This window comes from Burkholderia sp. BCC0322, from assembly GCF_902833045.1.
Taxonomy (GTDB): Bacteria; Pseudomonadota; Gammaproteobacteria; order Burkholderiales; family Burkholderiaceae; genus Burkholderia.
Window position 1 is genome coordinate 57,238 of record NZ_CADFDU010000019.1, and the last position, 56,779, is coordinate 114,016.

Annotated in this window: 48 protein-coding genes and 2 pseudogenes (2 of these 50 running past the window's edge); 18 read left to right on the forward strand and 32 right to left on the reverse strand. The window is 69.3% G+C overall.

From position 1 onward, the window contains the following. Nucleotides 1-326, reverse strand: partial view of a YbfB/YjiJ family MFS transporter gene (locus HWX39_RS32905; protein WP_175971749.1) — the start only. Its footprint begins 919 nt before the window's first position; the window shows 326 of its 1,245 coding nt (coding positions 1-326); it begins with the start codon at nt 324-326; the stop codon falls past the left edge of the window. 123 nt (nt 327-449) lie between these two features. On the opposite strand from HWX39_RS32905, the gene HWX39_RS32910 reads away from it, so the two are divergent. After that, nucleotides 450-1,364, forward strand: a complete 915-nt coding sequence (locus HWX39_RS32910; protein WP_175971750.1) for a LysR family transcriptional regulator — start codon at nt 450-452, stop codon at nt 1,362-1,364. Between the two features lie 126 nt (nt 1,365-1,490). Here the strand turns inward: HWX39_RS32910 and alaS are convergent, their stop codons facing one another. Beyond that, the gene (gene alaS / locus HWX39_RS32915) at nt 1,491-4,115 is read right to left on the reverse strand and encodes an alanine--tRNA ligase (protein ID WP_175971751.1); all 2,625 of its coding nucleotides are present in this window, start codon (nt 4,113-4,115) and stop codon (nt 1,491-1,493) included. A gap of 249 nt (nt 4,116-4,364) precedes the next feature. Here alaS and HWX39_RS32920 point away from each other — a divergent pair, with 249 nt between their 5' ends. Beyond that, nucleotides 4,365-5,585: a CaiB/BaiF CoA-transferase family protein gene (locus HWX39_RS32920; protein ID WP_175971752.1), complete on the forward strand. Its 1,221-nt coding sequence runs from the start codon at nt 4,365-4,367 to the stop codon at nt 5,583-5,585. A gap of 125 nt (nt 5,586-5,710) precedes the next feature. Here the strand turns inward: HWX39_RS32920 and HWX39_RS32925 are convergent, their stop codons facing one another. Both HWX39_RS32925 and HWX39_RS32930 read right to left on the reverse strand, forming a co-directional pair. Then, nucleotides 5,711-6,277, reverse strand: coding sequence for an alpha/beta hydrolase (locus tag HWX39_RS32925; RefSeq protein WP_175971753.1), 567 nt, complete (start codon nt 6,275-6,277; stop codon nt 5,711-5,713). 179 nt (nt 6,278-6,456) lie between these two features. Then, nucleotides 6,457-6,666 carry an ornithine acetyltransferase gene (locus HWX39_RS32930; protein ID WP_011351716.1) on the reverse strand — a complete coding sequence of 70 codons (210 nt, stop codon included), beginning with the start codon at nt 6,664-6,666 and terminating at the stop codon, nt 6,457-6,459. Nucleotides 6,667-6,910: 244 nt separating this feature from the next. On the opposite strand from HWX39_RS32930, the gene HWX39_RS32935 reads away from it, so the two are divergent. After that, a complete protein-coding gene (locus tag HWX39_RS32935; protein ID WP_175971754.1) occupies nt 6,911-8,620 on the forward strand; it encodes a glutamine--tRNA ligase/YqeY domain fusion protein in 1,710 nt (569 codons plus the stop codon). Nucleotides 8,621-8,760: 140 nt separating this feature from the next. On the opposite strand, the gene HWX39_RS32940 is transcribed toward HWX39_RS32935, so the two are convergent. The 3 genes from HWX39_RS32940 to HWX39_RS32950 all read right to left on the reverse strand — a co-directional run bounded on the left by HWX39_RS32940 (nt 8,761) and on the right by HWX39_RS32950 (nt 11,165). Continuing rightward, nucleotides 8,761-9,231: an NUDIX hydrolase gene (locus HWX39_RS32940; RefSeq protein ID WP_175971795.1), complete on the reverse strand. Its 471-nt coding sequence runs from the start codon at nt 9,229-9,231 to the stop codon at nt 8,761-8,763. 11 nt (nt 9,232-9,242) lie between these two features. Further along, on the reverse strand, nt 9,243-9,629 hold the full coding sequence (locus tag HWX39_RS32945) for a hypothetical protein (protein WP_175971755.1): 387 nt from the start codon (nt 9,627-9,629) through the stop codon (nt 9,243-9,245). A 150-nt stretch (nt 9,630-9,779) separates the two neighbouring features. Then, entirely contained in the window at nt 9,780-11,165 is a 1,386-nt protein-coding gene (locus HWX39_RS32950; protein WP_175971756.1) for a cytochrome c peroxidase, read from the reverse strand. A gap of 223 nt (nt 11,166-11,388) precedes the next feature. Between HWX39_RS32950 and HWX39_RS32955 the strand changes: the two genes are divergently transcribed. Further along, nucleotides 11,389-12,975 carry an acid phosphatase gene (locus HWX39_RS32955; RefSeq protein WP_175971757.1) on the forward strand — a complete coding sequence of 529 codons (1,587 nt, stop codon included), beginning with the start codon at nt 11,389-11,391 and terminating at the stop codon, nt 12,973-12,975. A 118-nt stretch (nt 12,976-13,093) separates the two neighbouring features. On the opposite strand, the pseudogene HWX39_RS32960 reads toward HWX39_RS32955, so the two are convergent. After that, nucleotides 13,094-13,368, reverse strand: a pseudogene (locus tag HWX39_RS32960) (DUF3331 domain-containing protein). Nucleotides 13,369-13,620: 252 nt separating this feature from the next. Between HWX39_RS32960 and HWX39_RS32965 the strand changes: the two are divergent. The 4 genes and pseudogenes from HWX39_RS32965 to HWX39_RS32980 all read left to right on the forward strand — a co-directional run. After that, nucleotides 13,621-13,755: pseudogene (locus HWX39_RS32965) on the forward strand (DUF1427 family protein); the annotation flags it as partial. 64 nt (nt 13,756-13,819) lie between these two features. Next, entirely contained in the window at nt 13,820-15,400 is a 1,581-nt protein-coding gene (locus HWX39_RS32970; RefSeq protein ID WP_175971758.1) for a Na+/H+ antiporter, read from the forward strand. A 47-nt stretch (nt 15,401-15,447) separates the two neighbouring features. Continuing rightward, nucleotides 15,448-15,840: an OsmC family protein gene (locus tag HWX39_RS32975; RefSeq protein ID WP_175971759.1), complete on the forward strand. Its 393-nt coding sequence runs from the start codon at nt 15,448-15,450 to the stop codon at nt 15,838-15,840. A gap of 30 nt (nt 15,841-15,870) precedes the next feature. Then, nucleotides 15,871-16,752, forward strand: coding sequence for a pirin family protein (locus HWX39_RS32980; RefSeq protein WP_175971760.1), 882 nt, complete (start codon nt 15,871-15,873; stop codon nt 16,750-16,752). Between the two features lie 164 nt (nt 16,753-16,916). Here HWX39_RS32980 and HWX39_RS32985 read toward each other — a convergent pair whose 3' ends face one another. From HWX39_RS32985 to bcsB, 9 genes are read right to left on the reverse strand one after another with little or no spacing between them, the layout of a single operon-like run. Continuing rightward, nucleotides 16,917-17,114: a hypothetical protein gene (locus HWX39_RS32985; RefSeq protein ID WP_175971761.1), complete on the reverse strand. Its 198-nt coding sequence runs from the start codon at nt 17,112-17,114 to the stop codon at nt 16,917-16,919. Further along, on the reverse strand, nt 17,096-18,652 hold the full coding sequence (bcsG, locus tag HWX39_RS32990) for a cellulose biosynthesis protein BcsG (protein ID WP_175971762.1): 1,557 nt from the start codon (nt 18,650-18,652) through the stop codon (nt 17,096-17,098). Before bcsG ends, HWX39_RS32985 begins: the two co-directional genes overlap by 19 nt. 27 nt (nt 18,653-18,679) lie before the next feature. Next, complete coding sequence (gene bcsA / locus HWX39_RS32995; protein ID WP_175971763.1) at nt 18,680-21,217, reverse strand: UDP-forming cellulose synthase catalytic subunit; 2,538 nt, start codon at nt 21,215-21,217, stop codon at nt 18,680-18,682. Further along, nucleotides 21,214-21,993 carry a cellulose biosynthesis protein BcsQ gene (bcsQ, locus tag HWX39_RS33000; protein ID WP_175971764.1) on the reverse strand — a complete coding sequence of 260 codons (780 nt, stop codon included), beginning with the start codon at nt 21,991-21,993 and terminating at the stop codon, nt 21,214-21,216. Before bcsQ ends, bcsA begins: the two co-directional genes overlap by 4 nt. Further along, the gene (locus tag HWX39_RS33005; protein WP_175971765.1) at nt 21,990-22,208 is read right to left on the reverse strand and encodes a hypothetical protein; all 219 of its coding nucleotides are present in this window, start codon (nt 22,206-22,208) and stop codon (nt 21,990-21,992) included. The genes bcsQ and HWX39_RS33005 overlap by 4 nt, the downstream gene beginning before the upstream one ends. Next, complete coding sequence (gene bcsE / locus HWX39_RS33010; RefSeq protein WP_175971766.1) at nt 22,205-24,166, reverse strand: cellulose biosynthesis protein BcsE; 1,962 nt, start codon at nt 24,164-24,166, stop codon at nt 22,205-22,207. Before bcsE ends, HWX39_RS33005 begins: the two co-directional genes overlap by 4 nt. Nucleotides 24,167-24,175: 9 nt before the next feature. Further along, nucleotides 24,176-28,057: a cellulose synthase subunit BcsC-related outer membrane protein gene (locus HWX39_RS33015; protein WP_175971767.1), complete on the reverse strand. Its 3,882-nt coding sequence runs from the start codon at nt 28,055-28,057 to the stop codon at nt 24,176-24,178. After that, the gene (bcsZ, locus tag HWX39_RS33020; protein ID WP_175971768.1) at nt 28,042-29,277 is read right to left on the reverse strand and encodes a cellulose synthase complex periplasmic endoglucanase BcsZ; all 1,236 of its coding nucleotides are present in this window, start codon (nt 29,275-29,277) and stop codon (nt 28,042-28,044) included. Before bcsZ ends, HWX39_RS33015 begins: the two co-directional genes overlap by 16 nt. A gap of 3 nt (nt 29,278-29,280) precedes the next feature. Further along, nucleotides 29,281-31,584, reverse strand: coding sequence for a cellulose biosynthesis cyclic di-GMP-binding regulatory protein BcsB (bcsB, locus tag HWX39_RS33025; protein WP_175971769.1), 2,304 nt, complete (start codon nt 31,582-31,584; stop codon nt 29,281-29,283). A 479-nt stretch (nt 31,585-32,063) separates the two neighbouring features. Between bcsB and HWX39_RS33030 the strand changes: the two genes are divergently transcribed. Further along, on the forward strand, nt 32,064-33,086 hold the full coding sequence (locus HWX39_RS33030; RefSeq protein ID WP_175971770.1) for a sensor domain-containing diguanylate cyclase: 1,023 nt from the start codon (nt 32,064-32,066) through the stop codon (nt 33,084-33,086). A gap of 81 nt (nt 33,087-33,167) precedes the next feature. Here HWX39_RS33030 and HWX39_RS33035 read toward each other — a convergent pair whose 3' ends face one another. The 4 genes from HWX39_RS33035 to HWX39_RS33050 form a co-directional block, all read right to left on the reverse strand. Next, nucleotides 33,168-33,620, reverse strand: a complete 453-nt coding sequence (locus HWX39_RS33035) for a hypothetical protein (RefSeq protein WP_175971771.1) — start codon at nt 33,618-33,620, stop codon at nt 33,168-33,170. Beyond that, nucleotides 33,620-35,026 carry a phosphatase PAP2/dual specificity phosphatase family protein gene (locus tag HWX39_RS33040; RefSeq protein ID WP_175971772.1) on the reverse strand — a complete coding sequence of 469 codons (1,407 nt, stop codon included), beginning with the start codon at nt 35,024-35,026 and terminating at the stop codon, nt 33,620-33,622. Before HWX39_RS33040 ends, HWX39_RS33035 begins: the two co-directional genes overlap by 1 nt. Beyond that, nucleotides 35,023-36,792, reverse strand: coding sequence for a bifunctional alpha/beta hydrolase/class I SAM-dependent methyltransferase (locus tag HWX39_RS33045; protein ID WP_175971773.1), 1,770 nt, complete (start codon nt 36,790-36,792; stop codon nt 35,023-35,025). Before HWX39_RS33045 ends, HWX39_RS33040 begins: the two co-directional genes overlap by 4 nt. Nucleotides 36,793-36,873: 81 nt before the next feature. Then, entirely contained in the window at nt 36,874-37,479 is a 606-nt protein-coding gene (locus HWX39_RS33050; RefSeq protein ID WP_041492804.1) for a CDP-alcohol phosphatidyltransferase family protein, read from the reverse strand. 466 nt (nt 37,480-37,945) lie between these two features. Between HWX39_RS33050 and HWX39_RS33055 the strand changes: the two genes are divergently transcribed. Further along, on the forward strand, nt 37,946-38,578 hold the full coding sequence (locus HWX39_RS33055; protein ID WP_175971774.1) for a lysophospholipid acyltransferase family protein: 633 nt from the start codon (nt 37,946-37,948) through the stop codon (nt 38,576-38,578). 37 nt (nt 38,579-38,615) lie between these two features. Next, on the forward strand, nt 38,616-39,545 hold the full coding sequence (locus HWX39_RS33060) for a phosphatidate cytidylyltransferase (RefSeq protein ID WP_175971775.1): 930 nt from the start codon (nt 38,616-38,618) through the stop codon (nt 39,543-39,545). A gap of 42 nt (nt 39,546-39,587) precedes the next feature. On the opposite strand, the gene HWX39_RS33065 is transcribed toward HWX39_RS33060, so the two are convergent. Both HWX39_RS33065 and HWX39_RS33070 read right to left on the reverse strand, forming a co-directional pair. After that, the gene (locus tag HWX39_RS33065) at nt 39,588-40,400 is read right to left on the reverse strand and encodes a topoisomerase IV (RefSeq protein ID WP_175971776.1); all 813 of its coding nucleotides are present in this window, start codon (nt 40,398-40,400) and stop codon (nt 39,588-39,590) included. Between the two features lie 56 nt (nt 40,401-40,456). Further along, a complete protein-coding gene (locus tag HWX39_RS33070) occupies nt 40,457-41,224 on the reverse strand; it encodes a hypothetical protein (protein WP_244135140.1) in 768 nt (255 codons plus the stop codon). A 105-nt stretch (nt 41,225-41,329) separates the two neighbouring features. Here HWX39_RS33070 and HWX39_RS33075 point away from each other — a divergent pair, with 105 nt between their 5' ends. Beyond that, nucleotides 41,330-42,121, forward strand: coding sequence for a LuxR C-terminal-related transcriptional regulator (locus HWX39_RS33075; RefSeq protein WP_175971777.1), 792 nt, complete (start codon nt 41,330-41,332; stop codon nt 42,119-42,121). Nucleotides 42,122-42,296: 175 nt separating this feature from the next. Next, nucleotides 42,297-43,118, forward strand: coding sequence for a carbon-nitrogen hydrolase family protein (locus tag HWX39_RS33080; protein WP_175971778.1), 822 nt, complete (start codon nt 42,297-42,299; stop codon nt 43,116-43,118). Nucleotides 43,119-43,148: 30 nt separating this feature from the next. Here HWX39_RS33080 and HWX39_RS33085 read toward each other — a convergent pair whose 3' ends face one another. The 3 genes from HWX39_RS33085 to HWX39_RS33095 are packed head-to-tail and all read right to left on the reverse strand — an operon-like array spanning nt 43,149 to nt 46,157. After that, nucleotides 43,149-43,460: a hypothetical protein gene (locus HWX39_RS33085; protein ID WP_175971779.1), complete on the reverse strand. Its 312-nt coding sequence runs from the start codon at nt 43,458-43,460 to the stop codon at nt 43,149-43,151. Beyond that, nucleotides 43,460-44,818, reverse strand: coding sequence for an acyclic terpene utilization AtuA family protein (locus tag HWX39_RS33090; RefSeq protein ID WP_175971780.1), 1,359 nt, complete (start codon nt 44,816-44,818; stop codon nt 43,460-43,462). Before HWX39_RS33090 ends, HWX39_RS33085 begins: the two co-directional genes overlap by 1 nt. Nucleotides 44,819-44,858: 40 nt before the next feature. Further along, nucleotides 44,859-46,157 (reverse strand): citrate:proton symporter, encoded by a 1,299-nt coding sequence (locus HWX39_RS33095; protein WP_175971781.1) that lies wholly within the window; start codon nt 46,155-46,157, stop codon nt 44,859-44,861. Between the two features lie 97 nt (nt 46,158-46,254). Here HWX39_RS33095 and HWX39_RS33100 point away from each other — a divergent pair, with 97 nt between their 5' ends. Further along, complete coding sequence (locus HWX39_RS33100) at nt 46,255-47,151, forward strand: LysR family transcriptional regulator (protein ID WP_175971782.1); 897 nt, start codon at nt 46,255-46,257, stop codon at nt 47,149-47,151. A gap of 42 nt (nt 47,152-47,193) precedes the next feature. Here the strand turns inward: HWX39_RS33100 and HWX39_RS33105 are convergent, their stop codons facing one another. Both HWX39_RS33105 and HWX39_RS33110 read right to left on the reverse strand, forming a co-directional pair. After that, nucleotides 47,194-47,778: a flavin reductase family protein gene (locus HWX39_RS33105; RefSeq protein WP_175971783.1), complete on the reverse strand. Its 585-nt coding sequence runs from the start codon at nt 47,776-47,778 to the stop codon at nt 47,194-47,196. Nucleotides 47,779-47,910: 132 nt separating this feature from the next. Beyond that, nucleotides 47,911-48,336: a VOC family protein gene (locus tag HWX39_RS33110; protein ID WP_175971784.1), complete on the reverse strand. Its 426-nt coding sequence runs from the start codon at nt 48,334-48,336 to the stop codon at nt 47,911-47,913. A gap of 112 nt (nt 48,337-48,448) precedes the next feature. On the opposite strand from HWX39_RS33110, the gene HWX39_RS33115 reads away from it, so the two are divergent. Beyond that, nucleotides 48,449-49,339: a LysR family transcriptional regulator gene (locus HWX39_RS33115; RefSeq protein ID WP_175971785.1), complete on the forward strand. Its 891-nt coding sequence runs from the start codon at nt 48,449-48,451 to the stop codon at nt 49,337-49,339. A gap of 34 nt (nt 49,340-49,373) precedes the next feature. On the opposite strand, the gene HWX39_RS33120 is transcribed toward HWX39_RS33115, so the two are convergent. From HWX39_RS33120 to HWX39_RS33135, 4 genes are read right to left on the reverse strand one after another with little or no spacing between them, the layout of a single operon-like run. Next, entirely contained in the window at nt 49,374-50,153 is a 780-nt protein-coding gene (locus HWX39_RS33120) for a hypothetical protein (RefSeq protein ID WP_175971786.1), read from the reverse strand. Nucleotides 50,154-50,208: 55 nt separating this feature from the next. Further along, nucleotides 50,209-52,791, reverse strand: coding sequence for a TonB-dependent receptor (locus HWX39_RS33125; RefSeq protein ID WP_175971787.1), 2,583 nt, complete (start codon nt 52,789-52,791; stop codon nt 50,209-50,211). A 53-nt stretch (nt 52,792-52,844) separates the two neighbouring features. Then, nucleotides 52,845-53,831 (reverse strand): FecR domain-containing protein, encoded by a 987-nt coding sequence (locus HWX39_RS33130; RefSeq protein ID WP_175971788.1) that lies wholly within the window; start codon nt 53,829-53,831, stop codon nt 52,845-52,847. 3 nt (nt 53,832-53,834) lie between these two features. After that, the gene (locus tag HWX39_RS33135) at nt 53,835-54,344 is read right to left on the reverse strand and encodes a sigma-70 family RNA polymerase sigma factor (protein ID WP_175971789.1); all 510 of its coding nucleotides are present in this window, start codon (nt 54,342-54,344) and stop codon (nt 53,835-53,837) included. On the opposite strand from HWX39_RS33135, the gene HWX39_RS33140 reads away from it, so the two are divergent. The 3 genes from HWX39_RS33140 to HWX39_RS33150 all read left to right on the forward strand — a co-directional run. Then, complete coding sequence (locus tag HWX39_RS33140) at nt 54,318-54,629, forward strand: hypothetical protein (RefSeq protein ID WP_175971790.1); 312 nt, start codon at nt 54,318-54,320, stop codon at nt 54,627-54,629. The genes HWX39_RS33135 and HWX39_RS33140 overlap by 27 nt on opposite strands. 279 nt (nt 54,630-54,908) lie before the next feature. Beyond that, the gene (locus HWX39_RS33145) at nt 54,909-56,069 is read left to right on the forward strand and encodes a porin (RefSeq protein ID WP_175971791.1); all 1,161 of its coding nucleotides are present in this window, start codon (nt 54,909-54,911) and stop codon (nt 56,067-56,069) included. 414 nt (nt 56,070-56,483) lie between these two features. Then, nucleotides 56,484-56,779, forward strand: partial view of a transglycosylase SLT domain-containing protein gene (locus HWX39_RS33150; protein WP_175971792.1) — the beginning only. It continues 928 nt past the right edge of the window; only the first 296 of its 1,224 coding nucleotides appear in the window; the start codon lies at nt 56,484-56,486; its stop codon lies beyond the right edge, outside the window.

Here is a 56,779-nt window from a genome sequence, read left to right on the forward strand (position 1 = left end):
CCGACGCCCATCGCGGCGGTGAGCAGCACGGTGGCCACGAGCCCGAAGCGCACCATGCGCGCGGGCGCCGCACGCAGCGCCGCGCAACTGACCGCGCCGACGAAATAGCCCGCGTAGTTCGCCGATGCGAGCCAGCCACCGGCCTTCAGGCCGATCGAGCCGTCCGCGAGCATCAGCGGCAACAAGGGCGTGAACGCAAAGCGGCCGACGCCGAGCACGACCGCGAGGCCGACCATGCAGGCCAGTGCGGCCGTGCGGGCGCGGCGGTCGGCTTGATCGGCGGGAGGCGCGCCGGCGGCGGCGGTCAGGGCATCGGAGCGGGACATGGCGGTATGGGCCGGCGTTCAACGCGCCGGCCGGATCGGCAATCGGAATGGTGTCATCCTAGCTTGACCAAACGTTCTTGAAAAATGAATAATTAAGAATCCATTCATCGCTCGGAGAGAATCATGGATCTGGCGGCGCTGGCGATTTTCCGGGCCGTGGTGCGCGAGAACGGCGTGACGCGCGCGGCAGCCAAGCTCAATCGCGTGCAGTCGAACGTCACGACGCGCATCAAGCAGCTCGAGGAGGAACTCGGCGCGGCGCTGTTCGTGCGCGACGGCCGCCGGCTCGTACTGACGCCGGCCGGGCACACGCTGCTGCCGTATGCGGAGCGCCTGCTCGCGCTCGCCGACGAGGCGCGCGACGCGGTACGCGAGGACACGCCGCGCGGGCGGCTGCGGCTCGGCACGATGGAAAGCACGGCCGCGAGCCGCCTGCCGACCGTGCTCGCGCGCTATCACCATGCGTGGCCCGACGTGTCGCTCGAACTGCTGACGGGGACGACGGGCTGCCTGATCGACCGCGTGCGCGACTTCGAGATCGACGCCGCGCTGTTCGCGCGCCCGCCCGCGCCGGACACGCTGCCCGACACGTTCGAGACGGTGCCGATCTTCCGCGAGGACCTGGCGCTGCTCACGCCACGCGGCCACCCGCCGGTGCGCACGCCGCGCGACGTGATCCTGCCGACGCTGATCGCGTTCGAGCGCGGCTGCACGTATCGCAAGTACGTCGAACAGTGGTACGCGGCGCACGGCGTCAAGCCGGCGCGCGTGCTCGAACTCGGGTCGTATCATGCGATCGTCGCGTGCGTCGCGGCAGGTGCGGGCATCGCGGTCGCGCCGCGTTCGGTGCTCGACCTGCAGCCCGAGACCGGCAACATCACCGCGCACGTGATCCCCGCACTGGAAGGCATCGAAACGCTGCTCGCGTGGCGGCAGGGTTATGCATCGGCCGCATTGGCCGCGTTGCGCGACATGCTCACCGAGGCCGCACGACAGCCGGACGGTACAGCGAAGCCGCCGGTCGCCGCGCCGGCCTGAATCGTCAGGCGGCCGGCACACGGTGTCACGGCGTACCAACAAAAAGACCCGACCGGCGCATGCCGATCGGGTCTTTTTCATTTCACGCGATGCCGCAACGAGACGGCATCGCCTCGGTCGGGACGATCAGAGCCGCGCTTCGATCCAGCCCTTCACGCCAGCCAGCGCACCCGGCAGGTTCGCCGGCTCGGTGCCGCCTGCCTGCGCCATGTCCGGACGGCCGCCGCCCTTGCCGCCGACCTGCTGCGCGACGAAGTTCACGAGTTCGCCGGCCTTGACCTTCTTGCTCGCGTCAGGCGTGACGCCCGCGATCAGGCTGACTTTGCCGCCTTCGACGGCCGCCAGCACGATCGCCGCGCTCTTCAGCTTGTCCTTCAGCTTGTCGACCGTTTCGCGCAACGTCTTCGCGTCGGCGCCGTCGAGCGTCGCGGCCAGCACGTACACGCCGCCGATTTCGACGGCCTGCTGCGCGAGCTCGTCGCCCTGGCTCGATGCGAGCTTCGACTTCAGCGCGCCCAGTTCCTTCTCGAGCGACTTCACCTGGTCCTGCACCTGCGCGATACGCTGCGTGAGTTCCGACGGCTGCGCCTTCAGCGCGGCCGCGGCTTCGTTCACGCGGGCGTCGAGTTCCTGCACGTAGCGCACCGCGTTGTCGCCGGTGATCGCCTCGACACGGCGGATGCCGGCCGCGACGCCGCCTTCGACGACGATCTTGAAGAAGCCGATGTCGCCGGTGCGATGCACGTGCGTGCCGCCGCACAGTTCGCGCGAGAAGCCGAGGTCGAGCACGCGCACTTCATCGCCGTACTTCTCGCCGAACAGCGCCATCGCGCCGCCCTTCACTGCTTCGTCGTACGGCATCACGCGCACGATGCCCGGCGCGTTCGCGAGGATTTCGTCGTTGACGATCTGCTCGACGCGACGGATTTCGTCGTCGGTCATCGGCGCGTTGTGCGCGAAGTCGAAACGGGTCTTTTCCGCGTCGACCAGCGAACCCTTCTGCTGCACGTGCGCGCCGAGCACTTCGCGCAGCGCCTTGTGCATCAGGTGGGTGGCCGAGTGGTTGCGCTGCGTGCGTGCACGGCGATGCGCATCGATTTCCGCGCGCAGCACGTCGCCGACCTTCAGCGTGCCCTGCTCCAGCGTGCCGTGGTGGCCGATCACGTCGGCCTGCACCTTCAGCGTGTCGGCCACCGCGAAGCGCGTCGCGGCGTTCGCGAGCACGCCCTGGTCGCCGACCTGGCCGCCCGATTCCGCGTAGAACGGCGTGTGGTCGAGCACGACCACCGCGTCCTGGCCGGTCTTCACTTCGTTGACGGACGAACCGTCGACGTACAACGCGACGACCTTCGCGTCGTCGAACGCGATTTCCTCATAGCCGTGGAACGTGGTCTTGGCGCCCGTGTATTCGAGGCCCTGCGCGGCCTTGAACTTGCCGGCCGCGCGCGCCTGCTCGCGCTGGCGCGCCATCGCGTCGTCGAATGCCGGCTCGTCGACCGTCATCCCGCGCTCGCGGCACACGTCGGCCGTCAGATCCAGCGGGAAGCCGTACGTATCGTGCAGCTTGAACGCGAGCTCTCCGTCGAGCACCTTGCCGCCCTTCGCTTCGACGTCGGCCAGCGCGGCCTCGAGGATCGACATGCCGTGTTCGATCGTCTCGAAGAAGCGCTCCTCTTCCTGGCGCAGCACGTCGGTCACGCGCTGTTCGGCTTCCTTCAACTCCGGATACGCAACGCCCATCTCGGCGACGAGGTCGGCCACCAGCTTGTGGAAGAACGAACCCTTGCGGCCGAGCTTGTAGCCGTGGCGGATCGCGCGGCGCACGATCCGGCGCAGCACGTAGCCGCGGCCTTCGTTGCCGGGAATCACGCCGTCGACGATCAGGAACGAGCATGCGCGGATGTGATCGGCGATCACCTTCAGCGAGTTGTTCGTGAGGTCGCTGATCTCGGTCACGCGCGCGGCGGCCTTGATCAGGTTCTGGAACAGGTCGATCTCGTAGTTGCTGTGCACGTGCTGCAGCACCGCGGCGAGACGCTCGAGGCCCATGCCGGTGTCGACCGACTGCTTCGGCAGGCGCGTCATGTTGCCCTGCGCGTCGCGGTTGAACTGCATGAACACGAGGTTCCAGATCTCGATGTAGCGATCGCCGTCTTCCTCGGGCGACCCCGGCGGGCCGCCCCACACGTCCGGGCCGTGGTCGTAGAAGATTTCGGTACACGGGCCGCACGGGCCGGTGTCGCCCATCGTCCAGAAGTTGTCCGACGCGTAGCGCGCGCCCTTGTTGTCGCCGATGCGGATGATGCGCTCGGTCGGCACGCCGACTTCGTTCGCCCAGATGTCGTATGCCTCGTCGTCTTCCTGGTACACGGTGACCCACAGCTTGTCCTTCGGCAGCTGGTAGACCGTGGTCAGCAGCTCCCACGCGAACTTGATCGCGTCGTGCTTGAAGTAGTCGCCGAACGAGAAGTTGCCGAGCATCTCGAAGAACGTGTGGTGGCGCGCCGTGTAGCCGACGTTCTCGAGGTCGTTGTGCTTGCCGCCCGCGCGCACGCTGCGCTGCGCCGTCGTGGCGCGCGAGTACGGACGCGGGTCCGTACCGAGGAAGACGTCCTTGAACTGGACCATGCCCGAGTTCGTGAACATCAGCGTGGGGTCGTTACCGGGCACGAGGCTCGACGAGCGGACGATCGTGTGGCCCTTCGATTCGAAGAATTTGAGGAATTTCTCGCGGATTTCGGCAGCTTTCATGGCGTGCGGGGACAGTCTGGCAAAGACGGCTTCAAACGCCGGCGCCCTTGACGGAGCGCGCGGCGGCATGGATTCGGAAACGGTCGATTATACGGGATCGGGGCCGGCTTCCGGGCAAAGCGCCGGAAAGCGGCTCGGCCATCCGGCCGGCCCGGCTGGGCCACCCGCCGGGCCGATTCGCCTTAAGATGCTCGGCATGCCAACCGGCCGTGCCCGACAAGGCCAGCCATGAAAGGAGACGATTCGACGATGGGTGCCCTGAGCCATATCCGCGTGCTGGACCTCACCCGCGTGCTCGCGGGCCCGTGGTGCGCGCAGACGCTTGCCGATTTCGGCGCGGACGTGATCAAGGTCGAGCGCCCGGGCGCCGGCGACGACACGCGCCACTGGGGGCCGCCGTACCTGAAGGACGCGGACGGCGCGGATACCGCCGAGGCCGCGTACTACCTCGCGGCGAACCGCAACAAGCGCTCGGTGACGGTCGACATCGCGACGCCCGAAGGCCAGCAGATCGTGCGCGAGCTCGCCGCGCAGAGCGACGTCGTGCTCGAGAACTACAAGGTCGGCCAGTTGAAGAAATACGGGCTCGATTACGATTCGCTGCGCGCGGTGAAGCCCGATCTCGTCTACTGCTCGGTCACGGGCTTCGGCCAGACGGGCCCGTACGCGCACCGCGCGGGCTACGACTTCATCATCCAGGGGATCGGCGGCTTCATGAGCATCACCGGCGAGCGCGACGGCGAGCCGGGCGGCGGCCCGCAGAAGGCAGGCGTCGCGATCGCCGACCTCGCGACCGGCCTCTACTCGACGATCGCGGTGCTCGCCGCGCTCGCACACCGTGACCGGACGGGCGAAGGCCAGTACATCGACATGGCGCTGCTCGACGTGCAGGTCGCGCTGCTCGCGAACATGAACACCAACTTCCTCGCGAGCGGCAAGCCGCCGGTGCGCTGGGGCAACGCGCATCCGAACATCGTGCCGTACCAGACGTTCCAGACGCGCGACGGGTGGATCATCGTCGCGGTCGGCAACGACGGCCAGTTCCGCAAGTTCGTCGAGGCCGGCGGCCGGCCCGAGCTGGCGGACGACGAGCGTTTCGCGACGAACCCGTCGCGCGTGCGCCATCGCGACACGCTGGTGCCGATCCTCGCGGAGATGGTGAAGACGCGCGACAAGGCCGACTGGATCGGTGCGCTCGAAGCGGCCGGCGTGCCGTGCGGGCCGATCAACGATCTCGACGAGGTATTCGACAACGAGCAGGTCGTCGCGCGCGGGATGCAGGTGTCGCTCCCGCACCCGTGCGGCGCGGACGCGAAGCTCGTGCGCAACCCGATCCGGATGAGCGCGACGCCGCCCGACGCACGCACGGCCCCGCCGCTGCTCGGCGCGCAGACCGACGACGTGCTGCGCGACATGCTCGGCTACGACGACGCGAAGATCGCCGCGCTGCGGGCGAAACAGGCGATCTGAACGCGGTGGCGGGTGCGGGCGGGCGCGCGGCAGCGGCCTCAACCACTGCCCCGCCTCGTCAATCGCGGTGGCCGGCGCGGGTGCGGGCAGGCGCGCGGCAGCGGCCTCCACCACCGCCCGCGTCGTCAATCGCGGTGGGCGAGCGCGTCGAGCCAGGCGCGCGCCTCGGGCCAGTCGCCGAGCCCGCTGTCCGCGTTGATGTGGCCGCGCGGGCCGATATCGTGGAACGCACTGCCCCATGCGTTCGCACAGGTGCGGGCGAACGCGAGCGAGCCATAAGGATCGTCGCTGCTGGCAACGACGCAGGTCGGAAACGGCAGCCGTTCGTACGGCACCGGCCCGAAGCCGTGCGCATCGGCCGGGAACGCGGGACCGTCGGGATCAGGCAGCGCGACCAGCAACGCGCCGCGCACTTTCGCGAGCCCGGCCGGGCGCGCATAGCGCGTCGCCCACCACGCGGTGGTCAGCGTACCGAGACTATGGCCGGCAAGCAGCACCGGCCCGCGCGCGGCCTCGACCGCACGATCGAGTGCGAGGCACCAGCCGTTGCGGAACGCCCGGTCCCAGTCGGGCATCGCGACGCGCGAGAAACGTGCGTCGGCACGCTCCCAGCGGCTCTGCCAGTGGAGCGGGCCCGAATTGGCGTAGCCCGGCAGGACGAGAACGGGGAATCGAACGGGAAATCGGCTCATGGAAAGTGCGTCGACGCGTGAAATCGTTATGTTGCGTCGACGCAGTGTCGCACACCCGTTCCTCCCTGATGCTGCCTGTCTGATACCGGAAGGATGTGCGTGGGGTCGGGACGCGTCGAGCGCGGCGTCGCGACCGGACGGCGAGCCGCGCTGCAGGCGGCTCGCGTCATGTCTGTCGGTCAGCGCACGTTCGCGCCGACGATACCGCCCGCCGCGGCGCCGGCAACCGTGCCGAGCGGGCCGCCCGTCACCAGGTAGCCGAGCGCGCCGCCCGCGGCCGCGCCGATACCGGCGTTGCGTTGCGTATGCGTCATCGCGCATGCGCCGAGTTGCGACAGGGCCGCGACGATCACGGCGGTACGAACGATAAACGTGGTCTTCTTCATCATGATTTTTGGTGTCCTCCCGCCGCGCCGCAACCCGGGCGGCGGCATTGAATCGGTGGAGCCATCATAGGCAACAGCAAACGGCCCGGGCAATCCGATTTACGTCGTGTTACAGCCGACACAATATCGAGATAATCGCTCGAAACCCGCCCCCGCCATGCCGCAAGCCGCGCGGGACGGACCCCGGTCAGGTAGAATCACGGGATTAAACCGGCACGACGCGCCGACACAACCTGACGCTATCCGCATGAGCACCGAACGCAACGACGCCCCCGCGGCTTCCAATTTCATCCGCAACATCATCGACGACGACAACCGCACCGGCAAATGGGGCGGCCGCGTCGAGACACGCTTTCCGCCCGAGCCGAACGGCTATCTGCACATCGGCCATGCCAAGAGCATCTGCCTGAACTTCAGCGTCGCGCGCGACTACGGCGGCGTGTGCCACCTGCGCTTCGACGACACCAACCCGGAAAAGGAAAGCGTCGAGTACGTCGACTCGATCGTCGACGCGGTGCGCTGGCTCGGCTTCGACTGGCGCAAGGACGCGGTCGACCACCAGTACTTCGCGAGCGACTACTACGACAAGCTGTACGAGTTCGCCGAGTTGCTGATCCAGCGCGGCAAGGCGTATGTCGACAGCCAGAGCGCCGATGAAATGCGCGCGAACCGCGGCTCGCTGACGGAAGGCGGCAAGCCGTCGCCGTTCCGCAATCGCACGCCGGAAGAAAACCTCGACCTGTTCCGCCGCATGAAGGCCGGCGAGTTCAAGGAAGGCGAGCACGTGCTGCGCGCGAAGATCGACATGGCTTCGCCGAACATGAACATGCGCGACCCGGTGATCTACCGGATCCGCTACGCGCACCACTACCGCACCGGCGACGCATGGTGCGTGTACCCGATGTACGACTACACGCACTGCATCTCGGACGCGCTCGAAGGCATCACGCATTCGCTGTGCACGCTCGAATTCGAGGATCACCGGCCGCTGTACGACTGGGTGTTGAACGAACTCGCGGAAGCCGGCGTGTTCACGCGCCCGCTGCCGCAACAGATCGAATTCTCGCGACTGAACCTCACGTACGCGATCACCAGCAAGCGCAAGCTGCTGCAGCTCGTCACCGAAGGCCACGTCGACGGCTGGGACGACCCGCGGATGCCGACGATCGTCGGCGTGCGCCGCCGCGGCTTCACGCCGGAGAGCATCCACCTGTTCTGCGAGCGGATCGGCGTGACGAAGATCGACTCGTGGATCGACATGAGCATCTTCGAAGGCGCGCTGCGCGACGACCTCGACGACAAGGCCGCGCGCACGGTCGCCGTGCTCGATCCGCTGAAGCTCGTGATCGACAACTACCCGGAAGACCTCGAAGAAGCGTGCACGGCACCCGTGCATCCGCACCACCCGGATCGCGGCGTGCGCACGTTCCCGATCTCGCGCGAGCTGTGGATCGAGCGCGAGGACTTCGTCGAGAACCCGCCGAAGGGTTATTTCCGCCTGTTCCCGGGCAACAAGGTGCGCCTGCGCTACGGTTACGTGATCGAGTGCACGGGCTTCGACAAGGACGCCGAAGGCAACGTGACGGCCGTGCACTGCAACTACTTCCCGGACAGCAAGTCGGGCACCGAGGGCGCGAACGCGTACAAGGTCAAGGGCAACATCCACTGGGTCAGCGCGAAGCATGCGCAGCCGGCCGAAGTGCGGATCTACGATCGCCTGTTCAAGGAGCCGCATCCGGACGCGGGCGGCGCGAACTTCCTCGAGGCGCTGAACCCCGATTCGAAGAAGATCGTGCAGGCGTACCTCGAGCCGGGCAACGGCGACATCGCGCCGGAAACGCGCCTGCAGTTCGAGCGTCACGGCTACTTCGTGGCCGACCGGGTCGATTCGAAGCCGGGCCAGCCCGTGTTCAACCGGATCGTCGGGCTGCGTGACAGCTGGGGCAAGCCGGCGTAACGGCATGCTTCGCGCGCGGCGGGCGGCTTCGCAAGCCGCCGTCGCGTGACCAACAAAAAAAAACCGGCCCCAAGGCCGGTTTTTTTGTGGCGTGCTAGGAAGCGAAAGCCCCGTCATGACGCAGCGCAAGCCGCGCTCATTCACCCGCCCGTCAACCGCCGATGCAACGCCACCAGCGACAGCTTCGTGCGAAACAGCCGCGCGAGGCTGCGGCTCGCATACGCGTCGATGTCGCCGGGCACGGTCCAGCGATACGCATCCATCTCGGGAATCATCGAGCCGTCGCGACGGCTCGGAAACAGCGACGTGCACGTGCACTGCGCGGGATCGATCTCGCCGTCGGCCACCTTCACCGCGAACAGGTGCAGGTCCTTGTCGTGCCGGTAAGCAAAGCGGCCGAGATCGAGCAACCGGGCCGGCGCGAATGCGATGCCGGTCTCCTCGAGCAGTTCACGCAGCGCCGCATCGGCCGGCGACTCGCCCGGCTCGCCCTGCCCCTTCGGGATGTCCCAGTGGGTGGTATCCGTCGCGTGGGCGAGGAACACGCGACCGGCCCCATCGAGGATCACGACGCCGCACGACACCGTGCGCGCCGCGCCGCCCCGCTTCATCACGCGCGTGCTCAGCGTTTCTGCAGCTGCCACTTGCCCGCGTCGCTCTTGCAATAGACGGGCTTGAGCGTCATCGTCTGGCCCTTCGCGGTGATGTCGGTGGCGATTTCACGGCAGGTCTTGCCGTCCGTCTCGGTCGTGGTCGGCGTGAGCTTCGCATCGATCTGCGTGCCGCGGCCGCTGCTCTGCCACGTCGTGGTCTCGCCGTCCTTGCCTTCGTCGCGCACCTGCACGACCGCCTTGGAAAGCGACGCACGGTCGGTCTTGCTGAAGTAGCTGAGCGGCGTGTCGTTCAGGAAGTTCAGGTTGTTCTGCGCATGGGCGGGCAGCATCGCTGCTGCGCACGCGGCGCCGGCCAGCACGCGCGTGACGACGGAAAGGGATGCACGCATCGACATGTTGTTCTCCTTGGATGTTCGATCGAACGGCGCGGTGCATGCCGGCGAACCGGCACGCACACTGCGCCTGTCAGCGAGCGAGGATAGCATGCGTGCCGTCCGCGCCGCCTGCTAGGGCCTGTTCACGCCAATGACGGGCTTGCGCTGGCCCTAGTGGCCGGCCGGCGCGGCCGTTTGCTGATATCCGTCGGTCAGCGTACCCAGGAACGCGATCACATCCTTGATCTCGGCCGCGTTCAGCGCCGGCTCCTCGCCGCGCTTGCGATCGAACGGCGCCTCGCGGTTGATGTTCGGCCAGTAGCGCTTGGGCAGGTCGTCGTAGATCTGCACCTTGCCGTGCACGACCGGATAGAACTTCTCCGGATGGATGTCGCGCTCGACGTAGAAGCGCATCACGTCCTCCAGCGTGTGATACACGCCGTTGTGGAAGAACGTCTTGCGCAGCGCGACGTTGCGCAGCGACGGCGTGCGGAACAGCCCGCAGAATTCGTCGCGGCCCTTCAGGTCGGTACGCTCGGGGCCGCACGCGCCGAGATCGTGGAAACGCGGGTCGCGATTGACGGGCAACGCGCGATTGCGCGGCACCGCGATCGCGATCAGCCCGAAATCGCTGAACTGCGGCGGCGTGCCGTCGAGCGCGCGCTGGCTGATGTGGCAGCTCGCGCAATTGCCCTTCTTCTCGTCGTTGAACAACTGCAGGCCGCGCAATTCGGCCGGCGTGAGCTGCGCATGGCCGGCGAGATACGCGTCGTACTTGCTCGTGTACGGCGAGAACAGTTCGGGCGTCTGCTCGAACGTCTCGAGCGCGCGCAGCACGGCCTTGAACGTGGCTGCGTCGTCGTCGAGCACCTTCACGCCGAACACCGCGCGGAACTCCTCCGCATACGGCGCGGCCTTCACGGCCTGCGCCACCTTCGCGGGCGAGCTGTTCATCTCGAACGGCGACGTGAGCGGAATGCGCGCCTGCTCGGCGCCCGTGTCGACCCGGCCGTCCCACGTGAGGCCGCCCGTCGGGCCCGCATCGACGCTCTCGTCGCCTTCGTCGTCGGAATCGTGGAAATGCTCGGTGAACTGCGGCACGCCCTGCAGGTACTTCAGCGACGGCACCGCGCGAAAACCGGGGCGCTTCATGTCGTCGCCGCCGAACTGCACGGCCAGCGCATTGGGCGGGCCGAATGCGTGATCGGGGCTGTGGCACGACGCGCACGCGAGCTTGCCGGAACCTGACAGCGTCGGGTCGAAGAAAAGTTGCTTGCCGAGCGCCGTCATCCGGCGCACGCCTTCGTAAACTTGTGCCCGCGTCTGCGGCCGGTTCGTCTCGACCACCGCGCCGCTGGCGGCAACCGTTGCGGACGCAACCACGTTCGCGGCGCCCGGCGCACTCGCCGCTTGCGCGGACTGCGCGGGCGGCGCACCCGCCCCCGGCTGTCCGTCACAGCCGGCAAGCGTTGCAAGCGTGGTGGCCAGCGCGAATGCGCCGGTCAGGTGCAGCCACGAACGCGCGAACGCGCCGGGTGTCGGTTGGCGAGGCTTCATCGATTCGTCGGGAAGTGGGTTCAGGAGCGGCCGGAGTTTATGTCAGCCGCATGACCGTTACATGACGGCCAATCGACAGGCAATCGAAAGGACGCCTACACCCGGCTGTCAAATCGCACCCTCAAAATGCTTACAGCCGGACATGCCACGGTTGCCCTCGCGAACCGGCGGTACACGAATGCGCCGGTTTCCCACGCGACAAGAGAGATAGAGAGTACAACGGATGAAAAACCACGCCTGGATTCGCTTTACACCGATCGCCGTTGCCGCGGCGGCCGCCCTGACCGCCTGCGGCGGCGACGACGTGCAGCAGCAAGGTCTGTCGACGGTGAAGAACGTCGTCGTGATCTACGCGGAAAACCGCAGCTTCGACAACCTGTACGGCAACTTCCCGGGCGCGAACGGCCTGCAGAATGTGACTGCAGCAAGCGCGCAGCAGAAGGACCGCAACGGCCAGCCGCTCGCGACGCTGCCGAAGGCCTGGGGCGGCCTGACCGCGAAGGGCGTCACGCCGGCCGTGACCGAAGCGATGACGGCGAACCTGCCGAACGCGCCGTTCGCGATCGACGACCCGAACGGCTTCAACACGCCGATGAGCGTGACGACGCGCGACCTGTATCACCGCTTCTACGAGAACCAGATGCAGATCAACGGCGGCAAGAACGACATGTTCGCCGCGTGGGCCGACTCGGGGGGCCTCGTGATGGGCCATTACACGCCCGACGCGACGAAACTGCCGCTGTGGAAGATCGCGCAGCAGTTCACGCTCGCCGACAACTTCTTCATGGGCGCGTTCGGCGGCTCGTTCCTGAACCACCAGTACCTGATCTGCGCGTGCGCGCCGTTCTACGCGAACGCGGACAAGAGCCCGGCCGCCGGCTCGATCTCGGCCGTCGCCGCCGACGGCAAGTCGCTGCAGCTCGCGAGCAACTCGCCGGCGTCCGCGCTCGACGGCGTGCCGAAGTTCGTGAATTCGGGCAACCTGACGCCGGACTTCTACGCGATCAACACGATGCAGCCGCCGTACCAGCCGAGCGGCAACAAGGCCGCATCGGGCGGCGACCCGACCCTCGCCGATCCGTCGGCCGCGACCACGCTGCCGCCGCAGTCGCAACAGAACATCGGCGACCTGCTGACCAACGCGGGCGTGTCGTGGGCATGGTACAGCGGCGCGTGGAACCAGGCGCTGCAAGCCGCACAGAGCGGCACGGCGAACGTGATCTACGGCCCGAACATGACGGCGCCGAACTTCCAGCCGCACCACCAGCCGTTCAACTACTACGCGAACCAGGCGCCGGGCAGTGCGAGCCGCGCGCAGCACCTGCTCGACGGCGGCACCGACGGCAGCGAGTTCATCAAGGCGATCGACGCGGGCACGCTGCCGCAGGTCGCGTTCTACAAGCCGCAGGGCAACCTGAACGAGCACCCGGGTTACACGGACGTCGCGAGCGGCGACCAGCACATCGCGAACGTGCTCGCCCACCTGCAGGCAAGCCCGCAGTGGAAAAACATGGTCGTGGTCGTCACGTACGACGAAAACGGCGGCTTCTGGGATCACGTGGCGCCGCCGAAGGGCGACCGCTGGGGCCCGGGCACGCGGATTCCGGCACTCATCGTGTCGCCGTTCTCGAAAAAGGGCTTCGTCGACCACACGCAATACGACACCGCGTCGATCCTGCGCTTCATCACGCGCCGCTTCTCGCTGCCGCGTCTCGCGGGCCTGCAACAGCGCGACGACGCGTTGAAGGCGAACGGCGGGCAGCCGATGGGCGACCTGACGAACGCACTGCAACTGTCGCCGAACCTGTAACGGCGGAGCGACGCGGCAATGCACCGGCGAGTGCGTTGCCGGCCACGACACGGCAAGGGGCGGCTTCGGCCGCCCTTTGTCATGGCATAAACGCGAACGCAAGCACGGACGCGCCGCGTCACCCGCCGTACTTCAGCCCGGCGCCGTCGAGTGCGATGGCCAGGATCATCGCGCGTGCATTCGGCGGCGTCGGCCGACCACTCGGGAGGAACACGTCGTCCCCGCACGCGATCCGTGCGCCCGACGGCACGCAGACCCCGGCCCGCCGTGCCCGCCCGTTTTCCAGCGCTGCTCGCCGAAGTGCGCGCGTCCCGGCTCGACCCAACGTACGACCAGCAACCGCGCCGAACGCGCGAGCACCTGCACACGCGCTTCGGATTGCTCACGGCGCAAGGTGTCCCGTGAACGAAAAAAGAGGGGCCTGCCGCGACCGTCGAAACGGCAGGAGCCGGAGGTATGTCAGCGCCGGATCGTCATCCAGCTCGAAGTATTTAATCCGCACACGCACGGCGCGAACACCCGGGAAACGGAATCGATGCCGGTTCGGGGCTCCCCGCGCTTTTATTCTTCGCGCAAACCCGATACGCTTTCGAAATCTTGACGGCGCGCTCCGCGCCGCTCGTCTGCCATCCCGGGTCGCCCGCCATGAAACCGTATTGCCTGTCGCTGCTTGCCGGCATCCTCGCTGGTGTCGTCTACGGCGCGCTCCGCGTGAATTCGCCGGCGCCGCCGCTCATCGCGCTCACCGGCCTGCTTGGCATGTTGGCCGGCGAACAGATCCTGCCCGGCGGCACCACGAACGATCGCAAGCCGTCATGACGCAATCGTTCGCCGCCGGCCACGCATGACCAACGTCGAGCTGTTTCATTACCTGCTGCTGTTGATCTGCGGTGCGGGTGCACTCACGTGGCTCGCCGAGCGGATTTCGATTCCGCCGGCCGTCGTGCTGCTGCTCGGCGGCTGTGTGGTCGCGGTGGCCGGCAAGCGCGTACCCGACATGGACCCGGCGCTGCTGCTCGCGGCCGTGCTGCCGCCGCTGCTGATGTCGAGCGGGTTCTACACCGCATGGAAGGAATTCCGGCAGGAGCTTGCGCCGATCGCGTCGCTCGCGCTCGGCGCGGTAGTGTTCACCACCGTCGCGGTCGCACTCGCCGTGCATGCGGTGAACCCGGCGCTGCCATGGGCCGCATGCTTCACGCTCGGCGCGATCGTGTCGCCGCCGGACGCGGTCGCCGCGAAGGCGATCCTGCAGCGCCATCCGCTGCCCTCACGGCTCGTCGCGGTGCTCGAAGGCGAAAGCCTCGTCAACGATGCGTCGGGCCTGCTGCTGTACCAGATGGCCGTGTCGGCCGCGCTCGCCGTGTCGATCACGGCCGCGAGCGCCACCGGCCTGTTCTTCTCGCTCACGCTGATCGGCATCGCGGTCGGTCTCGCGTGCGGCCATGCGATGAGCTGGGTGCTTCCGCGCCTGCGCGATCCGATGCTCGGCATCGTCGTGACCTTCGCGATGGCGTGGGGCAGCTACGGGATCGCGGAAGCCGTCGAAGGCTCGGGCGTGCTGTCCGTGGTGACCTGCGGCCTCGTGCTCGGCGTGCGCCAGCATCGCGTGTTCGACGCCGACATGCGGATCAAGGCGAAGGCGACGTGGGAAGCGATCGTGTTCGTGCTCGACGCACTCGTGTTCATCCTGATCGGCCTCGCGCTGCACGCGATCCTCGCACGCGTGAACCATGAAGGCGCGGTGCTGATGGCCGGCCTGCGCGTCGCGCTGCCCGCCACCGCCGCCGCGATCGCTGCGCGCATCGTGTGGGTGTTCGTCGCGATGTGGCTGCCGGGCCGCCTGCGCGCGCCGCGCGCCGGCCACGCACCGTGGTCGTGGCGCGAGGCCGTCGTGCTCGGCTGGTCGGGCATGCGCGGGGTCGTGAGCCTCGCGGCCGCGATCGCGCTGCCCGCCCAATTCCCCGGCCGCGACCTGATCCTGTTCAGCACGTTCCTGTTGATCATCGCCACGCTCGTCGTGCAGGGCGGCACGCTCGCGCCGCTGATCCGCGTGCTGAAGCTGCGCCCGGCCGCGCGGCACACGATGTCCGAGCATGCGGTGCGCGCGCATGCGTTCGGCGCGGCGCTCGACGAACTCGACGCGCTCGACAAGCGCGGGTCGACCCTCGAGCGGCCGTCGCTCGAGCGCCTGCTCGTCGAGTACCGGAACCGCGTCACCTTCAACGAACGCGCGCATCGCCAAGGCGCCGAACCGGCCAACGTGCGCTCGCGCATGCTGCGTGTCGAACTCGAACTCGTCGGCGTGTCGCGCCGTGCGCTGCTCGACCTGCATCGCGACGGCAAGGTCGACGACGCCGTGCTGCACCGGATCGAATCGGAACTCGATTTCGAGGAACTGCGGCTGCAGCGGCTGCTCGAACCGTAACGCCCGGCCACGCCGCCGGCCTTCCCCTTTCTCCCCATGGAACTGCAATGAGCGAACTGTCCGTCGAAGCGAGCATCGGCTCCGTCGATTACCTCGTCCACTTCAGCGACGGCGCCCACCAGTGGCGCGCCGACGAACCGGCGTCACTGGGCGGCGGCGATGCGGCACCCACGCCCGTCGCGCTGCTGCTGTCGAGCCTCGGCGCATGCACCGCGATCACGCTGAAGATGTACGCGCAGCGCAAGGGCTGGCCGCTCACCGAAGTGCACGTGAAGCTCGCGCACGAATCGGCCGGCACCGGCAGCACGATCGTGCGCCGCATCACGCTGGAAGGCGACCTGTCGGGCGAGCAGCGCGAGCGCCTGCTGCAGATCGCGAACGCGTGCCCGGTGCACAAGATCCTCATGCATCCGATCACCATCGACACGGCGATCGCCTGACGCGTCCCGCCTCGACCACGAGACCCCACCATGTCCGCCTCGATCAAGACCCTGCTCACGCCGCGCGAAAGCGACATCGGCAACCTCGTCGTGCGTCGCGTGCTGCCCGCGCGCGCCGCGCGCCTCGTCGGCCCGTTCATCTTCTTCGACGAGATGGGGCCGGCCGTGTTGCCGGCCGGCCGCGGCATCGACGTGCTGCCGCATCCGCACATCGGCCTCGCGACCGTCACCTACCTGTTCGACGGCTCGCTGATGCATCACGACAGCCTCGGCTTCCGGCAGAAGATCGTGCCGGGCGACGTGAACTGGATGACGGCCGGCCGCGGCATCGTGCATTCGGAGCGCTCGCCCGACGAAGACCGGCCGCACGATCAGCCGGTCCATGGGATCCAGACCTGGGTCGCGCTGCCGGTCGAGCATGAAGACACCACGCCCGCGTTCGTCCATCATGCGGCCGAGACGCTGCCGTCGTTCACGCGTGACGGTGCGAGCGTGCGCGTGATCGCGGGTACCGCGTTCGGGCTCACGTCGCCGGTCGCCGTGTTCTCGCCCACGCTCTATGCGTATGCGGAATTCGCCGCAGGCGGCACGCTCGCGCTCGACGCCGAACATGAGGAGCGCGGCGTGTACCTCGTCGACGGCGACCTCGCCATCGACGGCACCCCGCTCGCCCCCGCGACGATGGCCGTGCTCGAACCCGGCGCGACCGTGGCGCTCGCCAGCGCGAACGGCGCACGCGTGATGCTGCTCGGCGGTGCGCACCTGCCGGGCGAGCGTTTCATCGAATGGAATTTCGTGTCGAGCGCGCGCGCGAAGATCGACGCGGCGCGTGCGGCGTGGGCCGATCAGACCTTCGGCAAGGTGCCGGGCGAAGAAAACGAGTGGACGCGCCAGCCGGAACGCAAGGCGTAGTAAACGCCCGATAGTTGACGCGACATGCGCCCCCTGCGGGAGAGTCGTGAGACACGAGCCCGGCCGGGCTGCGGCAAATGACGGAATGCCCGGGTTGGGTGTCGACCGAACCCGGGCGGCATCGGGTCAACCGCCGCCGCACACCGCGCCGGCCGCCACGCCTTTCAGCGCTTCAATCCCATCAGCTTCGCGAGCGTCGGCCACCGGTCGAGCGACTCGATGAACGCGCGGCGCGCCTGTTCGTCGACGTAACGCTCGGGATCGAGCGCGGGCAGATGCCGCGCGAGACCGATCACGTCGTTCGGTTGCGACAGGCGATCGTCATCGGCGTCGCCGGGAAGCATTACTGTTCGTCGATCCATACGCCATCCGGAGTTTTCACCGAGTAGCCCGCGGCCGTCTGCATCGTCACCGTGCCCTCGTTCTCGCCCACCATCCGCGTGCGCGGCAGGTCGGCCGCATACTGCGCGAGCGTCGTGCCCGGCTTGAACGGGCTGTTCGACACGAGGTTCGACAGCAGTTGCGCGAGCGCGAGGAAGCTGGTCGGCTGATCGATCACGGTCGTCGCGCCGTGGTTGCCGGTAAAGCCGATGAGCCGCACGCCGACCGGCCCGTGCACGATGCGCGGCGTCGGGATCTCGCGCAGGCCCGCGACCTGGTTCTTGTCGCCGCGCAGCGCGGCGCCGTGCTCGGGCACGAACACGATCACCGCGCGGCGGCCCGATTGTGCGATCAGGTCGGCGAGGCGGTCGAAGTCGTCCATCAGCTTCGTGGCGCGCTGCGGATACGAGTCGATGCTCGTCAGCGAGCTGCCGACGATCCGGTTGCCGTCATGCAGGCTGATCGTGTTGTAGTACAGCGCGACCGGGCCCGGCACCGACGCGCGCTGCGCATACCAGTTCGCGAGCGTCGAGTAGTCGTCCTTGATCGCCGAGCCGTCGAACGCGTGCATCGCGACGGGCGCGGCCGCGTTCGACACCGGCGGTGCGTCGGGCACCCCGATGTTGTCGTGGACCACCTGCAGGAAGTTGTCGAAATGGCCGTCGTGGTTCAGCAGCGACTGCACCTTGTAGCCCGCGCTCGCCAGTTGCGAGAACAGGTAGCACTGCTGCGGCGCCGGCTTGTACAGGTCGGCGTGCGCTTCCTGCCCGCAGCTCGCGCGCAGCACGCGGATTGCCGCCGGGCCGCTGTAGCTCGCGGCCGTGCTGAAATTGGTGAACAGGTAGTCGAAGTGGCTCAGCATCGGATGGTTGCGCACCTTCGCGGCATCGAGGTCGTCCCACGACAGCGAGCAGATGTGCAGCACGATCACGTCGAACTGCGTGGCCGGATCGCTGCCGAGATGGCCGAACGCGACCTGCCGCTGCGATTCCTGCGTGCGGAACGTCGCGAGCGCGGCGTTGTGATCCTCCGGCTGGCCGGCGAGCGTCGTGCCCGTCGTGTTCGCCTGCTGCGGAGGCGGTGCGACGACGCGCGCCATCAGCCCGCTGCCGGCCTGCCACAGCGGCATCACGATCAGCACCGCCAGCACGAACGTCGCGACGCGCAGCCAGCGGTTGACGACGAAGTAGACGATCAGCGCGCCGGCCACTGTCAGCAGCAGCACTGGCGGCAGCAGGCGCGGCAGCAACTCCATCCAGTAGTCGAGGCGGAACGTGCTCACTTCGCGTGCGGCCTCGACGAGCCGGGCGAGCGGCGGCGCATGCATCTCGCGTGCGAGCAGCGGCACCGCGATCGCGATCGCGACGAGCTGCCGGACGATGCGCCACGCACGCCGTCGGATCGGTGCGCTCGCCGCGAGCGTCACCGCGAACGCGAGGTTCGCGAGCCAGAACGGCTCCAAGTGCCCGGTCGCGAACAGCGCGAACTTCAGGATGAAATACAGATTCCAGAACGTCATCTAACCCACTCCGTGATGAGCGCCGCGTCAGTCGCGCGCCCGATCGAGTTTCGGCGCCAGCATCGCCTGCAGGCCGCGCGCCGCACCCTTCCACATCCGTACATAGCCTTCCAGGCCGATACGCAACACTTCCTTCAGCCCGCCGAGCGGCGTGTCGAGGCGCTCGCCTGCGTGCCAGTCGAGCCACGCGTCCGCGCGGCCGAACGTGCATTGCACGAGCTGGCGCTCCTGTTCGAGCGTCAGTGCCTCGAAGCTCACGCCGACGTGGGTCGGCGTCACGCGGCTCACGCGCACCGGGAACGGGAACGGCCGGTCGCCGCGGGTCACGCACACCGTCAGCGTGTCGCCCACGGCGAGCGCAAGCCCCGGCACCGCTTCAAGGCCCAGGCCGCCGGTCGAGTAGTCGCTCGTGAAGCACGCGGCCGTCGAGCCGTCGGCGAGCAGCAGCGTGGCCGGCACGCGCATCGCGATCCGGTGCGTGACGCGCACCTGCCTGGTCTCGCGCGCAACGGCCAGCGCCGCGCCGAGCATCGCGAGGTTGTACACGGTCCAGCCGAGCGTGATCAGGATCGTCGACGCCTCGTCGCCCTGGTCGGCCACGAGCCGCCACAGGCCGGCGAGGATCGCGAGCACGTTCATCCCGAACAGCACCAGGTACGGCTTCGACGTCGACCAGTCGACGTAGCCTTCGTCGATCTTGCCGCCCTTGTCGGTCACGTTGAACTTGCCGTGCTTCGGACTGAAGAACGCGACGGTGGTCGGCAGCGCGATGTACCACGCGAGCACCGATTCGTAGACCTCGGCCCAGAACGAGTGGCGGTAGCGCCCCTGCATCCGCGAGTTGGCGACGTTCGCCAGCACGAGATACGGGATCACGTAGCTCGCGAGCGCGACCGCGGACGCGTTGATGAAGTACAGGTGGAAGAACAGGTACGCGAGCGGGATCGTCAGGAACACCAGCCGCGGAATCCCGTAGAAGAAGTGCAGCATCGCGTTGCCGTAGCAGATCCGCTGGATGAGGCCGAGCCCGCGCCCGAGGAACGGGTTGTCGATGCGGAAGATCTGCGCCATCCCGCGCGCCCAGCGCGTGCGCTGCTTCACGTGGCCCGCGAGGCTTTCGGTTGCGAGACCGGCCGCCTGCACGGTCGGCAGGTACGCCGACGTATAGCCGCGCCGGTGCAGCTTGAGCGCCGTGTGCGCATCCTCGGTCACGGTCTCGACCGCGACGCCGCCCACCTCTTCCAGCGCGCTGCGCTTGAGCACCGCGCACGAGCCGCAGAAGAACGTCGCGTTCCACAGGTCGTTGCCCGACTGCACGAGGCCGTAGAACAGGTTGCCCTCGTTCGGGATCTCGCGGAACGTGCCGAGGTTGCGCTCGAACGGATCGGGCGAGAAGAAATGGTGCGGCGTCTGCACGAGTGCGCACTTCGGGTCGCGCAGGAACACGCCCATCGTCGTCTGCAGGAACGAGCGCGTCGGCACGTGATCGCAGTCGAAGATCGCGATGTATTCGCCGTGCGTCTTCGGCAGCGCGCGGTTGATGTTGCCGGCCTTCGCGTGGCGGTTGTCGTCGCGCGTCACGTAGTCGATGCCGGCCTCGCGCGCGAACGCCTCGAATTCGGGGCGCTTGCCGTCGTCGAGCAGGTACACGCGCAGCTTGGCGCTCGGCCAGTCGATGCTCTGCGCGGCGAATACCGTCGGCTTCACGACCGACAGCGGTTCGTTGTAGGTCGGGATGTAGATGTCGACGGTCGGCCAGGTGTCCGGATCGTCGGGCAGCGGCACGATCGTCCGGTCGAGCGGCCATGCGGTCTGCACGAAGCCGAGCAGCAGGATCATCCACGTATAGGCTTCCGCGCCGTACAGCAGGTAACCGGCGACGGCCTCGACCGGGCCGCGGAAATCGAGCGTCTGCGTGGTGCGCCACCACACGTAGCGCAACGTCGCGAGCAGCGCGAGCGACGCGAGCGCGAGCGTCGGCAGATGGCCCGGCAGGCGGCGCAGCATGAGCGCGAGCACCGCGACGATCGCGAAGAACGCGAACTGCGCGCCGGGCATCAGCGGCGACATCCCGGCTGCGGCCCACAGGAGCGCGCCGGCCACGAGCAGCAGCGGCGCGAGCCAGCGGCGCCGGCCGACGCCGTTCGCGCGCGCATCGAGCCAGCCGCCCCAGCGCACCCACGGCAGGCGTTCGAGCTTCGCGTTGATCCACCGGCCGACCGCGCGCCCGACCACGTAGACGGGCACGACATACTTGTCGAACCACGCGAGCGGATCGCGCGCGGGCCGGCCGTCGGCCGTGCGCGGCGCGCGCACGATCGTGCGCCACAGCCATTCGCGCGGGCTGAGCGGCTGCAGCACGCCCCACTCCTGCGCAAGCCGCAGGGACGCGACGCGCACCCAGCGGCGCACGTAGTCAGGGCGGCCCGGCGGCGGCGCGTGGAAGAACAGCCGCACGAACCAGTCGACCAGCGTGCGTTGCGCCGGCAGCCCGATGCCGCGTGCGAGCCAGTCGGCCGCGCGGCGGCCGACTGCGCGCAGGCGCGGCGCGAAGCCCGCGTTCATCGCGCCGCTCCGCGGCGACCGGCGGCGCCCGCCGCCAACCACGCATCGACCCAGTTCGCGACGCCGTTCAGGTCGTGCGACGCCTGCGAATACGGCGCGTCGTCGAAGATCCAGCTGCCGCGCGCGAGTGCTTCGGGCACGGCCGCATCGACGTGGATGCGCTGCTCGAGCATCGATGCCGGCCCCGCGACCGCGCGCAGCATGCCAAGCGCGTCGCGCTGCATGTCGCGCGCCGGATTCAGCCGGTTGACGACGATCTGCAGTTCGCCGCCGCCGGCCCGCAGCGCACCGAGCCGCGCGGCCGTCGTCGCGCACGCGGTCGGCTCGGGCGGCACGACGACGAGCGTCAGGTTCGCGCAGCGAATCGCCTGCTCGGCCTGCGTCGACGGATAGCGTGCGGTATCGATCAGCACGACGCCGTCGGCCGGCAGCGCGATTTCGTCGAGGGCGCGCGACAGCCACGCGGGATCGGCCGCGAGCCGCGCATCGCATGCGGCGGCACCGGCCGCGTCGAGCTGCCCGTACGGCACGAACAGCACGCCGTCGGCGTTGCGCCACGTATGCGCATGCCACGGCTCGGCGCCGCCGAGCACGCTTTGCGCGAGGCCGTGCTCGGCCAGCGTGTCGAGGCCGAGCGTCGCACCCATCAGGTTCTGCGCATCGAATTCGACGGCGACGACCGGGCGGCCGCGGCGCGCCAGCAGCACCGCAAGCGCGGCCGTGAGCGTCGTGCGGCCCGCGCCGCCCGTCGTCGACGTAATGGCGATCGTCTTCATCGGGCCGCCTCGTCCGCACGCTGGCCGGGCTCGGCATCGGGCAGCAGCCGCCCGCGCAGCGCCACCGGCACGAGTTCGCAGGGCACGGCGTCGCGCCGGTCGATTCCGCGCGGCGCATGAAAGCCCCGGCCGATGCCGAGATGCTGCGCGACGATCCACACGGGCACCGCGATCACGGTGCCGACGATGAAACCGATGACGATGTCGGCGATCATGCGACCCCCTGCTTGCGCAGCGGCATCGCGCTGCGGATGGCGCCGCGCCTGGGCGCGGCAGGAATGACGGGTTCCGGCGCCGATGCGGCCGCGGCCGACGGCGTCGCACCGATCGCATCGAGCGCGACGATCGTATCGATCGCGTCGATCGCCACGCTCACTTCGCGCGGGTCGGGCAACGCCGCGCCGCGATCGGTGCGCGCGGACGGTGTGCGCCCGGCACGCGCCGGCTGCGTGGCCGCGAACAGATCGCTGTAGTCGGCGATCGGCGCGCGCCGGTTCTCGGCCTTCAGCGCATTGAGCTCGGTGTCGATGCTGCCGGAGCCGAGGCACACGACACGGTCGGACAGCGTCTCGACCGGCACGTCGAAGATGCGCGCGAGCGCGTCCTCCGCATCGGCCGGTTCGCACGCGAACAGGAACACGTACAGGTGCGCGGCATCGGCCGTCACGACGTCGCCCGTGCGGCGCGGCCGGCAACACCGCAGCGCGTCGACGTGCGACACGCCCGGCAGCAGCGCGATCTTCGCGAGCGTGTGCGGCAGCGCGAGCACGGCGCCGCGATCGAGCACCGCGCGAATCCGCTGGCAGAACGCGCCGACCGGCAGGTAGCCGAGCACCGAATCGCCGAGCGCGGCCGCGAGCGCCGCACGATAGTCGGCCGCGACGGGCCGCGCATAGAGCTGGCCGCGCAGCGCGTGCACGGCGGCCTGCATCCGCGATACCGGCAGGTCGCGCGCGACGACGCGGCTCGCACCGACGCTCAGCACCAGCATCTCGAACTGCTGGCGCAGCACTTCGCCGCGCTCGACGACCGCGATCTTCAGCGCACCGCCGCACTGCCGGCGCAGCGTGTGCACGTCCGCGCAGAGCGCTTCGAGCTGCGCATGCGAGCGGAACACGAGCACCGCGGTCGCGGCCTCGGCATGCGCGCACGCCGCGACGACGGCCGCGTTGTCCTCGACGATCTCCCAGCCGTCCGGCGCGCGGTTCGCGCCTTCGAGCACCGCGCGGCTGGCGACGACGCGATCCTCGTCGCTCGCGAGCTTCATCCGGTGCGCGGGCCCGGTCGCGCCGCCGTCGACGCTCGCCGACAGCCGGCCGCCCGGCGCAAAGCGCAGCGGCCGTACTTCGCCGGCCGCGAGCGTGTCGCCCGCCCGCCAGAAATCGACGACCCATAGCAACTCGCCGTGCGTTCGCTGCAACTGCGCGACGCCCGAGCAGATACCGTGGAAGCCGCTGCGCGTCGTGCGAGCCGCGTCGCGGACGAGCGGAGCATCGTCGGTGCGCGCTGCGTCGCCCGCCCGGGTCGCTTCGGGATCGAGCAGCAGCACGAGCGCGATCCGGCGCGTGCGGCACCATTCGGCGAGTGCGTGCGCCTCGTCGGCGAGCGCGATCGGGTCGTCCCAGCTGAACCAGCGCTGCGCGCCCTCGACGAAGTACAGCGAGCGCGCGCGAAAACCGTAGCGCTTCATCGCGCGCAGGCCGCCGGTCAGCCGTGCGAACGGGCCCGGCGCCGCGCGGCGCGGTGCATCCGCCGTTGCGCCGGCGTCGGTGTTGTCGCCGTTGGCCGGTTCGGCCGCGGGCGGCATTGCCAGCACGTTCAGGTTACGGGGCCAGCCGGCCGGCTGCGCGCCGCCGGCGAAGCCGCGCGCCTGCATCTGTGCGGCGACGTGCGCCGCCTCGCGCGCAAGCACGACCGTCACGTCGCGCGTGCGCGCCTGTCGCGCGCTCTCCCACACGAGCGCGTCGCAGGCCGGCGTGCCGCCGGCCGCATAGATCGCGTACAGGCCGCCGGCTTCCAGTTGCGTCCAGGCATCGGGCAAGCCGTCGATCGCGAGCCGGCTCACCGTGCCGGCGCGGCCGCCGGCCGGCCCCGCGCCCAGCAGCGCACGCAGGCGGCCCAGCAGGCCGGCGGCGCCGAGCGCGGGACGGGTGGCATCGAGTTCCGTAGTCACGGCGTTCCCCTAGTAATCCGAATAAAGCCGCACCGGCGTCGGCGTGACGAGCCAGCTGCGTTGCGCGCGCGCGTCGAACGCATAGCGCAGGTACACGAGCGCCGAACTCGGCGCGTAGTCGTGCGACCGGTCGACCTGCAACTGCGCGCCGACACTCAGGTGCGGGTTCACGCGGTACTCGACGATCCCGTTGATGCCGTACGAGAACGACACGCCGCGCGTCGAGCTGCCCGCGTACACGAACCCGGCCGCCACCTGCGCGGCCCGCTGGTCCGAGGACATCGGGTAATACAGCGAATCCTTCTCGTAGCTGTTCGAGATCCCGCCCGTGACGGTGAGGTCCCACGACAGCGCATCGTGCCGCCCCGCCCATTCGAACGGCACGCCGAGCGACAGGTAGCGTTGCGGGCTGTAGTAACCGCCCTGCCCGTACGTGTAGTAGCGCAGGTTCTGTGCGTAGTGCCACGCATTGCCGACGAGCCCGGTGCTGACCTTCATCGTCGAACGCTCGTACACGGGCATCGTGAAGCCCGTGCGCAGCGTGACTTCCGCGTTGCGTTCGACGTTGCGGCCGGACAGCACGCCCGCGCCGAGTTCCGCGAACAGGTTCGTGCGGCCGACATCGACCGACGCGCGCAGGTTCACGCCGTCGCGCCGAACGCCGCCCCAGACCGCGCCCGTCCATGGGTCGCGCATCCCCGAGTACGACAGCACGCTGCTCGTTTCCGGCCGCCGCGACGCATTCACCGAGAAACTGGCCGGGCCCGCGTCGAAGCGATAGCGCACGCCGCCGACCAGGTAATGCACGGGGAAACCGAGCGGCGACGTGCCGAGGTCGAAGCGCCATGCGTCCGTCAGATAGCCGGCGCCGAGCGCGACACCCGTGGCCGTCTGGTGCAGCGAGCCCGGCGGATTCGCGATCGATGCGGGTGTCAGTGCGTTCTGCGCCTTGAGCGCCGCGTAGCTACCGAACGTGCTGAGCGAATAGGCATTCGGGTTGCTCGTGTCGAGCGTGCCCGGGTCGAGATGCACGGTGTCGATCTGCGCGAACACATGCCCGTCGTAGCGGATCGGCACCTGCAGGTAGATCGGCACCTGCTGCGCGCGATACGACGAGATGCCTTCGTCGCCCGACTTGTACGCCGGCGTCCAGCCGGTCTCGATCTCGGGGTTGCGCCGCTGTTCGAGATCCGCGAACGCGGCCTGCGCCGGCGTCAGGCCGTCGCGGCCCGGGCTCACGCCCGCCGTGCGTTCCTGCGACCGCGACAACCGGTACAGGGACGCCGCGTCGTCGTAGCGACCCTGTGCCTCGGCCACGCGCCCGGCCGCGACCGTCACGTCCGCGCGCGCCGGATACGCGGCCTGCAGCCGATCGGTCACTTGCGCGGCCTCGTCCGGGCGACGCAGCGCATTCAGGCGGCGCACGGCCGACAGTTGCGTGTCGACGTCGTCGTCCGGCGTGCGGGCGAGCACCGCTTGCACGCGTGCCAGCGCCGCTGCCCGATTGCCGCCGTCCTCGTCGATGCGTGCCAGCGCGAGCTGCGTATCGGCATCGTCCGGCGTGCGGGCGACGACCGGTGCCAGCGCCGCACGCGCCGCGTCGTAATGGCCTTGCGCGCGCTCGAGATCCGCCAGTTCGAGCGCATAGCGCTTGTCCGCGCGGCCGGCCGGGCTCGCGCGATCGAGCAGCTTGCGCGCCTGCGCGTAATCCTGTTGCGCGATCGCGTCGTCCGTCCGGCGCAGCACGAGCCGCAGCGACTGGTCCTCGAGCCGCGCCGTCTGCGCGGGCGTCAGCGACGGTTCCCGCCGCAGTGCGTCGAGCCACGCGGCGAGCGCGTCGTCGCGCCCCGCGCTGCCGAGCAGGTCGCCATAGCGCAGCCGCACGTCCGCATCGGCTTCGCGCGGGTGCGCCGCGATCCAGTCGCGCAACGGCGCGAGCCCGCGCTCGGGTTCGCCCGCGTCGATCCACTGCGCGCCGATCGCGGCGAGCATGTCGGGGTCGTCCGGCGCACTCGCCTGCGCCTGGGCGAGGGACGCGGCAAACGCCATGCGGTCGCCGCGTGCGAGCGTGCCGCGTGCATCGGCCAATGCGCCTTCGGCGTCGAGCTTGCGCGCGAGCGCACGCATCCCGTCGGAGCGGTGCGCATCGTCGACCGGCGCGAGCGCGGCCCGCGCACCCGTCACGTCGTCGAGCGAATTGCGGTACAGCGCGGTCGCGTAGCGCATCTCGGGCGTCGCGCCTTGCGCAAGCCCGTCGTCCATCACCGTGCGGCCGAGCTGCGGCAACCCCATGTCGCGATAGAGGCGCGCCAGTGCGAAGCGCGTCCACGGCGCGTCGGGCGCGGCGCGCACGGCCGCCTCGTAGCGCTGCGCCGCAGGCCCTCGTTCGCCCTTGTCCGCAAGCGCGCGCGCCTGGTTCGCGAGCAGGTCGGCACGCAGGCCGTCGAGCGCACGCCGATCGTCGCGGCCCGTCACGCGGCCTTGCAGCGCGTCGAGCAGCGGGCCGACCTGGTCCGCGCGGCCGGTGTTCTCATACAACGTGGCCGTGCCGCGCACGGCGGCGAGGTCAGGCGAACGCGCGGCCAGCAGCGCGCGCAGCAACGGCTCCGCGCGCGCCCAGTCGCGCTGCGCGAGCAACGCGTCGACAAGCTGCAGCTTCGCGTCCGGGTTGTCCGGCTGCATCGCGAGCGCCGCGCGTGCGGCGCGCTCTTCGTCCTGCGGACGCCCCGCGGCGGCGGCCGCGCGGCCTTGCGCGAGCAGTCCCCAGAATTGCGCGGTGCGCGCGAGGCCCTGCCATTTGCCGCGCTGGTCGGTCGAAAGCGTCGCGGCGCGCATGAACAGCGCACGCGCTTCGTCGTGCCGCCCTTCGCGCAGGCGCAGCAGGCCGAGCCCGCCGACCGCGTCGGCGTCGTCCGCACGCGCGCGCGCGGCGCGCGTCAACAGCGGATCGGCGCCGGCCAGGTCGCCGCGCGCGAGCGCCTGCAGGCCGCGCTGCTGCGCGATGTAGTCGGGATTGCGTTCGAGCTGGCGCTGCGCGTCGCGCTGGCGATCCAGTGTGGCCGCCCGGTCGACGAATTCGGTATCGTCCGGTACGAGCGCGAGATACGCATGCAGCGCATCGAGATAAGCGGGATCGCTGCCGGCCGACTGCAGCACGCGCCGCCACAGCGCCATCGCCTCCGTATGGTCGGCGTCGGCGCGCCTGGCAAGCGCCCAGGCGATCCGGTTCGCCTCCGGCCGCGTGTCGGCGCGCTGGTTCAAGAGCCGCGCGAGCGCCATCGTCGCGCTCGTGTCCTGCGGATCGGCCGCGACCGCGCGGCGCAGCGCGGCGATCGCCGGCTCGCGCCCGCCCGGCGCATTCGACACGATCTGGTAATACTCGGCGCCGAGCGCCCCCGACGGCGCGCCGTTCGGAAACAACGCGACGATCCGCCGGGCCGCTTCGTCGGCGCGGCCGCTGCGCGCGAGCAGGCGGATCTGCGCCATCTCGCCGCGCCCGCTCGTCGCGACGCGGTATTCGTCCGCTACCCGCCGCGTGGCGGGCGCAGTGGGCGACTGCGCCTGCAGGCGCGCGAGCGACGCCTGTGCGCCTTTCGCGTCGCCGAGCCGCAGCAGCACGCGCACCTGTTCGGCCAGCAGTTCGGGATCGCCCGGCGCGATCAGCAGCCCCTTGCGCAGGGCATCGCGCGCGAGGTCGTCGCGATGCTTGACGCCCCACATCCGCGCCGTGTCGAGCTCACGCCGCGCGTCGGCGGACGCGGAAGTCGCGGGCGTCGCGCGGTTCGCCATCGTCGCGTCCGCCGCGGTGCCCGGCGCCGCCGCGCACACCGACGACGCGAGCCACGCGAATCCCGCGACGTGCGGCGCGGCGCGCTTCAGCGGGCGGCGCACGAGCGGCCTCCCCAGCGGGTGTCGAGCGTGCCGTCCGCGCCGAACCGGTAGCGCCCTTCGCGCCAGCCTAGCCCGAACAGCGTCAGCACGCTCGTGTAGTAACCGGGCGCCGACTGGCGCGCGAGCGTGTCGACACGCGCCACCTGTGCATCCGCGAGTGCGCGCTGGCCGCGTGCGTCGAGGAACGGCACGGCCGCCGCCGAGAACCCGCCGTTGCCGTCGTTCGGCCCGGCGACGCCCGTCGTCGTATCGACCCGCTCGGGCGGCGCGCCATGTGCGGCGATGGTGTCGGCGAACGGCGCAAAACGCGCGAGCAGCGGCGCGGCGAGCGGATCGGCACGGTCGAGCATGCCGGCCCACAGATACACGCGGATCGCGTTGTACGCGCTCTCCGCCTTCGTCTCGCGATCGGGCCCGAAACCCGCGCCCGCGCGATACAGCGCCCAGTCGGGCGAAAAGCCTTTCGGCGCGGTGTCGAGCAGCACGCGTCCGGTGCTGGCGGCGAGCGCGGCCCAGCGCTTGTCGTCGGGCAGGCGCGCGCCGAGCGCGCGGATCACCTGCGGCGGCGAATAGCTCGGATTCACGCGCCACTGGCCGTCGGCGAGCTTGAACCCCGTCGGCCCCGGCAACAGCGTGAGGCCGAGGCCCGGCACGGCCGCCGTCTCGTCGTCGAGCACGCGCTTCGCGAGCAGCGCGCCGCGCGCCGTGTAGCTGCGCTCGTGCCACAGCCGCCCGGCCTCGACGAGCGCATACGCGATCCAAAGGTCGGCGTCCGACGCCGCGTTCGCATCGAGCACGCGCCACGCGCCGTCGGGCGCACGGCCCCACAGCCACGCCGGCAGGTGCGCGCTCAGGTCGCCCTGCGCGAGATTGTTCTCGGTCCATGCGAGGATCGTGTCGAACATGCGCCGGTCGTTCGCGACCAGCGCGAAGAAAAGTCCATACGCCTGCCCCTCCGACACCGTGCGTGAATCGGCCGAACCGACGTCGATCACACGGCCGTCGGCCGAGACGAAATCGCGCTTGAACGCGTCCCAGCGCGGCCACGCCGCGCCGCATCCCGCGTCGGCCGCGTCGATCGCGCCGGCCCCCGCGGCCTGCGCGCGCGTGGCCATGCCGGCCGCCGCGCACGCCACCGCAACCGCAACCGCCAGCGCGAGTGCCGCGCCGCCGCGCCGCGCCGGCCGCATTGCCCGTCGCTTCGCCATTGCCCGCGCCATCCGTTACATCCCCCGTCGACGCGCGGCGATTCTCTGCAGCACGCTGAACACGCCGAGCGCGAGCAGCAGCCCCGCCACGACGCCGACCGCGCCAAGCACGACCGGATGCCGCGCCGCTTGCGTCCACACGCGCGCATACCACGGCACGAAGCCGACCACGTAAGGCTCGCCGACGCGCAGGCTGTCCACCTGCCCCGGCCGCACCAGCGCAAGGTCGCCCTGCAGCTGCGACACGAGCCCGGCGTTCTCGAACACGTCGAGCAGATCGCCGAGGCGCGGCTGGTCGGTCGCCGTCAGCGCGACGACGCTGCGCCCCCGGCTGCCCGGCAGCTCGAACCCGGCGAGCGCCGCGAGCGAGCCCGTCTGCTCGATATGCGCGCCGCCTTCGGTCAGGCCGACGCCGTTGCGCCAGCGCTCCTTCACCGAGAACGCGACGCGCGTGGCGCCCGCGCCGCCCTGCTCGCCGATCACGAGCGGCAATGCCGAGCGCCAGTGCGCGAGCAGCGGCGACGCGGGCGAACCGTCGATCACGAGGAGATCCTTGCTGCCCGACAGCGCGGCGACGTCGCCGGGCCGCGCGACCTGCACGCGCAGCGCCGGGAAACCGGTCCATTCGCCCATGTGGCCGAGCATCGTCAGGTAGGCCTCGAGCTCCTGCGGCGACGGCCGGTCAGGCATCACGACGGCCGTCTGCGACAGGTCGGCGAAACGCGTGAACGGGAAGCCGCTGTTCGCGAAGAACGCGAGGTTCGGCAACTGCGCGTAATGGACGAAGTGCGAGAAGTCGATCGTCGAATCGGGATCGATCGCCGCACGCTGCGGCTCGGTCGCCGTGCTCGAGCAGAGGCCCGTCTTCTGCGAATCGAGCGTGAAGCGGAACTGCAGCTGGTTGCCGCTGCCGACCCGGAACGCCGGGATGTCGACGTCGCTCGTCACGCGCCCTTCGGGCACCGAGAGAAGCGGCAACTGCATGCGACCGTGCGCGTCCTCGGCATGAGCCGGCCCGAGCCGGTACGACTTCACGAGCTGGTCGTTGATCTCGACGGCGAGTGTCGAGTTGTCCTGCACCGTCGGCGCCGTGTAGCGGTAGCGCAGCGTGATCGGCACGCCCGCGCCATTCCACGAATGCAGGTCGGACGGCACCCGCAGGTTCAGGCGGATGGCGTCGGGCGTCGTGCCGCGCACTTCCAGTTCGCGCGCGTCGGATACGAGTTCGCGGAACGCGATCGGCCGGTTCACGGGCAGCCAGCGCGGCGCGTCATACGGCTTGCGCGGCGCGCCGAGATCGACGTGCGCGACCGTCGCCGACGGCCCCGACAGCGCCACGCGGCCCAGCACGAGCGTCGCGACCGCGTCGTCGACCTCGGCCGCCGTGCGGCCCGTGACGACGAGCAGCTTGCGCCCCGGCGCGGCAGGGTTGTCGGCGACCGCGAGCAACGGGCCGTTGATCGACGGCAGCGCGAGGCCGGCCGGCAGCGTCGCGGGCGTGCCGATCACCACCGCCTGGTCGTCGGCCGGCAACCCGGACGACACCGGGAAGCGCGCGTGCCGGTAGTCGGCCAGCGCGCCGAACCACGACGCCAGCACGCCCGCGCTGCGCAGCGTCGCCGAATCGGGTGACGCCGGCAGCACGAACGGCAGCCGCACGCGGCCGTTGTCGCGCCGGTCGAAGAACGGCGCGGGCAGCAGCGCGAGATCGTTCGGCAGGCGGACCGGCGATTCGTCGAGGATCAGCTCGCTCTTCGGGCTCACGTCGGCCCACAGCGCCGAGTTGGCCGGATCCTCGCAATGGTCGAGCGTGTAGTGCGCGATCAGGCGCAGGCCGATCTGGTTGAAATCCGAGAAGTAGCGCGGATCGATCGGGATCTCTTGCGTGACCGTGCGGCCCGCCTGTGCGGCGTCGAACGGGACGGTCGCGACGACCTCGCCGTTCACCGATACCTTCAGGTGCGACATCGGGAACACCAGCGACGGCGAATACGCGTAGGTCAGGCGCAGCCGCGCGCCGGTGACCACGCGATCGAGCCGCACGCCCGCATTGATCGTGCGTGCATCATCGGCCCCGCGCAGGCGCAGCGGATCGAACGCGCCGAGCACCGCGAACGGCAGGCGCACCGTCGTCGCCGGCAGGCCGGCGGCGGCCGCGCTGGCCGCCGCGGGCGCCGCCGCGAGCACCGGCGCCGGCGCAGCGCCGGATGCGGCGCCGGCGGCCGGCACGGCCGGCATCGGCGCGGCCGACAACGCGGCGGCATGCAAAGCGCCGACCATGGCGGCCGAGAGGACGAGCAGCGACACGGCCGGCTTCATGCGCCGCTCCGTGTCGTCAGGATCATCCGGTCATCCGTCGCATCGGCACCGATGCGCGCAAAGCAGCCATGCCCGTGAGTAAACATCCCCACTGCTTCCCCTCATATCTCTAACTGGCCTGATTCATTTATCGAAACAACGCGGCGATTTCTTTAATCGCGCGTCGCCGGGCTACGCGCCTGGCACCGGCACATGCCCATTCGTCACACTATCTCAAAAATAGGACAAAACTTACCCCGATTCGCAACGTTCGAGCGAAAAAAACCTCGATCCGGTCGGAAATGCTGCGCGAGAGGGATGAATGGTAAGAATTGCGCCGTTGTCGCCCGGCAAGCCGAACGGCATACTGCCGGCGCGGTGCGGCTGGCCGGCGGCGGTTCGTTGCGAACCGCCCCGCCGGAACTCGCTGCCGCGAAGCGGCGCGTATGCTACCGCAATCCCGCGCCGCACGGACGTGCTTTCTTTCACGGAAAACTGACTTGAATCAAATCGTCGGCACTGCCACTCCGTCCCCCGATACGCTGCTGCGCATCATTGCCGCGCAGACCGAGATCGCGAAGCTCGGCCTCGATCTCGGCAGCGTGATGGCCTATGTGGCCGAGCAGGTGCCGCAACTCACCGGCGCGAGCGCCGCCGCGGTCGAATTCGCCGAGGGCGACGACATGGTGTACCGCGCCGCGTCGGGCACCGCGGCCGGGATGCTCGGCCTGCGGCTGCGCCGCTCGGGCAGCCTGTCGGGCCTGTGCGTGCAGCAAGGCGAGTTGCTGCACTGCACCGACTCGGAAACCGACCCGCGCGTCGATCGCGACGCATGCCGGCGCGTCGGCCTGCGCTCGATGCTGGTGATGCCGCTCACCCATGCCGACACGACCGTCGGCGTACTGAAGGTGATGTCGCCGGAAGTCGACGGCTTTTCGCAAGCCGACGCCGGCACGCTGCGGCTGACGGCCGATCTGATCGCCGCCGCCATGTTCCACGCGGCGCGCAACGAGGCGAACGAACTGTACCTGCGCGCGACGCACGACGCGCTCACGGGTCTGCCGAACCGCGCGCTGTTCTACGACCGCCTGCGACAGTCGATGCACACGACGCTGCGCGCGAACGGCCGGCTCGGCATCCTCAACATCGACATGGACGGGCTGAAGCCGATCAACGACGGGTTCGGCCACCGTGCGGGCGATGCGGCGTTGCGCGAGATCGCCACGCGGATGCGGGGCGCGGTGCGGCGCTCGGACACGGTTGCGCGCATCGGCGGCGACGAATTCGCGGTGATCCTGCCGAACATCGGCAACCGCGACGATGCGCATGCGCAAAGCGCGCGGCTCGCGCGTCAGGTCGGCGAACCGTTCGAATTCGAGGGACGCCCGATGCAACTCGGCGTCAGCGTCGGCATCGCGCTGCTGCCCGACGACGGCACCGACATGAACGCGCTGATCGAGCATGCGGACAAGGCGATGTATGAAGTGAAGCGCACGCGCTCGAAACGGGCGGCGCACGCATGACGCGCACTCGACGGCGGCTACCTTGACGAGCCGGCAGGCGGAACGACGCCGTCAACCGCCCGCTGCCGGCTTGAACGGGCGCTAGCCGATCGGCGGAACGGCGATCGCGAGCCCGACCGCGAGCCACTGGACGACCGCGACGAGCACACCGGCCCGGCACAGCCCGACCGCACCGCGCACGCGCGCGTCGAGCGCACGTCCGGCCTTCGATGCGTCGATCCAGCCGAGATCCGTCAGCGCGCGGTCAAGCGCCGCGAGCCCGTCGTCGACCGGGGCCTCGCCTGCCGCCGCGCACGCGAGCGCGGCGAACAACCTGCGATCGATCGCGATCCGCACCGCGTACCACAGCGCCGCGATCCCCGACCCGGTGCTGACGATGGCCAGCAGCACGCGGGCGATCGTCGCCGGCGCCCACCCCGACGCGATCCACCAGCCCGCGCCGGACGCGGCCAGCGCGGCCGCGATCGCCCACGCGCCCGCATCGAGTGCGCCACGCGCGGCGGCAATCCTGAACGGCGCGGACGGATCGTGCATCACGCGCCTCCCGCACCCCGACGGCGATCGATCCAGTGCTGCAGCACGGCCACGCCTTCGTCCGACCACACCGCATGGGGCCGTACCGCGCGCACCGCGGCCAGCGCGTCGCGCGCATCGCCGAGCCCGCGTCGCGCCGCCAGCCATGCGGCCGCGCACAGCACGCTGCGCCCATAGCCGAGCGCGCAGCAGACCAGCACGTCGCGCCCTTCCCCGTGCAGGCGTTCGAGCGCCGCGACGGCCCGCGCGAGCTGCCCGGCCGTCGGCGCGACGAGGTCGAGCTGAGGCACGGTCGCATACGCGAGCGCCGCATCGACCGACGTCCAGCGCGGCATCTCGGCGGTCAGGTCGACCAGCGCCGTGAAGCCGTGGCGGCGCACGTCGCGTGTCGTCGGCGTGCGGCCGATCGATACGCGCTCGTCGATCCGCACCGGCGCCGGCTGCCGGAGCGTCCACAGCCGCGAATTGACGAACGCGCCTGCAATCGTCGGCGCGAGCAGCCAGCGAATGACGACCGGAAAACGCCCGTGCGCGTCCTTCTGGAATGCGCCGGGTGCGCCGCGCCGGTAGATCCACGCGACACACGCGAGCGCCAGCGCGACCCACCCTGCCGCCAGCGCCCAGCCGGGCGCGCGCGGCACGCACCAGAGCGCCACGAGCGCGCCCCCCGCCGCGCCGAGCGCATAGCGGCGCGCGAGCGCACGGCTGGCCGCACCCGGCGACGCATCGGCACCCGGCAGCCGGCCCGCGGCATCGCGCAGCGGAAACAGGAACAGCGCGAGACAGCCGACGGCCGCGCCGGTCGGGACGTCGATCGCGTGATGCTGGTAAGTGGTCAGCACCGACACGCCGATCGCCGCGAACCACAGGTGCAGCACGGCACGCGCGAGCGTGCCGCGCAGGTGCTTCGCATAGACGGCCCACAGCACGACGAGCAGCCCGATGTGCAGCGACGGCGCCTGGTTGAACGGCTTGTCGAAGCCCATCAGCAGCGTGAACAGCGCACCGGCCACGCCGCCCGCGTCGGGCCGCTCGAACCCGAAGCGCAGCGGCCACGCGATGAAGCATGCGACCGAGATCAACTGCACGGTCAACAGCCGCTTCACGTGGTCGAGCAGGTCGGCTCGGCGCGTCCAGAAGAAGAACGACAGCGCATACAGCAGGTCGATCGACCAGTACGGCACGATCGTCCACGGCACGAACGGGATCGCGTGCTCCCAGCCGAACGCGAAGGTCGGCACCGCCGCGCGGCGCGCGGCGAGCCAGTTCGCGAAGCCGTAGGTCGAGAAGAACACGGCCCCCATCACCGCGAGCCAGCCGAAGCGCAGCGCGAACGACGCGTCGCGCGCGCCGGCCGCGGACGCCGCTTCGGCGAGGCCGCTCGCGCCGCCGTCGAGCGCGCTCATGACGCGTCGACCCGCTGCGCGAGGCTGACCGTGAAGATGCCCATTGCGTCGATCCGCTGGTCGAGCTTGCGGAAGCCCGCGCGCGCGACGAGTTCGTCCATCTCGGCCTGCGAGCGGCGGCGCATCACCCAGGTCGCTTCGCCGCGGTGATTGTTCAGCGCGCGCGCGATGAATTCGAGCTGCGGATGCCACGGCTGCCCCGTATAGACGAGATAGCCGCCCGGCGGCACGGCCTGCGCGAGCCCGCGCAGCGACCGCTCGATCAGCGAATTCTCGCCGAACAGCTCGTAGAGGCCCGACACGATCGCGAGCGTCGGACGCGGCTCGAGCGCCGCGAGCGACGCCTCGTCGAACGCGTCGCCGCGCTCGAAGCGAGCGATCGGCTCGAGGCCGCGCTGCGCGATCAGCACGCGCCCGGCCTCGACGTTCGGCGGGCTGTAGTCGCGCAGCGTGATGTCGTCGGGCGCCGCGCCGTCGCGTTCGGCGGCCGACGCGATCGCGTCGAGCACGTAGCGCCCGTGCCCGGCCGCGATGTCGACGATCCGCACCGGCGCGCCGTGGCCGCGCAAGCGGCCGATCGCCGCGCCGATCAGTTCCTGCAGATGCACCTTGCGCTGGCGGATGCCGACCCAGCCCGGCGAGTCGAGATACGTGCGATCGATCAGCGCGCCGACGCCGAACCGGCCCTGCGCGCGGTTGCGGTACACATAGTCGAGCGTCGAGCCCGAATCGAAGCCGAGCCGCAGCCCGAGCGCGATGCCGTCCGACAGCGCGCCACCGGCCTTCAGGCCGGCCCGTGCAAGCGCCCAGTACGCCCGCGCGAACACATTCGCCGGCGGCCGGCCGAGCGCCGCGTATTCATCGTGGAACGCGCCGCGCCGGTCGGCGTCGGCGAGCGACACGCGCGGGCTCGGCGCATCGAATTCGCGCAACACGAACGCACGCAGCGGCGCGAGCGCCTGTGCACGGTCGCGTTCGCCGAGCGTGTCGTGATAGAAACCCGGCAGCACGATGCGCTCCTTGCGCGCGGCGCCGAGGCGTTCGAAGAAGCGGTCCTGCGGGCCGCGATGCACGACCCAGTCGGCGCCCGAGATCAGCAGCTGCGTCGGCACGGTGATCGCGGCCGCGTCGGCGACGATCCGCCGCGCGGTGTCGTGCAGGTCGAGCAGCATGTTGACCGCGATCGGCCGCGTAATCAGCGGATCGGACGCATAGCTCGCGATCCGCTCGGGATCGTGCGTGAGGAATTTCGGCTTCACGTAGCTGTTCACGTAGAACAGGCCGCGCAGCTTGTGCATCAGCCGCAGGCCCGGCCGCGCGAACGGCACGTAGAGCTTGATGTGGAACGCAGGCGACGCGACGACGAGCGCGCGGATCGGCGGCGCATAATCGTGCGCCCAGGTCGCCGCGAGCACCGCGCCGACGCTCTGGCCCACCACGGCCATGTCCTCGATCGCGATGCCGTGCGTGTCGCGGATATGTTCGACGAAGGTCTGCAGGTCGCGCACCGATGCGGCCGCGCTCGGGCTGTAGCCGCGCGCGCCCGGCGAGCGGCCGTGGCCGCGCGCATCCCACGCGAAGAACGCGAATTCGGGCAGGTCGAGTTCGTCGACCAGGTGCGCGACGCGCGCCGAGTGTTCGTGGCCGCGATGCAGCAGCACGATTGCGCCGCGGCAGCGCGCGCCGGTAGCGGGCCAGTGACGATAGAACAGCGTTTCGCCGTCGTGCGTGATGAAGTCGGCCTCGCGGGCCATGCGTGCGCTCATGCGTTTCTCTCTCGTTTCGTTATTCGAATCTTGGTGCGCCGCCCTCCGGCGCCCGGTACCGCAACCGCTCCAGCTACCCTGTCAACCGCCCTTTTCCGCGATGCCGGCCTGCACGCGCCGCACCACGGTCACGATCGACAGCACGATCAGCAGCCGCCACAGCCATGCGGCAACGCCGCCGACCGGAAACCCGAGCCCGATCCACAGTGCGAACGCGCCGAGGGCAAGCGCGCGGTCGCTCTTGCCGAACGGGCCGTCGTAGCGGCGGCTCACGCCGACCAGTGGGCCGATCAGCCCCGCGCATTCGACGATCACCGCCGTCAGCGCGAACAGCCAGACGTCTGCCGGAGCGAACACGGGAATCGCGAGAAACGGCAGCACCAGTGCGATATCGGACACGACATCGCCGAGTTCGTTCAGGTATGCGCCGAGCGTGCTCTTCTGGTTGTGTTCGCGCGCGAGCATCCCGTCGATCGCGTTGAGCGCCATCCGCGCGAACAGCCACAGCGGGATCAGCAGGAACAGTGCGCGGGCAAACACGCCGAGGCCGGCGAGCGCGCCGACGACGATCGAGCCGCCGGCCGCGAACAGCGTGACCTGGTTGGCCGTGACGCCGCGCTCGGCGAGCGCGTTCGCGAACGGGCGCAGACGGTTCTGGAATTTGGGTTTGAGTGCGTAGAGGCTCATCGTTTTATTTGTGCGGCACAGTCGGATACGTTTCCCGCCACCCTGCCCCGGGCGGCGAAACGGACTTGAAGGGCCTTGAAGGGCCTTCCATGGACGGGCCTAATCGTCGCCGAGCGGCCCCGATGCGTCAAGCATGCGCCCGGCCCGCGCGCGCGGCGCGAATCTGGCGTTTTCGACGGAAACTCGCGATAATCCGCTGGCCCGATCGCAGCGAGATCCATTCGAACTGCAAACGGGCACTCGTGCAACAGCCGATTATCACGCCGCCGGCCGGCTCATTCGCCGCGACGCATCAGCGTGAGACGGCGAATCGTCCGATTATCGCGGACCTGCGACAGGCAGCCACGAATTTGAAAAATTTTAAACAAGGGCCGTCCGGCGCGCATCCTGCCGCGCCGGCATTCCGGGGCTCCGCCCGCCGCTCACGCGCAGCGGGCCATGCAGGCAGGCAGGAGGCGCAGCGCCGATGAACATCCTCGACATCTGGCAGCGCGATTTCCTGCTGTCCATCGTGCGGCTCGTCGCCGGCGCGTATCCCGTCTGGCATCAGGCGCCGCCATCGCCGACGCAGAAGATCTACTTCTCGAACCATACGAGCCACATCGACACGCTCGCGATCCTCGCCGCGCTGCCGCGCAACGTGCGCGCGGTCGTGCGGCCGGTCGCCGCGCGCGACTACTGGGACAGCAGCGACATGAAGCGCCACATCGCGCAAAAGCTGCTGAACGTCGTGCTGATCGACCGCCACCGCGAATCCGGCGGCGATCCGCTCGACCCGGTGCGCGACGCGCTCAAGCAGGGCCATTCGATCATCATCTTCCCGGAAGGCACGCGCGGCGCGGAGATCCTGCCGCAGCCGTTCAAGAGCGGGCTGTTCCACCTCGCGACCGAATTTCCGGACGTCGCACTCGCGCCCGTCTATCTCGAGAACCTGCAACGGATCATGCCGAAGGGCGCGATCTGGCCGGTGCCGCTGATCTGCAAGGTGCACTTCGGCGCGAACGAAGCGCTCGGCGCCCAGGAAGACAAGCCGACGTTCCTCGCCCGCATGCGCGACGCAGTCGTCTCGCTCGCGCCGCCGCAGCGGCCGGCCGGCTGAACGCGGCGCCCTCTTCTCCCTTTCCGGATATCAAGAAATGCGAACAATTTTCTGGGAACTGGTCGCGGGCGTCACGGGCGTGCTCGTCGTCGCGACCGTGATCGGCGCGATCCTCGGCGCACGCAGCGGCGGCACGAACGCGACCATCGTCAATCTGAACCAGCGCATCCGCGCGTGGTGGGCGATGATCGCCATCATGGCCATCGCGATCGGCCTCGGCAACAACATCACGTATCTGGTGTTCGCGGTGCTGTCTTACCTGACGCTGCGTGAATTCATCACGCTCACGCCAACCACCGCGAGCGACCATACGACGCTGTTCATCGCGTTCTTCATCGCGATCCCCGTGCAGTACCTGCTGCTCGGGATCAACTGGTACGGGATGTATTCGATCTTCGTGCCCGTGCACCTGTTCTTCGCGATGTCGCTCGTGTCGGCCCTCACGCAGGACACGCGCGAATTCCTGAGCCGCAACGCGAAGATCAACTGGGCGCTGATGGTGTGCGTCTACGGGTTGAGCCATGCGCCGGCCGTGCTGATCCTCGACATTCCGCACTACACGGGGCAGAACGCGCTACTGCTGTTCTTCTTCCTGTTCGTCGTGCAGATCAGCGACGTGCTGCAGTACGTGGTCGGCAAGCTGTTCGGCAAGCGCAAGATCGCGCCGCAGCTGTCGCCGTCGAAGACGATCGAAGGGTTCATCGGAGGCGGCTTGCTGGCCACGCTGTGCGGCGCATCGCTGTATCGCGTGACGCCGTTCAGCTTCGGGTCGGCGTTCGGCATCTCGCTCGCGATCGTGATCGCGGGCTTCGTCGGCGGCCTCGTGCTGTCGGCCGTCAAGCGCTCGCTCGGCACCAAGGACTGGGGCTCGATGATCGCGGGCCACGGCGGGATGCTCGATCGCGTCGACTCGATCTGCTTCGCCGCGCCGGTGTTCTTCCACCTCGTGCGGTATCTGTACGTGTGATGCGCGGGCGGCGCAACGCCGCCCGTTCCCGCGCGCGAAGGATCAGTACCCTTCGCGCAATGCCTTCGGCACGACGTATCGGCCACGCGCCGCGTCGAACTTCACCGTATGGCGCGCGCGGATCGCCCTGTCGCCGCGCATGCCCGTTTCCGTGACCGTCAGCGGATAGACGTCGCCGGCGCCGGTCGTGTCGGGCGCGATCTCGAAGCGACGTTCCTCGCAGCGCGCCCGCGCGTTCGCACATTCGGTCGACTCAGCGTTGTCGAGCGCCTCGTCGATGCGCGCCGCCGCCAGCACCAGTGCATTGCCGACCGGCAGCCAGATCGCGCGGAAGCGTTGAGAATAGCCTTGCCGCGTGTCGCTTTCGCCGATGACGAAACCGAAAAGGTGCGGCCCGAGCCGCTCGATGCGTACGGTGCCAGGCTCGCCGCGCCCGCCCGACGCGATCTCCGTTTTCTTCATGACCGGTTCGAGCGTCTTGCCGTCGGCCGCCGGTTTCAGCACGTACAGGTCGATCGTGCCGGTCGTCGCGTCCGAATCCATGCCAGGCATCCCGTTCTGCACCGCTGCCGCGGTCTCGCCGCACATCGCAAGCAGGATGCGCGGGCCGTCGGCCGTTGCGACGTGCAGCGAGCCGCAAGACGCATAGACAAAATCGTCCGCATCCGCCTGCCAGCCCTTGCGGTCCGCGCGCCAATTGCCGTAAGTGTCGTGGAAGAAGGTTTTCAGTTGACGGTCAGGCTGCGCAGGCTCGGCCGCATGGAGGGGCGACAACGCAGAGAGCGCGGTGAGCACCGCGAGTGCGCCCAGCGCGGCGAGCGGCTTCAGATGCTTGTTCTGGTGCGGGACTGTCATGACGAGGATCGTTCTGGTCGAAAAGGTGTGAGGCGAATGGTAGCGGGCACACGCGATCACGGTTGCCGTGGCGCAATGCCGGTGCCGTCCGGCTTCAGCCGCGCGGCCGGCACCCATCCTTCGGCGATGCCGCGTGTGCGCGGATTCAGATAGATGACCGCCGTGAAGCGGCCATAGTCGGTCCGCGCATCGACGTGGTCGTGCTCGACGATGAACAGCCCGTCGATCCGGCATGCGTCGTCCGGCGCAGAATAAAACGGCAGGCGCCCCTTGCCGGTGACGACTCGTCCGGCGTCGCTGCCCGCAACATAATCGCCCTGCGCCTGCGCGCGACGGTTCAGCGCATCGCAATCGACGGCGTTGCGCATCGGGGCGGCCGGTGCCGCCGGGGCAATGCACGTCGACACGAATCGCGACAACGCGCGCCGGTCGATATTCAGCACGGCCGGCCGGTCGGGATCGCGCGTGACGTCGCGCGCCTGCATCGCCTGCGTATCGAGCGTCACCCAGCCGATCGTCGCCTCGCGATTCGGCGTGCCCGCGTGGTCCGGTATCGTGTACAGCCTGACGCGGTAGACATCGCCGTCACGCTCGTCCACGTCGGCACGGATGTCGCGCGGGTTCATCCCTGTCTGCCGCAGTGCCGGCACGATCAACCGCGTCAGTTGATCGTTGCACGACGCCAGCGGCGCGGCGGCGGCCGTCTGCAGGGCCATCGCGCCCGAACACGCCATTGCAGCATGCACGGCGACAACGGCGGCGAACCGGCGGCGGCGTACGGCCTCGCCATTCGCGCCCGCCGGCGTTACGATCTCGTTCTTCACCCAGGCTCCGTTCGATGCGCGCGGGAATCTGCCCGCGAGCCCGTAGCGTACACGCACGGCGCGGCGCCGCAAGCGCGCATCGCACCTGCCGACATGGACCCACGCATGAACCTCACCTTGCAGGATGTCGCATGGCACCGGTCGGTCGGGCGGCTCATCGAGTCGCTCGATCAGCCGGGCTTCTGGCTGGCACTGATCCGGCTGATCGAGGAATACGTCGCGGTCGACAGCTGGGTCGCGCTGACGTTCGGCGACGGGCGCCCGCAGGTGTTCGCCGAATGCCCGTACGAGGGCGGCGGCCCCGACCCGCTGTTCCGCGACTACGTGCAGGGCCTGTACCAGCTCGACCCGTTCTACATCGCGAACCGCGACGCACCGAAGAGCGGCCTGTTCCGGCTGTCCGACGTCGCGCCCGAGTGCTTCCGCGATACCGAGTACTACACGCGCTATTTCACGCACAACGTCGTCGAGGACGAGGTGCAGTTCAACGTCGTGCTCGACGATGCACGCACGCTGTGCCTGTCGCTCGGCAGCAAGCGGCGCTTCAGCCCCGAGCAGGTTGCGCTGCTCGACCTGATCCGGCCGTGGGTGGCCGGGCTGATGCGGCAGCGGCTCGCGTTCGAGCCTGCATCCGCGGACCCTGCACCGCCGCGCCGGCCCGGCGCGCACGACGGCTTCGAGCAGGCGATGGCGCGGCTCGGCACGCCGCTGACCGCACGCGAGCTCGACGTGATCCGGCTGATCCTGAGCGGGCGCTCGAACAAGGAAGTCGCGAACAAGCTGTCGATTTCCGCCGAAACGGTCAAGGTGCATCGCCGCAACATCTACGGAAAGCTCGCCATCAACTCGCAATCGGAGCTGTTCTCGCTGTTCCTGAACGCGCAGACCGGCACCTGACACGCGTCGCGGGTCTCGCGCGTCGGCGCTCGCCGCCACTGGCGGCGTCACGGATCAATACCCCTGATGGGTTAACGCGCCGGCGGGATGGGAAATCCGCCGCTTCGGCGCATACTGGGGCCTCCTTACCCCCTTCCGGCGCCACCGGCGACGGGCCCCTGCCACCGACATCGCCATGAAACTGAAGCTCGATATCGTCCAGCTCGCCGGCCGTGACGGCGACACGCACTACAACCTGCAGCGCACGCTCGAAGCGATCGCCACCTGCGCACCGGGCACCGACATCGTGATGTTTCCGGAAGCGCAGCTCACCGGCTTCCTCGATCCGTCGAATCTTGCCGAATGCGCGGAGCCGCTCGACGGCCCGAGCGTCGGCGCGGTCATCGCGGCCGCGCGTGCACGCGATGTGGCGGTCGTGGTCGGGCTGATCGAGAACGACGGCGGCCGCTTCTACAACACCACCGTGTTCGTCACGCCGGACGGCATCGCGCTGCGCTATCGCAAGACCCACCTGTGGGTGAGCGAGCGCGGCGTCGTCCTGCCCGGCGACCGCTACGCGACGATCGAATGGCGCGGCACACGGATCGGCCTGCTGATCTGCTACGACAACGAATTCCCCGAAACCGGCCGCGCGCTCGCCGCACTCGGCGCCGAGCTGATCCTCATCACCGACGGCAACATGGAGCCGTACCGCCCGGTCCACCGCACGTCGGCAACGGCGCGGGCGATGGAGAACCAGGTGTTCGCGGTAGTCGCCAACCGCGTCGGCGGCAGCACGCATGACGTCGTGTTCGCGGGCGGCAGCCTCGCGGCCGATCCGTTCGGCAACCTGATCTTCGAGGCCGGCCATACCGAATCGCGCCATGCGGTCGAACTCGATTTCGACCAGCTCGCCGCGTCGCGTGCGGTCTACGACTATCGCCGGGATCAGCGCCTGCACATCGCCGGCGAACGCATCGAGCACGCCAACGGCCTTCGCGAACTGCTGATTCCGTAAGCGCTTGCGCGCCTGCGGCGGCGACATCCGTCACGTCGGGTCGGGCACCTCGATCGCCAGCAGCGCCGAACTGACCGACTTGCCGTGCGCGTCGAGCGCGAGCGAACGCGTGACGCCGCCGCCGAGCGCATCGCGCAGCACGAAATTGAATGCACCGAGCGCCGGCAATTCGTAACGCACGACGTCGCCATGCACGATGCCCGCGAGCCACGCCTTCACTGCGTCGGCATCCAGATGCCTGCGCAGGTGATCGTAATGGCGCGGATCGCGGCAGATGACCGACACGTTCAGCGTATTGCCCTTGTCGCCGGTGCGCGCATGCGCCAGTTCACGCAGTTGCATCATGCCTCCACGAACGAAAACGACGGCGTCACGGCCGCGCGCGGCAGCAGCACCGACTGCACGGCGATGACCTCGCGCGTCGACTTGAACGCGCCGCCGCCGCCGGCCGGCCCGTTTGTATAGAGCGTCTCGACTTCATTGCCGATGCGCGCCGCTTCATCCGCACTCGCCGCGCGGCCCGCCACCCGCACGCGCACCTCGGCCGGCTCGCCGCGCACGGCCGGCGTCGCGTCGCCGTAGAGCGAATCGACACCGATCAGGTCGAAGCGCAACTCGGTCGCGGCGACGCCGGTCAGTGCCAACCGCTCGCGGACGATCTCGAGCGCGAGTCGCGCACGTTCGAGCGCGCCCGGGCCGCCGTACGAGATCTGGCCTTCGCCGATCCAGCCGTCGACGTAGGCCACCGACACCTTCAGCGTATCGGGCCGCGCGGTGCCGCGCCCGCCCGTCACGCGCACGCGATCGATCGCCTCCTCCACGACCGCCACGCGCGTGAAATCCGCGACGACGTCGGGTTGCAGGTAGCGCGCCGGGTCGTGAATCTCGTAGAGCAGCTGTTCCTTGCAGGTCGCCGCGCTCACGCGGCCGCCCGCGTGCGGCACCTTCGTGATCGCGACCGAGCCGTCGGCCGCGACTTCGCCGATCGGGAACCCGAGCCGCGCGAGGTTCGGCACGTCCTTGTAGCCGGGGTCTGCAAAATAACCGCCCGTCACCTGCCCTGCGCATTCGAGCAGATGGCCGACGACCGTCGCCTGCCCGAGCATGTCCCAGTCGTCCATCCGCCAGCCGAACGCGTGGATCAGCGGCGCGGCGAACAGCGACGGATCGGCGACGCGCCCGGTCAGCACGACGTCCGCGCCGGCCGCGAGCGCATCGACGATCGGCGCGGCGCCGAGGTACGCGTTCGCGGACACGATGCGGTCGCGATAGGCGGCGACGTCGTCGCCGGATTCCTCGAAGCGGAACGCGCCGCGCAGCACCACGTCGAGCACGTCGTCGCCTTCGACCGCCGCGACCTTCAGCTTCGCGAGGCCAAGCGATTGCGCGATCTGTGCGGTGCGCCGTGCGGCCGCACGCGGATTCGCCGCGCCCATGTTCGACACGATGCGCACGCCGTTCGGCGCGGCGACCGGCAAGACCGCGCGCATCCGCGCATCGAGCAGCGGGTCGTAGCCGAGCGCCGGAGCCTTGCGCCGCGCCTGCTGCGCGATCGCGATCGTGCGCTCGGCCAGGCATTCGAAGACGAGATAGTCGAGCTGCCCGTGTGCGGCCAGTTCCACCGCGGGCTCGATCCGGTCGCCCGAGTAGCCGGCGCCCGCGCCGATGCGCACACGCCGTTCAGGTTGCTTTGCTGTCATGTCCGTACCGTCGTCCGGCGGATTTCACCGCCGGGAAAGATCAAAAAATGCCCAGCGCGACGCACGCGATCGTCATCACGATCGACGCGCCGAACAGCAGCGGGAAGGTGAATTTCTGGTGCTCGGCCAGCTCGATGCCGCACAGGCCGACGACCAGGAACGTCGCGGGCGTCAGCGGGCTGACCGGGAACCCGGTCGTCATCTGGCCGAGCAGCGCGGCTTGCCCGACCTGCACGGCCGGCACGCCGAGCTGGCCGGCCACCTCGGCGATCACGGGCAGCACGCCGAAGTAGAACGAATCGGGATCGAACAGCATGCTGAGCGGCATCGACGCGAGGCCGAGCGCCACCGGAATGTGGCCGGCCATCGACGGCGGCACGAAGCCGACCGCCGCCTGCGCCATCGCCTTCAGCATCCCGCTGCCCTGCATGATCCCCGTGAACACGCCGGCCGCGAGCAGGATGCCGGCCATCATCAGCGCGGCGCGCGCATGCGCGTCGATGCGCTTTCGCTGCATGTCGACGTCCGGGTAGTTCACCATCAGCGCGATGCACAGCCCGACCATGAACATGATCGCGGGCGGGATCTTCTCGCCCATCACGACCATCGTGCCGAGCACGACGAGCGTCAGCACCAGGTTGAACCAGAACAGGTGCGGCCGGCGCAGCGCCTGCTCGTCGGGCGTCAGCTCGCGCTTCGGCAGCGGAACCGATGCATCGTCGCGCGACAGGCCGAGCCGCTTCTCCTCGCGCCGCCCGAGCCAGTACGCCACGCCGAACACGAACACGAGCCCGATCGCCTGCACCGGGATCAGCGGATTGAACAGCGCCGACACCGGCAGGTGCAGCGACGCCGACGCGCGGATCATCGGCCCCGTCCACGGCAGGAAGTTGATGCCCGCGGCCATCGACACCGCGGCGGCCAGCACGCGCCGGTCCATCTTCAGCCGGTCGTACAGCGGCAGCACGGCCGGAATCGTCACGAGAAAGCAGACGGCGCCGGAGCCGTCGAGGTGGATCAGCAGCGCGAGCAGCGTCGTGCCCATCACGATGCGCGTCGGCCGCGTGCCGACCGCGCGCAGGATGTGGTCGATGATCGGGTCGAGCGTGCCGGCGTCGGTGATCGTGCCGAAATAGAGGATCGCGAACACGAACATCCCGACGACGGGCGCGAGCCCCTTCAGCCCGTCGATGACGAACTTGCTGGTGTGCAGCCCGAAGCCGCCGATCAGCGATGCGGCGATCGGCACGACGATCAGCGCGACGAGCGGCGACATCCGCTTCGACAGAATTGCGGCCAGCAGCACGACGATCGTGCCAAGCCCGAGTAACGGCAGCATCCGTGTCTCCTACCTTGTCTTTTGTTGGAGACGAGCGTAAGGTCGGCGCAGCGATAGCACAATTGAAATGATTTGATCGCAGCAATCACGAGCCGTTATGGATCTGAACCTTCGCGACATCCGCGCGTTCGTCACCGTCGCACAGGCCGGCAACTTCACGCGTGCGGCCGCGCGCCTGCACCTGTCGCAGCCGGCGCTGACCGTGCAGATCCGCCGGCTCGAGGAGATCGTCGGCGCGCGCCTCTTCGACCGCAACAGCCGCAGCGTCGCGCTCACGCAGACCGGACGCGAGCTGCTGCCGATGCTGCAGCGCTCGCTCGACGACATGGAGCGCGTGCTGCGCGATGCGCGCGCGCTCGGCGAAGGCACGAGCGGCACGGTGCGGCTCGCGTGCCTGCCGACCTTCGCGTCCAGCGTGCTGCCGGAGCTGATCCAGTCGTTCCGGCGCGACGTGCCGCGCGCGGGCTTCGAGATCCGTGACGGCGTCGCGAGCCTCGTCACCGCGCTCGTGCGCAATGAGGAAGCCGATCTCGGATTGACCGGCGGCGACGCGTTCGATACGTCGCTGGAGGTGCTGTATGCGGGCGCCGACCGGCTCGTCGCCGTGTGCCCGAAGGATCACCCGCTCGCACGCAAGCGCCGCGTGAGCACCGCCGACGTCGCGGCCGTGCCGCTCGTGCTCACCGCGCAGGGCACGAGCGTGCGCAGCGTCGTCGATGCCGCGCTGGACGCGGCCGGCTGCACGCCCGACATCGCGTGCGAGCCGACCTACATGATGACGGCCGTCGCGATGGTGCGCGGCGGCCTCGGCGTGACGATCCTGCCGGCGACCGCGCGCGAGGTGCGCGCCGAACCGGAGCTGGTCGCGAAGCCGATCGACGATCCCGCGTTCGTGCGGCCGATCGCACTCGTGACGAAGCGCGGCCGCACGCTGCCGCGCGTCGCGCAGGCGTTCGCCGAAACCATGCTGACGGAACTGAACAAGCGCGCGTGAACCGCGCGCCCGGATCGGCGGAACCGGCAGCCCGCCCGACGCTTACCGCACGTCCGGATCGACGTGCAGCGATTCGCCGATCGCATAGAAATTGCCGCCCGCGATGTAGTGCAGGCTGCGCAGCGCCGGATCGGCCGATTCGAAATACCAGTGGCCGTCGCGGAACACGCGCGTATCGGACCACGCCGCGACCACCTCGCCGATGAACAGGTCATACGCCTGCTGGTTGTGCGGCTCCGGAATCAGCTTGCACGCGAGCCAGCCCGAACATCCGGCGACGAACGGCAGATCGTGGCCTTCGACGTCGAACAGCGCGACGCCCGCTTCGCGCAGCTTGTCGGGCCGCTCCGCGAGACTGTGGCTGCCGACCGCATGCGTGAGCCGAATCTGAGCGGCCGTCGGCACCTGGATCACGAACGTGCCGCTGCGCTCGACGAGCTCGCGCGTCTTCGCGGTCTTGTCGAGCACGACCGTCAGCTTCGGCGGCAGGAAGTCCAGCGCGCACGCCCATGCGGCGGCCATCACGTTGTCGACGCCATCGTGGCGGGCCGACACGAGCACGGTCGGGCCGTGGTTGAGGAGACGGTAGGCCTTCTTCAGCTCCACCGGAGCGATGTGACTGTCCATACGGGTTCCTTGGAAAACGGCACGCACGGACGGATGCCGTGCGGCGCGGCGCCGGCCGGTGCGCGAGCGCGCAGCCGGGCCGCAGGCCGCATTCTCGCACCTCATTTCAATCGGCGCTGACGGCGCCGCCGGTCACTTCGCGAACAACTGGCCGATATCGCGGAACGCCTTGAATTCGAGTGCATTGCCGCACGGATCAAACAGGAACATCGTCGCCTGCTCGCCCACCTGCCCCTGGAACCGCACATACGGCTCGATCGCGAAGGTCACGCCGAACGATTTCAGCCGCTCGGACAGCGCTTCCCAGCTCGGCCAGTCGAGCACGATCCCGAAATGCGGCACCGGCACGTCGTGACCGTCCACCGCGTTCGTATGCGCGCCTTCCTGCGACGCGGTCTTCGGATGCTCATGGATCACGAGCTGGTGCCCGTAGAAGTCGAAGTCGACCCACTGCGCGCTCGAGCGCCCCTCTGCCAGCCCGAACACACGGCCGTAGAAATCGCGCGCGGCCGGCAGGTCGTAGACCGGGATCGCCAGGTGAAACGGGGAAAGACTCATGGTTGCCTCGTGATGGAACGCTCGCGTGGCGCGAGGACGGCACCATGGTAGTCAAGGTCAAGCAGAAATTAAATCAATATATAGTTTCTTCATTCACAAATGGAATTGATGAATGATCCGCGAACTGAAAACCCTCGTCGCCGTCGCCCGGGAAGGCACGTTCGCCGCGGCCGGCAACCGCATCGGGCTCACGCAGGCGGCCGTGAGCGCGCAGATGCAGCGTCTGGAAGCCGAGCTTGGCTTCGCGCTGTTCGACCGGCAAGGCCGGTCGGCCCGGCTCAACGAGCGGGGTCATCACGTGCTCGACCAGGCGCAGACGCTGATCGGCCTGTACGAGAACCTGAGCTCGACGGCCCCCGGTTCGCCTGCCAACGTGCGCGTGACGATCGGCGCGATCGCCTCGGTACAGAGCGCGCTGCTGCCGGCTGCGCTCGCCGAGTTCCATCGCCGGCATCCCGCGTGCCGCACGCGCGTGATACCGGGGCTGTCGATCGAGCTGGTCAACCGGGTCGATGCGGGCGAGATCGACCTGGCCGCGATCATCCGGCCGCCGTTTTCGCTGCAGAGCGACCTGCACTGGACGACGCTCGTGCAGGAACCGTTCCGGCTGATCGTGCCGCGCGGTGTCAAGGGCAAGGACTGGGCCGCGCTGCTCGCGAGCGAGCCGTTCGTGCGCTACGACCGCGCGTCGTTCGGCGGCCGCCAGGTCGACCGTTTTCTGAGGAAGATGCACATCGCCGTGCGCGACACCTGTGAACTCGACGAGCTCGACGCGATCGTCAAGCTGGTCGAGAACGGTGTCGGCGTCGCGGTCGTCCCGCAGACTGCCGTCTATCGCCGCTGGCCGGCCGGCGTGCGCGCGATCGATCTCGGGCACCATACGTTCCACCGCGACATCGGGCTCGTGCATCGCGCGCGGCGGACGATGTCGGAACCGGCGCAGATGCTGGCCCGGTTGATCGAAGCGGCATCGCGGCGGCGCTCGCCGCCGCCGGCTGCCTGAGGCGCACGCCTGGCGACGCCGTAGCCGCGGCGGATCAGCGCCGCCCGGCCGCCCAGTCGACGGCCGCGTCGAACAGCGCGAGCCCGGCCGGCGACAGGTTCGCGAATGTGTCGTTGTCGAGGAAGAACATCACGCGGCGCGCCGGCGCGAGCGCTTCGTAGTCCATCGTCGCGCCCTTCTCGTACGCGAAGATCGCGGCCTTGTCGGGTTGACCGTACACGGTCGCGATCGTGATCGCGCCGAGCCCCGGCTTGCCCCAGCTCATCGGCGCCTGCTTGCCGTACACGTTCGTCGCGCCGGCCGGCAGCCCGGCCGAGATCGGGTGCGGCGCATTGACGAGCCACAGGTAGCGCTCCTTGCCCGTTTCGCCGAAGTCGACGTCATGACGCTTGCCCGTCATCGCGAGATCGTCGAGCAGGTCGTTTTCCCAGGTCACGAGCGGCTTGTCGAGCGCGCGCCAGCCGGGCCGCACGTTCTTCGACGACACCGTCGACGAAATCACGACCAGGTCGGCGTCGCGCGCCGCATCGGGCGTGGCCGACTCGTCGATCAGCCGCACCGCATAGCCGCGTTCGCCGAGATGCTGGCCGATGCGCTCGTCGACCTTCAGGTTCGGGCCGCGCAGTTGCACGAGCATCGCGACACGCGTGACGGCCAGCGGTGCATCGGCTGCCGACGCGGGGGCGGCCGCGCCTGCGCCGAGGACGAGGCCCGCGCCGATCGCGAGCACCGAGCCCGCGATCGCGCGCAATGCGCGGCGCCGCGCGCCGGCGGCAACGGCGCGCACGGCGCCGGTCTTCATGTTCCGGTTCATCTGGATCTTCTCCGAAGCCGCGCGCCGCCATAACGGCCGCGCGGCGATTGCGTGGTCAGAACTGCAGCGTGGTGAGCAGCGACACCTGTCGCGCATCGCCGATCGCGACGAAGTAACGGTTCGCGCTCGACGGGTAGTAGGTGCGATTGAAGAGATTCTTCACGTTGAGCTGGAACGACAGCTTCTGCTTGCCGATCCGCGTGTCGTACGTGGCGAACGCGTCGGCGAGCACGTACGAAGGCAGCGTGAAGCTGTTCGCCGAATCGCCGGGCCGCGCGCCGACGTAGCGCACGTCCGCGCCGATACGCAGGTCGTCGCCGCCCGCCACCGTGCCGAAGTCGTAGACGGCCGCGAGCGACGCGGTGTGACGCGCGACGTTCCACAGCTGGTTGCCCGTGTACAGCGGATCCTCGGTCGTCTTCGCGTCGATGTACGCGTAGCTCGCGATCACGTTCACGCGCTCGCCGAGCTTGCCCGACACGTCGAGCTCGATCCCGCGCGAGCGCGCCCTGCCCGACGTGCGCCAGTCGGTCAGCTTGGTCGCGTCGTTGTACTGCGACACGAGCACGTTCTTCTTGTCGATGTTGAACAACGCGAGCGTGCCCGTCATCCCGCCCGGCAGGTCGAGCTTGCCGCCCACTTCCCACGCGGTCGCTTCCTCGGGCGGCGTCGCGCCGTCGATGATGTAGCCCGTCATCGGCGCGATCGACGACGACGGCTTCAGCGACTGCGAATAGCTGCCGTACAGCGAGAACGTGTCGGTCCACTTGTAGACCACGCCCGCGCGCGGCAGCCATTTCGAGCCGCTGAGATCGGTGTTCGCGACGAACGGCCGCCCCCGCCCCGCGACCTGGTTGTACGTGATGTAGCGCAACCCGCCCGACACGATCCACTTGTCGGTCAGGTGGATCGTGTCCTGTACGAACGCCGACGCGTCGTGCAGCGTGTCGGTCTGGTCGCTGTCGCTCGCCGACACCGTGCTCGACGGCGGCAGCAGTCCGTAGACGGGATCGAGATAGCTGAACGGCGTCTTCACGGCCTGCCGCAGCATGTCCTTGCGGTAGATGCGGCGGTATTCGGTATCGAAGCCGACCTGCACGTCGTGCCGCATCCCGCCCAGCATCAGCTTGCCGTTCACGTAGCCGATCCCGTAGCTGTCGGTGCTGAGCGAGCCGTGCGTCGCGTCGTTGCTGCGCGTCATCGTGCCCTTCACCGGATCGACGCCCGTCGTGCGCAACTGGTTCGCGTCGTAGGTCTCGCGGTTGTAGCTGTAGCCGAAATGCGCGCTCCAGTCCGCGTTGAACTGGTGATCGACGCTCAACTGCGCGAGGTGCGATTCGCCGTCCATGTTGTTGAACGGCTCGTCGATGCGCCGGCGCGCGGGAATGTCGAGCGGCGCGTTGGTGCGCGGGTCGAGCGCGGTGCCGCGATCGAACGGCGAATGGAATTTCCGGTACTGGTAGGACACCGCGACCTGCGTATCGCGGCCGTACCACGCGAGCGACGGCGCGACGAAGGTCTGCCGGTATTCGCCGAAGTTGCGCCAGTACTGCTCGTTGGACTGGTCGACGATCAGCCGGTACGCGAGCCGCGAATCGCCGACCGGCCCGGTCGAATCGAAGGTCGCGCTGCCGCCGTTCTTGCCGTGCCCGAACGTCGACGCGCCGAGCGAGATCGCGTTGTAGCGCTTGAGCTGCGGCTGCTTGGTAACGACGTTGACCACGCCGCCCGGGTCCATCAGACCATACAGCAGCGACGTCGGCCCCTTCAGCACCTCGACGCTGTCGACCGCCGCGTTGAACGCGCGCCCCTGCACGAGCGGCATCCCGTTCTGCATGACCGAGCCGTCGCGATTGCCGCCGAAGCCGCGCTTCATGATCGTGTCCTGCGTGCCCGCGAGCGTGTTGCCCTGCGTGATGCCGCTGACGTTGCCGAGCGCGTCGTCCAGGTTGCGCGGACGCTGGTCGCGCAACACCTGCGCAGGCACGATGTTGACGGCCTGCGCGGTATCGAGCAGCGGGATCTCGGAACGCAGCACGCCCGCTTCCTTCGGCGCGCGATAGCTTTCGGCGCGCAGCGCGCTCGTGCGCACATTGATCGCGGGCAACTCGGCGCCCGCGGCCGCGCCGGCGGCCACGGGCCGCGCGACCGAACCGTCCGCGCGCTTCAGCGTGTAACCGCCGCCCGGCTGTCGCAACGCGACGAGCCCGGTGCCCGCGAGCAGGCGGTCGAGCGCGCCGTCGACGTCGAAGCGGCCCTGCACGCCGCCGCTCTTCAGGCCGGCGGTCAGCTCGGCCGGAAACGCGAGCAGGATGCCCGCGTCGCGGCCGAACCGGTTCAGCGCCGCTTCGAGCGGCCCGGCCGGAATGTCGAACGCGCGGCGCGCCGCGCGCTGCGCGGCCGGCGCCGCATCTGGGTCGGTGTCGGTGTCGGCCAGCGCGGGCAGCGGCAGCAGCGCCGACACCAGGACGGCGCCGGCCAGCCGGCGCGCGAGGCGACCCGGTGCGGCGGGTGCAGCCAGGCGCGACGCGCGCGGCAGATGTCGGGCAGGCGCCGGACGGCGCCGATACGTGAGACGGATGGAAACCATGATCGGGAAGTCGGTGGACGATGGGCCAGTGCTGCTTTCATTACCCATGTCACGCGAACATCGAGAAACAGCTCAGGTCGGCGGAAAATTTTTTGACGCGCTCACGAACGGGCCGGCACGACCGTCGCCCAGTAGCGCGTCAGGTAGTGAACGTCGATCGGCAGCGTCGCCTTCAGCGTGTCGAGCACGCGCGCGGGATCGTCGAGCGGATAGGTGCCCGACACGCGCAGGTCGGCCACGGCCGCATCGCAGCGCAGGCTGCCGCGGCGATAGCGGTCGAGCTCGGCGACGAGGTCGGCCAGCCGCATGCGCGACGCGACGAGCATGCCGCTCGTCCACGCGGACGCGTACGCATCGAGCGGCGCCGGCGCGTCGATCGTGTCGCGCGTGAACTCCGCGCCCTCTCCGGCCGCGATCACGCGCGCGCCGGCCGTCGCATCGTCGGGCCGCACGCGCACGGCACCGGCGAACACCTCGACACGCGTCGCACCGTCGCGCTGCCGCACCGCGAAGCGCGTGCCGAGCGGCCGCAGTTCGCCCTGCGCGGTCGCAACGACGAGCGGCCGCGCGGGCACGCGATCGTCGTGGCCGCTTGTCACCATGACCGTGCCGCGCAGCAGGCGCAAGTGGCGCACCGTATCGTCGAAGCGCACGTCGAGCGCCGTGTCGGTATCGAGGACGACGACCGTGCGATCCGCGAGCGTCACCATGCGCCGCTCGCCGACCGCCGTGCGCAGGTCCGCCGGCCAGATCGCCGCCCGCCGCGCGGGCTCGGCCATCCATGCGGCACCGCCCGCGAACAGCAGCACGGCCAGCGTCTTCACGGCCGCACGGCGGCGGCCCGCACGCGGCGGCAGCAGCGCCGCTTGGGCGGCCCGCGGGTCGAGCCCGGCCGCCAGCCCGCCGAACCTGCGCTGCATCGTCTCGATGTGGCGCCATGCCGCGTCGTGCGCGGGATCCTCCGCGCGCCATCGCGCGAGCGCGGCGTCGAACGCTTCGTCGGTACGGCCGGCCTGCCGGTCGACCCACCATTCGACCGCGCGACGCGCAACCTGCGGCGGCACCGCCGGCGCTCCCGGGGCGGCCATCGGTCAGGCCGCCATCGCGAAGAAGCACTGCGTGCCGGCCTTCACGAGATAGCGTTTCACCGTCGCCAGCGACACGCCGAGTTCGCGCGCGATCTCGGCCTGCGTGAGCCCGTCGAGCTGCGCGAGCAGGAACGCGCGTTTCGCCGCGAGCGGCAGGCCGTCGAGCAGCCGGTCGATTTCGAGCAGCGTCTCGAGCACGACGGCCCGCTCCTCCGGCGACGGCGCATGCGCTTCGGGGCGCAGCGCGAGCGCATCGAGATACGCGCGCTCGATCTGCTCGCGCCGCCAGTGGTTGCTCAGCACGCGCTGCGCGACCGTCGTCAGGAACGCGCGCGGCTCGTCGGCGCCGATCGGCTCGTCGCGCGCGAGCAGGCGCAGGAACGTGTCGTGCGCGAGATCGGCCGCGCGGTGCGCGCAACCGAGCTTCCGGCTCAGCCAGACGCGCAGCCACGCGTGGTGGCCGGTGTAGAGGGCGTCGATTTCTCGATGAAGAAGCAGCTTGTCAGCAGACATGGCCGGGTTCCGGGGTGCGCAGGCGTCAACGATTTTGTAAATGAGAATGATTATTATATACAAACCTGGCCGGCGACCGGCGTTCCGGTGCGCATTGACCGCTGCCGCGCTTCGATGGGCGACGCACCGATGGCGGTCATGCTCCGGCGCGGCACACGCTCGGCGCGTCACGCACGCAGCGACAACGAGACCGGAATGGACGACCAGGACGTGGCCGTCAAAGGGCACGCGCGACCCGCCGTTAACACATTCGTTGCACCCCGGCCAATTCGATTCATTCAATAATTATTTGACAGATCGATAACAATATTCCGGCCGTCTCAATTCCTCCCTGAATTGCGCGAAATTATCGCGACACATGCAAGCCGCAATGGCGAAATCGCGAAATGGCAATCAATTGATACGCAATTTTCAACAATTCAGATCCCCCGATCGTCGCGATCGAAGGACATTCCTGTCTGCGTCAGGCCACAAAAGAGAATTTCGTTTTTACCGTTTTCATCGGGCTCGGTAGTCTCCTGCCATTCCGGATCACGAGCACAAGCCAATGCGCAAGGAGATGAAATGAAACGCACGATCCTCTCTCTGATTTCCATCGCGTCATTCGCGGCAATACCCGTCGCACATGCGCAGTCGAGCGTCACGCTGTATGGCGTGATCGACACGTCGATCACCTACGTGAACCATGCGCAGGGCAAGGACAACGCGTGGATGCTCGGCAACAGCAGCGCGGGCAACCTGGCCGGCAGCCGCTGGGGCGTGAAAGGCACCGAGGATCTCGGCGGCGGGCTGAAGGCACTGTTCCAGTTGGAGAACGGTTTCGACCCGAGCAACGGCCGGCTCGGCCAGGGCGGCCGCATGTTCGGCCGGCAGGCGTTCGTCGGCCTGACGAGCGACCGCTACGGCACGCTCACGTTCGGCCGCCAGTACGATCCGCTCGTCGATCTCGTGCAGGGCATCACCGCCGACAACTATCTGGGCAGCGTGTTCGCGACGCCGGGCGACGTCGACAACTACGACAACAGCTTCCGCGTCGACAACGCGGTGAAATACACGTCGGCCGTCTATGCGGGCCTGCAGTTCGCGGCGATGTATTCGTTCGGCGGCATCGCCGGGAGCACCGGCGCCGCGAATTCGTATTCGGCCGCCGTGTCGTACAACAACGGGCCGTTCAGCGTCGCGGGCGGCTACTTCCACGCGACCAACAGCCCTGCGTCGAGCAGCCTGCGCAGCGGCTGGACCAGTTCGTCGGACGGCACGTTCGACGGCCCGATCAACAGCGGCTATGCGAGTGCGCATTCGATCGGCATCGCGCGCATCGCGGGCCAGTACGTCGCCGGCCCGTTCACGGTCGGCCTCGGCTACAGCAACGCGCAGTACCGCCGCGATGGAAGCTCGGTGTTCGGCTCGAACGAGCACTACAACACGGGGCAGGGCTTCGTGAACTACCAGGCGACCCATGCGTTGCTGGTCGGCGTCGGCTACAGCTATACGCGCTCGGGCGGCGACACGTCGGCCACCTATCACCAGGTATCGGCCGGCGCGGACTACACCCTGTCGAAGCGTACCGACGTCTACCTGAGCGCCGCGTACCAGCACGCCAGCGGCCGGACCGGCGACGGCAACGGCGGCTCGATGGCCGCGCAGGCCTCGATCGGGTCGTACGGTTATGCGGGCACGAGCTCGCAGACGATGGTCAACCTCGGCCTGCGTCACCGCTTCTGATGCAAAACAACGGCCGGCGGCGCGTCGCGCGGCCGGTCGAATCCGCAACGGCGGACACGGCGGCTTCGGCCGCCGTTGATTCCGGATCGCCTTGCCGTCGCCTTTTTCAGCCCGAATATCCACTGCCGCGCGATTGTCATCCAGTTTGATTCAGCACCGAATTCCCCCAAGCCAATGACGCAATGCGTCAGTATTCCGGCGCCGTCACTGCCCCGGCATTCGCGCGATAATCCGGCCATTTTTACCGATTATGCTTCGCCGCCCCCCTCGATCGGACGCGATGGAAATGCGTGGCGAACGCATGGGCAAATGCAAAGGAAAGTTTGACGTGAGCCATTTGCCTGCTCGCTATGGCACACTTCGCGTCTGCGTAATTTCCTTGCACCGGGCGGTCGGATTCCGCCCCATCCTGCCATGCCGCGTCAGACAACCCGTTCGATCAGCCGAGAAACGCTGAAAATCGCCTCGACGATTGCGATGTCGTGCGCGCTGCACGGTGTCGCCCGGGCCGATTGCCTCGACGACGCGGCCGCATTCCAGCACGTGAGTGTCAGCCTGATGCGCGGCATCGCGCAGGTCGAGTCGGGCATGAATCCGAACGCCGTCAACACGAATACGAACGGCACGGTCGACATCGGCCTGATGCAGATCAACAGCACCTGGCTGCCGACGCTCGCGCGCGAAGGCATCACGCGGGAGAGCCTGTTCGA

What these genes read in the sequence shown, in the direction of transcription:
- HWX39_RS32910 (WP_175971750.1), top strand. Translation starts at nt 450, where the DNA reads ATGGATCTGGCGGCGCTGGCGATTTTCCGGGCCGTGGTGCGCGAGAAC.
- alaS (WP_175971751.1), bottom strand. Translation starts at nt 4,115, where the DNA reads ATGAAAGCTGCCGAAATCCGCGAGAAATTCCTCAAATTCTTCGAATCG.
- HWX39_RS32920 (WP_175971752.1), top strand. Translation starts at nt 4,365, where the DNA reads ATGGGTGCCCTGAGCCATATCCGCGTGCTGGACCTCACCCGCGTGCTC.
- HWX39_RS32925 (WP_175971753.1), bottom strand. Translation starts at nt 6,277, where the DNA reads ATGAGCCGATTTCCCGTTCGATTCCCCGTTCTCGTCCTGCCGGGCTAC.
- HWX39_RS32930 (WP_011351716.1), bottom strand. Translation starts at nt 6,666, where the DNA reads ATGATGAAGAAGACCACGTTTATCGTTCGTACCGCCGTGATCGTCGCG.
- HWX39_RS32935 (WP_175971754.1), top strand. Translation starts at nt 6,911, where the DNA reads ATGAGCACCGAACGCAACGACGCCCCCGCGGCTTCCAATTTCATCCGC.
- HWX39_RS32940 (WP_175971795.1), bottom strand. Translation starts at nt 9,231, where the DNA reads ATGAAGCGGGGCGGCGCGGCGCGCACGGTGTCGTGCGGCGTCGTGATC.
- HWX39_RS32945 (WP_175971755.1), bottom strand. Translation starts at nt 9,629, where the DNA reads ATGTCGATGCGTGCATCCCTTTCCGTCGTCACGCGCGTGCTGGCCGGC.
- HWX39_RS32950 (WP_175971756.1), bottom strand. Translation starts at nt 11,165, where the DNA reads ATGAAGCCTCGCCAACCGACACCCGGCGCGTTCGCGCGTTCGTGGCTG.
- HWX39_RS32955 (WP_175971757.1), top strand. Translation starts at nt 11,389, where the DNA reads ATGAAAAACCACGCCTGGATTCGCTTTACACCGATCGCCGTTGCCGCG.
- HWX39_RS32970 (WP_175971758.1), top strand. Translation starts at nt 13,820, where the DNA reads ATGACCAACGTCGAGCTGTTTCATTACCTGCTGCTGTTGATCTGCGGT.
- HWX39_RS32975 (WP_175971759.1), top strand. Translation starts at nt 15,448, where the DNA reads ATGAGCGAACTGTCCGTCGAAGCGAGCATCGGCTCCGTCGATTACCTC.
- HWX39_RS32980 (WP_175971760.1), top strand. Translation starts at nt 15,871, where the DNA reads ATGTCCGCCTCGATCAAGACCCTGCTCACGCCGCGCGAAAGCGACATC.
- HWX39_RS32985 (WP_175971761.1), bottom strand. Translation starts at nt 17,114, where the DNA reads ATGGATCGACGAACAGTAATGCTTCCCGGCGACGCCGATGACGATCGC.
- bcsG (WP_175971762.1), bottom strand. Translation starts at nt 18,652, where the DNA reads ATGACGTTCTGGAATCTGTATTTCATCCTGAAGTTCGCGCTGTTCGCG.
- bcsA (WP_175971763.1), bottom strand. Translation starts at nt 21,217, where the DNA reads ATGAACGCGGGCTTCGCGCCGCGCCTGCGCGCAGTCGGCCGCCGCGCG.
- bcsQ (WP_175971764.1), bottom strand. Translation starts at nt 21,993, where the DNA reads ATGAAGACGATCGCCATTACGTCGACGACGGGCGGCGCGGGCCGCACG.
- HWX39_RS33005 (WP_175971765.1), bottom strand. Translation starts at nt 22,208, where the DNA reads ATGATCGCCGACATCGTCATCGGTTTCATCGTCGGCACCGTGATCGCG.
- bcsZ (WP_175971768.1), bottom strand. Translation starts at nt 29,277, where the DNA reads ATGGCGCGGGCAATGGCGAAGCGACGGGCAATGCGGCCGGCGCGGCGC.
- bcsB (WP_175971769.1), bottom strand. Translation starts at nt 31,584, where the DNA reads ATGAAGCCGGCCGTGTCGCTGCTCGTCCTCTCGGCCGCCATGGTCGGC.
- HWX39_RS33035 (WP_175971771.1), bottom strand. Translation starts at nt 33,620, where the DNA reads ATGCACGATCCGTCCGCGCCGTTCAGGATTGCCGCCGCGCGTGGCGCA.
- HWX39_RS33040 (WP_175971772.1), bottom strand. Translation starts at nt 35,026, where the DNA reads ATGAGCGCGCTCGACGGCGGCGCGAGCGGCCTCGCCGAAGCGGCGTCC.
- HWX39_RS33045 (WP_175971773.1), bottom strand. Translation starts at nt 36,792, where the DNA reads ATGAGCGCACGCATGGCCCGCGAGGCCGACTTCATCACGCACGACGGC.
- HWX39_RS33050 (WP_041492804.1), bottom strand. Translation starts at nt 37,479, where the DNA reads ATGAGCCTCTACGCACTCAAACCCAAATTCCAGAACCGTCTGCGCCCG.
- HWX39_RS33055 (WP_175971774.1), top strand. Translation starts at nt 37,946, where the DNA reads ATGAACATCCTCGACATCTGGCAGCGCGATTTCCTGCTGTCCATCGTG.
- HWX39_RS33060 (WP_175971775.1), top strand. Translation starts at nt 38,616, where the DNA reads ATGCGAACAATTTTCTGGGAACTGGTCGCGGGCGTCACGGGCGTGCTC.
- HWX39_RS33065 (WP_175971776.1), bottom strand. Translation starts at nt 40,400, where the DNA reads ATGACAGTCCCGCACCAGAACAAGCATCTGAAGCCGCTCGCCGCGCTG.
- HWX39_RS33075 (WP_175971777.1), top strand. Translation starts at nt 41,330, where the DNA reads ATGAACCTCACCTTGCAGGATGTCGCATGGCACCGGTCGGTCGGGCGG.
- HWX39_RS33080 (WP_175971778.1), top strand. Translation starts at nt 42,297, where the DNA reads ATGAAACTGAAGCTCGATATCGTCCAGCTCGCCGGCCGTGACGGCGAC.
- HWX39_RS33085 (WP_175971779.1), bottom strand. Translation starts at nt 43,460, where the DNA reads ATGCAACTGCGTGAACTGGCGCATGCGCGCACCGGCGACAAGGGCAAT.
- HWX39_RS33090 (WP_175971780.1), bottom strand. Translation starts at nt 44,818, where the DNA reads ATGACAGCAAAGCAACCTGAACGGCGTGTGCGCATCGGCGCGGGCGCC.
- HWX39_RS33095 (WP_175971781.1), bottom strand. Translation starts at nt 46,157, where the DNA reads ATGCTGCCGTTACTCGGGCTTGGCACGATCGTCGTGCTGCTGGCCGCA.
- HWX39_RS33100 (WP_175971782.1), top strand. Translation starts at nt 46,255, where the DNA reads ATGGATCTGAACCTTCGCGACATCCGCGCGTTCGTCACCGTCGCACAG.
- HWX39_RS33105 (WP_175971783.1), bottom strand. Translation starts at nt 47,778, where the DNA reads ATGGACAGTCACATCGCTCCGGTGGAGCTGAAGAAGGCCTACCGTCTC.
- HWX39_RS33110 (WP_175971784.1), bottom strand. Translation starts at nt 48,336, where the DNA reads ATGAGTCTTTCCCCGTTTCACCTGGCGATCCCGGTCTACGACCTGCCG.
- HWX39_RS33115 (WP_175971785.1), top strand. Translation starts at nt 48,449, where the DNA reads ATGATCCGCGAACTGAAAACCCTCGTCGCCGTCGCCCGGGAAGGCACG.
- HWX39_RS33120 (WP_175971786.1), bottom strand. Translation starts at nt 50,153, where the DNA reads ATGAACCGGAACATGAAGACCGGCGCCGTGCGCGCCGTTGCCGCCGGC.
- HWX39_RS33125 (WP_175971787.1), bottom strand. Translation starts at nt 52,791, where the DNA reads ATGGGTAATGAAAGCAGCACTGGCCCATCGTCCACCGACTTCCCGATC.
- HWX39_RS33130 (WP_175971788.1), bottom strand. Translation starts at nt 53,831, where the DNA reads ATGGCCGCCCCGGGAGCGCCGGCGGTGCCGCCGCAGGTTGCGCGTCGC.
- HWX39_RS33140 (WP_175971790.1), top strand. Translation starts at nt 54,318, where the DNA reads ATGAAGAAGCAGCTTGTCAGCAGACATGGCCGGGTTCCGGGGTGCGCA.
- HWX39_RS33135 (WP_175971789.1), bottom strand. Translation starts at nt 54,344, where the DNA reads ATGTCTGCTGACAAGCTGCTTCTTCATCGAGAAATCGACGCCCTCTAC.
- HWX39_RS33145 (WP_175971791.1), top strand. Translation starts at nt 54,909, where the DNA reads ATGAAACGCACGATCCTCTCTCTGATTTCCATCGCGTCATTCGCGGCA.